Origin of the sequence: Pseudomonas sp. NDM (genome assembly GCF_003105095.1) — a bacterium.
Lineage (GTDB): Bacteria > Pseudomonadota > Gammaproteobacteria > Pseudomonadales > Pseudomonadaceae > Aquipseudomonas > Aquipseudomonas moraviensis_A.
On sequence record NZ_QETJ01000018.1, the window covers coordinates 1 to 55,875 of the forward strand.

At 60.5% G+C, this 55,875-nt stretch carries 55 protein-coding genes, 1 tRNA gene, 1 pseudogene and 1 riboswitch (1 of these 58 only partly in view); of the genes and pseudogenes, 32 read left to right on the top strand and 25 right to left on the bottom strand.

The genetic code is table 11. The annotated features are described in order from the left end of the window. Positions 1-110: 110 nt before the first annotated feature. Positions 111-845, bottom strand: a complete 735-nt coding sequence (locus tag DCO47_RS06805) for an OmpA family protein (protein ID WP_064364292.1) — start codon at positions 843-845, stop codon at positions 111-113. A gap of 122 nt (positions 846-967) precedes the next feature. Continuing rightward, complete coding sequence (locus DCO47_RS06810) at positions 968-1,612, bottom strand: MBL fold metallo-hydrolase (RefSeq protein ID WP_042609740.1); 645 nt, start codon at positions 1,610-1,612, stop codon at positions 968-970. Between the two features lie 199 nt (positions 1,613-1,811). On the opposite strand from DCO47_RS06810, the gene DCO47_RS06815 reads away from it, so the two are divergent. Next, complete coding sequence (locus DCO47_RS06815; protein ID WP_116657773.1) at positions 1,812-4,136, top strand: M10 family metallopeptidase C-terminal domain-containing protein; 2,325 nt, start codon at positions 1,812-1,814, stop codon at positions 4,134-4,136. 103 nt (positions 4,137-4,239) lie between these two features. On the opposite strand, the gene DCO47_RS06820 is transcribed toward DCO47_RS06815, so the two are convergent. The 5 genes from DCO47_RS06820 to DCO47_RS06840 all read right to left on the bottom strand — a co-directional run bounded on the left by DCO47_RS06820 (position 4,240) and on the right by DCO47_RS06840 (position 13,398). After that, the gene (locus tag DCO47_RS06820) at positions 4,240-6,975 is read right to left on the bottom strand and encodes a LuxR C-terminal-related transcriptional regulator (protein ID WP_116657774.1); all 2,736 of its coding nucleotides are present in this window, start codon (positions 6,973-6,975) and stop codon (positions 4,240-4,242) included. Between the two features lie 225 nt (positions 6,976-7,200). Next, entirely contained in the window at positions 7,201-8,565 is a 1,365-nt protein-coding gene (locus DCO47_RS06825) for a DUF1329 domain-containing protein (protein ID WP_116657775.1), read from the bottom strand. Positions 8,566-8,592: 27 nt separating this feature from the next. Further along, complete coding sequence (locus DCO47_RS06830) at positions 8,593-10,482, bottom strand: DUF1302 domain-containing protein (RefSeq protein WP_042609736.1); 1,890 nt, start codon at positions 10,480-10,482, stop codon at positions 8,593-8,595. A gap of 337 nt (positions 10,483-10,819) precedes the next feature. Beyond that, the gene (locus DCO47_RS06835) at positions 10,820-12,502 is read right to left on the bottom strand and encodes a fatty acid--CoA ligase (RefSeq protein ID WP_064362151.1); all 1,683 of its coding nucleotides are present in this window, start codon (positions 12,500-12,502) and stop codon (positions 10,820-10,822) included. Between the two features lie 266 nt (positions 12,503-12,768). Next, positions 12,769-13,398 carry a LysE family translocator gene (locus DCO47_RS06840; RefSeq protein WP_042609734.1) on the bottom strand — a complete coding sequence of 210 codons (630 nt, stop codon included), beginning with the start codon at positions 13,396-13,398 and terminating at the stop codon, positions 12,769-12,771. Positions 13,399-13,676: 278 nt separating this feature from the next. On the opposite strand from DCO47_RS06840, the gene DCO47_RS06845 reads away from it, so the two are divergent. The 3 genes from DCO47_RS06845 (at position 13,677) to DCO47_RS06855 (ending at position 16,510) form a co-directional block, all read left to right on the top strand. Next, complete coding sequence (locus DCO47_RS06845; RefSeq protein ID WP_116657776.1) at positions 13,677-14,642, top strand: 2-hydroxyacid dehydrogenase; 966 nt, start codon at positions 13,677-13,679, stop codon at positions 14,640-14,642. Positions 14,643-14,674: 32 nt separating this feature from the next. Beyond that, positions 14,675-15,673 (top strand): class I SAM-dependent methyltransferase, encoded by a 999-nt coding sequence (locus tag DCO47_RS06850; protein WP_116657777.1) that lies wholly within the window; start codon positions 14,675-14,677, stop codon positions 15,671-15,673. A gap of 40 nt (positions 15,674-15,713) precedes the next feature. Then, positions 15,714-15,836: riboswitch (yybP-ykoY riboswitch) on the top strand. An 89-nt stretch (positions 15,837-15,925) separates the two neighbouring features. Next, entirely contained in the window at positions 15,926-16,510 is a 585-nt protein-coding gene (locus tag DCO47_RS06855; RefSeq protein ID WP_042609731.1) for a TMEM165/GDT1 family protein, read from the top strand. 172 nt (positions 16,511-16,682) lie between these two features. Here DCO47_RS06855 and DCO47_RS06860 read toward each other — a convergent pair whose 3' ends face one another. Further along, complete coding sequence (locus DCO47_RS06860) at positions 16,683-17,501, bottom strand: M48 family metallopeptidase (protein ID WP_039761327.1); 819 nt, start codon at positions 17,499-17,501, stop codon at positions 16,683-16,685. A gap of 1,340 nt (positions 17,502-18,841) precedes the next feature. Between DCO47_RS06860 and DCO47_RS27515 the strand changes: the two are divergent. Both DCO47_RS27515 and DCO47_RS27520 read left to right on the top strand, forming a co-directional pair. Next, a pseudogene (locus tag DCO47_RS27515) lies at positions 18,842-19,039 on the top strand (HAMP domain-containing protein); the annotation flags it as partial. 111 nt (positions 19,040-19,150) lie between these two features. Next, positions 19,151-19,894, top strand: a complete 744-nt coding sequence (locus tag DCO47_RS27520; protein ID WP_371919861.1) for a methyl-accepting chemotaxis protein — start codon at positions 19,151-19,153, stop codon at positions 19,892-19,894. A gap of 205 nt (positions 19,895-20,099) precedes the next feature. Here the strand turns inward: DCO47_RS27520 and DCO47_RS06870 are convergent, their stop codons facing one another. From DCO47_RS06870 to DCO47_RS06880, 3 genes are read right to left on the bottom strand one after another with little or no spacing between them, the layout of a single operon-like run. After that, positions 20,100-20,723, bottom strand: a complete 624-nt coding sequence (locus DCO47_RS06870) for an SOS response-associated peptidase (protein ID WP_039761324.1) — start codon at positions 20,721-20,723, stop codon at positions 20,100-20,102. 35 nt (positions 20,724-20,758) lie between these two features. Further along, positions 20,759-21,019, bottom strand: a complete 261-nt coding sequence (locus DCO47_RS06875; protein WP_042609728.1) for a putative signal transducing protein — start codon at positions 21,017-21,019, stop codon at positions 20,759-20,761. Between the two features lie 9 nt (positions 21,020-21,028). Then, positions 21,029-21,211 carry a CPXCG motif-containing cysteine-rich protein gene (locus tag DCO47_RS06880; protein ID WP_042609727.1) on the bottom strand — a complete coding sequence of 61 codons (183 nt, stop codon included), beginning with the start codon at positions 21,209-21,211 and terminating at the stop codon, positions 21,029-21,031. Between the two features lie 141 nt (positions 21,212-21,352). Between DCO47_RS06880 and DCO47_RS06885 the strand changes: the two genes are divergently transcribed. Beyond that, a complete protein-coding gene (locus tag DCO47_RS06885) occupies positions 21,353-22,516 on the top strand; it encodes a 1-acyl-sn-glycerol-3-phosphate acyltransferase (RefSeq protein WP_172667923.1) in 1,164 nt (387 codons plus the stop codon). 89 nt (positions 22,517-22,605) lie between these two features. Here the strand turns inward: DCO47_RS06885 and DCO47_RS06890 are convergent, their stop codons facing one another. Continuing rightward, a complete protein-coding gene (locus DCO47_RS06890; protein WP_064362140.1) occupies positions 22,606-22,884 on the bottom strand; it encodes a hypothetical protein in 279 nt (92 codons plus the stop codon). A gap of 193 nt (positions 22,885-23,077) precedes the next feature. On the opposite strand from DCO47_RS06890, the gene DCO47_RS06895 reads away from it, so the two are divergent. After that, entirely contained in the window at positions 23,078-23,284 is a 207-nt protein-coding gene (locus DCO47_RS06895; RefSeq protein ID WP_016770662.1) for a hypothetical protein, read from the top strand. A gap of 253 nt (positions 23,285-23,537) precedes the next feature. Here DCO47_RS06895 and DCO47_RS06900 read toward each other — a convergent pair whose 3' ends face one another. Further along, complete coding sequence (locus tag DCO47_RS06900) at positions 23,538-24,122, bottom strand: YajG family lipoprotein (RefSeq protein WP_042609724.1); 585 nt, start codon at positions 24,120-24,122, stop codon at positions 23,538-23,540. A gap of 205 nt (positions 24,123-24,327) precedes the next feature. On the opposite strand from DCO47_RS06900, the gene DCO47_RS06905 reads away from it, so the two are divergent. Together DCO47_RS06905 and mqo are read left to right on the top strand one after the other, a co-directional pair. Further along, a complete protein-coding gene (locus DCO47_RS06905) occupies positions 24,328-24,561 on the top strand; it encodes a hypothetical protein (protein WP_064362138.1) in 234 nt (77 codons plus the stop codon). A 702-nt stretch (positions 24,562-25,263) separates the two neighbouring features. Beyond that, complete coding sequence (gene mqo / locus DCO47_RS06910; RefSeq protein WP_064362137.1) at positions 25,264-26,772, top strand: malate dehydrogenase (quinone); 1,509 nt, start codon at positions 25,264-25,266, stop codon at positions 26,770-26,772. Positions 26,773-26,922: 150 nt separating this feature from the next. On the opposite strand, the gene DCO47_RS06915 is transcribed toward mqo, so the two are convergent. The 3 genes from DCO47_RS06915 to DCO47_RS06925 all read right to left on the bottom strand — a co-directional run bounded on the left by DCO47_RS06915 (position 26,923) and on the right by DCO47_RS06925 (position 28,446). After that, positions 26,923-27,210 (bottom strand): PA4642 family protein, encoded by a 288-nt coding sequence (locus tag DCO47_RS06915; protein WP_042609721.1) that lies wholly within the window; start codon positions 27,208-27,210, stop codon positions 26,923-26,925. Positions 27,211-27,273: 63 nt separating this feature from the next. Further along, a complete protein-coding gene (locus tag DCO47_RS06920; RefSeq protein WP_116657779.1) occupies positions 27,274-27,753 on the bottom strand; it encodes a hypothetical protein in 480 nt (159 codons plus the stop codon). 135 nt (positions 27,754-27,888) lie between these two features. Further along, entirely contained in the window at positions 27,889-28,446 is a 558-nt protein-coding gene (locus DCO47_RS06925) for a hypoxanthine-guanine phosphoribosyltransferase (protein ID WP_016773231.1), read from the bottom strand. A 165-nt stretch (positions 28,447-28,611) separates the two neighbouring features. Between DCO47_RS06925 and upp the strand changes: the two genes are divergently transcribed. Continuing rightward, positions 28,612-29,250: a uracil phosphoribosyltransferase gene (gene upp / locus DCO47_RS06930; RefSeq protein WP_024014279.1), complete on the top strand. Its 639-nt coding sequence runs from the start codon at positions 28,612-28,614 to the stop codon at positions 29,248-29,250. Positions 29,251-29,252: 2 nt separating this feature from the next. After that, entirely contained in the window at positions 29,253-30,527 is a 1,275-nt protein-coding gene (locus tag DCO47_RS06935) for a uracil-xanthine permease family protein (RefSeq protein WP_027612217.1), read from the top strand. A 102-nt stretch (positions 30,528-30,629) separates the two neighbouring features. On the opposite strand, the gene hemH is transcribed toward DCO47_RS06935, so the two are convergent. After that, positions 30,630-31,655: a ferrochelatase gene (gene hemH / locus DCO47_RS06940; RefSeq protein ID WP_116657780.1), complete on the bottom strand. Its 1,026-nt coding sequence runs from the start codon at positions 31,653-31,655 to the stop codon at positions 30,630-30,632. Positions 31,656-31,668: 13 nt separating this feature from the next. Continuing rightward, entirely contained in the window at positions 31,669-32,571 is a 903-nt protein-coding gene (locus DCO47_RS06945) for a TIGR01777 family oxidoreductase (RefSeq protein ID WP_042609718.1), read from the bottom strand. A gap of 197 nt (positions 32,572-32,768) precedes the next feature. Between DCO47_RS06945 and DCO47_RS06950 the strand changes: the two genes are divergently transcribed. The 12 genes from DCO47_RS06950 (at position 32,769) to DCO47_RS07005 (ending at position 42,891) form a co-directional block, all read left to right on the top strand. Continuing rightward, positions 32,769-33,755 (top strand): NAD(P)/FAD-dependent oxidoreductase, encoded by a 987-nt coding sequence (locus tag DCO47_RS06950; protein WP_042609717.1) that lies wholly within the window; start codon positions 32,769-32,771, stop codon positions 33,753-33,755. Beyond that, positions 33,752-33,967: a TIGR02450 family Trp-rich protein gene (locus DCO47_RS06955; RefSeq protein WP_042609716.1), complete on the top strand. Its 216-nt coding sequence runs from the start codon at positions 33,752-33,754 to the stop codon at positions 33,965-33,967. The genes DCO47_RS06950 and DCO47_RS06955 overlap by 4 nt, the downstream gene beginning before the upstream one ends. Before the next feature lie 214 nt (positions 33,968-34,181). Next, positions 34,182-35,144, top strand: a complete 963-nt coding sequence (locus DCO47_RS06960; RefSeq protein ID WP_083353559.1) for a DUF523 and DUF1722 domain-containing protein — start codon at positions 34,182-34,184, stop codon at positions 35,142-35,144. Next, complete coding sequence (locus DCO47_RS06965; protein WP_116657781.1) at positions 35,144-36,085, top strand: MerR family transcriptional regulator; 942 nt, start codon at positions 35,144-35,146, stop codon at positions 36,083-36,085. Before DCO47_RS06960 ends, DCO47_RS06965 begins: the two co-directional genes overlap by 1 nt. 16 nt (positions 36,086-36,101) lie before the next feature. Then, a complete protein-coding gene (gene phrB, locus DCO47_RS06970) occupies positions 36,102-37,547 on the top strand; it encodes a deoxyribodipyrimidine photo-lyase (RefSeq protein ID WP_116657782.1) in 1,446 nt (481 codons plus the stop codon). Next, positions 37,540-37,962 (top strand): nuclear transport factor 2 family protein, encoded by a 423-nt coding sequence (locus DCO47_RS06975; RefSeq protein WP_042609712.1) that lies wholly within the window; start codon positions 37,540-37,542, stop codon positions 37,960-37,962. The genes phrB and DCO47_RS06975 overlap by 8 nt, the downstream gene beginning before the upstream one ends. Continuing rightward, positions 37,959-38,741, top strand: coding sequence for an SDR family oxidoreductase (locus DCO47_RS06980; protein WP_116657783.1), 783 nt, complete (start codon positions 37,959-37,961; stop codon positions 38,739-38,741). Before DCO47_RS06975 ends, DCO47_RS06980 begins: the two co-directional genes overlap by 4 nt. Further along, the gene (locus DCO47_RS06985; protein ID WP_065616596.1) at positions 38,738-39,985 is read left to right on the top strand and encodes an NAD(P)/FAD-dependent oxidoreductase; all 1,248 of its coding nucleotides are present in this window, start codon (positions 38,738-38,740) and stop codon (positions 39,983-39,985) included. Before DCO47_RS06980 ends, DCO47_RS06985 begins: the two co-directional genes overlap by 4 nt. Next, positions 39,982-40,797 carry a DUF1365 domain-containing protein gene (locus DCO47_RS06990; RefSeq protein ID WP_116657784.1) on the top strand — a complete coding sequence of 272 codons (816 nt, stop codon included), beginning with the start codon at positions 39,982-39,984 and terminating at the stop codon, positions 40,795-40,797. Before DCO47_RS06985 ends, DCO47_RS06990 begins: the two co-directional genes overlap by 4 nt. After that, entirely contained in the window at positions 40,784-42,049 is a 1,266-nt protein-coding gene (locus DCO47_RS06995) for a cyclopropane-fatty-acyl-phospholipid synthase family protein (protein WP_065616594.1), read from the top strand. Before DCO47_RS06990 ends, DCO47_RS06995 begins: the two co-directional genes overlap by 14 nt. Continuing rightward, on the top strand, positions 42,042-42,533 hold the full coding sequence (locus tag DCO47_RS07000; RefSeq protein WP_042609707.1) for a DUF2878 domain-containing protein: 492 nt from the start codon (positions 42,042-42,044) through the stop codon (positions 42,531-42,533). Before DCO47_RS06995 ends, DCO47_RS07000 begins: the two co-directional genes overlap by 8 nt. A gap of 52 nt (positions 42,534-42,585) precedes the next feature. Further along, positions 42,586-42,891: a YkgJ family cysteine cluster protein gene (locus DCO47_RS07005; RefSeq protein WP_042609706.1), complete on the top strand. Its 306-nt coding sequence runs from the start codon at positions 42,586-42,588 to the stop codon at positions 42,889-42,891. A gap of 135 nt (positions 42,892-43,026) precedes the next feature. Here DCO47_RS07005 and DCO47_RS07010 read toward each other — a convergent pair whose 3' ends face one another. From DCO47_RS07010 to hemA, 6 genes are all read right to left on the bottom strand, one after another. Then, complete coding sequence (locus tag DCO47_RS07010; protein WP_065616593.1) at positions 43,027-43,545, bottom strand: acyloxyacyl hydrolase; 519 nt, start codon at positions 43,543-43,545, stop codon at positions 43,027-43,029. 111 nt (positions 43,546-43,656) lie between these two features. Continuing rightward, positions 43,657-44,448 carry a glutamate racemase gene (gene murI / locus DCO47_RS07015; protein ID WP_065616592.1) on the bottom strand — a complete coding sequence of 264 codons (792 nt, stop codon included), beginning with the start codon at positions 44,446-44,448 and terminating at the stop codon, positions 43,657-43,659. Continuing rightward, positions 44,441-45,196 (bottom strand): molybdopterin-synthase adenylyltransferase MoeB, encoded by a 756-nt coding sequence (locus DCO47_RS07020; protein WP_116657785.1) that lies wholly within the window; start codon positions 45,194-45,196, stop codon positions 44,441-44,443. Before DCO47_RS07020 ends, murI begins: the two co-directional genes overlap by 8 nt. Further along, on the bottom strand, positions 45,190-46,020 hold the full coding sequence (gene prmC, locus DCO47_RS07025) for a peptide chain release factor N(5)-glutamine methyltransferase (protein ID WP_116657786.1): 831 nt from the start codon (positions 46,018-46,020) through the stop codon (positions 45,190-45,192). The genes DCO47_RS07020 and prmC overlap by 7 nt, the downstream gene beginning before the upstream one ends. Further along, the gene (prfA, locus tag DCO47_RS07030) at positions 46,021-47,103 is read right to left on the bottom strand and encodes a peptide chain release factor 1 (protein ID WP_042609702.1); all 1,083 of its coding nucleotides are present in this window, start codon (positions 47,101-47,103) and stop codon (positions 46,021-46,023) included. It lies immediately after the preceding gene. Continuing rightward, on the bottom strand, positions 47,100-48,386 hold the full coding sequence (gene hemA, locus DCO47_RS07035) for a glutamyl-tRNA reductase (RefSeq protein ID WP_016773209.1): 1,287 nt from the start codon (positions 48,384-48,386) through the stop codon (positions 47,100-47,102). Before hemA ends, prfA begins: the two co-directional genes overlap by 4 nt. A gap of 273 nt (positions 48,387-48,659) precedes the next feature. On the opposite strand from hemA, the gene DCO47_RS07040 reads away from it, so the two are divergent. From DCO47_RS07040 to ychF, 8 genes are all read left to right on the top strand, one after another. Continuing rightward, positions 48,660-50,384, top strand: coding sequence for a tetratricopeptide repeat protein (locus DCO47_RS07040; RefSeq protein WP_116657787.1), 1,725 nt, complete (start codon positions 48,660-48,662; stop codon positions 50,382-50,384). A 3-nt stretch (positions 50,385-50,387) separates the two neighbouring features. Then, complete coding sequence (gene lolB / locus DCO47_RS07045; RefSeq protein ID WP_065616589.1) at positions 50,388-51,005, top strand: lipoprotein insertase outer membrane protein LolB; 618 nt, start codon at positions 50,388-50,390, stop codon at positions 51,003-51,005. Between the two features lie 3 nt (positions 51,006-51,008). Beyond that, entirely contained in the window at positions 51,009-51,860 is an 852-nt protein-coding gene (gene ispE / locus DCO47_RS07050) for a 4-(cytidine 5'-diphospho)-2-C-methyl-D-erythritol kinase (RefSeq protein WP_116657788.1), read from the top strand. A gap of 37 nt (positions 51,861-51,897) precedes the next feature. Further along, positions 51,898-51,972: transfer RNA gene (locus tag DCO47_RS07055), tRNA-Gln, on the top strand. A 45-nt stretch (positions 51,973-52,017) separates the two neighbouring features. Beyond that, complete coding sequence (locus DCO47_RS07060; RefSeq protein ID WP_003171603.1) at positions 52,018-52,959, top strand: ribose-phosphate pyrophosphokinase; 942 nt, start codon at positions 52,018-52,020, stop codon at positions 52,957-52,959. A gap of 141 nt (positions 52,960-53,100) precedes the next feature. Further along, the gene (locus tag DCO47_RS07065; protein WP_064362118.1) at positions 53,101-53,703 is read left to right on the top strand and encodes a 50S ribosomal protein L25/general stress protein Ctc; all 603 of its coding nucleotides are present in this window, start codon (positions 53,101-53,103) and stop codon (positions 53,701-53,703) included. A gap of 171 nt (positions 53,704-53,874) precedes the next feature. Then, positions 53,875-54,459 (top strand): aminoacyl-tRNA hydrolase, encoded by a 585-nt coding sequence (pth, locus tag DCO47_RS07070; RefSeq protein ID WP_042609697.1) that lies wholly within the window; start codon positions 53,875-53,877, stop codon positions 54,457-54,459. 22 nt (positions 54,460-54,481) lie between these two features. Next, positions 54,482-55,582 (top strand): redox-regulated ATPase YchF, encoded by a 1,101-nt coding sequence (ychF, locus tag DCO47_RS07075; protein ID WP_016773202.1) that lies wholly within the window; start codon positions 54,482-54,484, stop codon positions 55,580-55,582. 187 nt (positions 55,583-55,769) lie between these two features. Here ychF and DCO47_RS07080 read toward each other — a convergent pair whose 3' ends face one another. Then, positions 55,770-55,875, bottom strand: the end of a protein-coding gene (locus DCO47_RS07080) for an MFS transporter (RefSeq protein ID WP_116657789.1). Its footprint extends 1,112 nt past the window's final position; 106 of the gene's 1,218 nt are visible here — the last part of the coding sequence; its start codon lies off the right edge, out of view; its stop codon occupies positions 55,770-55,772.

Here is a 55,875-nt window from a genome sequence, read left to right on the forward strand (position 1 = left end):
TGGAATGCGTCCCACTGTAGGAGTGAGCCTGCTCGCGATGACGCCGGCGGCAATGACACAAAAAAAATGCCCGATCACAGGACCGGGCATTAGTTCTTTCAGGCAGTCGCTTACGGGTACTGCTGAACCGTACCCGGTTGCTGTTGCTGATCACCATACTGCTGGCCCGGAATCGCCTTCAGGTTGACTTCAACCCGGCGGTTCTGCGCACGGCCATTGACGTCACCGTTGCTGGCGATCGGATTATCCGGGCCGGCGCCACGGGCCGACAGGTTGGCACCGCTGACGCCTTGCGAGGTCAGGTAGGTCGCCACGCTCTGCGCACGACGCTGGGACAGGTCCATGTTGTGCTGGCGGCTGCCGGTGCTGTCGGTGTAGCCGACGATTTCGATCTGGTTCTGGTTGAACTCTTTCAGCGAGTTGGCCAGGTTGTTCAGCGGCTGATAGAAGGTTGGGGCGATGTTCGCCGAGTCGGTGGCGAAGGTGATATTGCCCGGCATGATCAGCTTGATCTGATCACCCTGACGCTGCACCTCAACACCAGTGTTGGCCATGCTCGCGCGCAGTTTCTTTTCCTGCTGGTCGGCGTAGTAACCGTAGCCGGCAGCGGATGCACCGACAACAGCGGCGCCGATCAAGGCGCCCTTGCCACGGTTGTCGTGGCCGATGGCAGCGCCGGCGAGTGCACCGGCCAGCGCACCGAGGCCACCGTATTTGGCGGTTTTGCTCATGCCCTGCGAGCCACCGTCGGCCTGCCCCTGATTGTCATACGGATTGGGCGAGGCGCAGCCGGACAGCACGGCCACGGCAGTAGCGACAATAATCAAACGACGCGTGGTGAACATGGAGAGCTCCTGGTCTTTTTTGCATTCTTTGGTACAGCGGCCACCGATCAACTAATGGACCTGTGCGGGCGTTGGATCATGACAATGCCTAAAAATTCCGCCCGCCGCCCGTGACAAAAAATTCAGGCACGCACAAACGGGTTCTCTCGCATCTCGTCACCCAGACGCGTGTCCGGACCGTGCCCGGTAACAACGGTTGCATCCTCGTCCAGCGTATATAGCCGCTGCTTGATCGAACGCACGATGGTCGCCTGATCGCCGCCCCATAAGTCCGTGCGCCCTACTCCGCGACGAAACAGCGTGTCTCCGGCAATCAACAGCTTAGCCTCGGAAAACCAGAAGCTCATGGAACCTGGCGTATGCCCCGGCGTGTGCAGCGCGACGCCGCAACCACAGGCCAGTTCTTCGTCATCGCTCAACCAGCGATCCGGCGAGGGTACGGGGGTGTAAGGCACGCCGAACATCTGGCATTGCATTTCGAGGTTGTCCCAGAGGAATTGATCCTCCTTGTGCAAATGCAGGGTCGCACCAGTCTTTTCCTTCATCTGCCCGGAAGCCAGGAAATGGTCAAGATGCGCGTGGGTGTGGATGATGCTGACCACCTTCAGACCGAGGGTATCAAGGCGCGCCATGATCAGATCGGGATTGCCGCCCGGGTCGACGACGATGGCTTTTTTCGTGATCGGGTCGCCGATGATGGTGCAGTTGCACTGAAGCGGTCCGACGGGGAAGGTTTCGCGGATGAGTGCTGGATTCGGAACGGTCATAGGGATCCTGAGCTGAAGGCATGAAGCTGACATCAAGATTCTACGTCACACGCCGATACATATCGCCCGAACAGTTTTTTGACGCCATCAATCGGAAAATAGTGGCCATATAATGCCAAAGCTGTTTTTTTTCGTGCAAAATCAAACCTTGTAGCGGCCACATTTCGGGAAGGGCCGCAGCCTACCTCAGGAATTCTTCATGCCACGCCCTACTGGTTACACCGACACCTGGTCCGCTTCATTGACAGGGGTAGCTCCTGTCGACAGCCTTATTTCCGGCTATAAATGGGAAAGCACCAAGTGGTACTCCCCTGCGGCAGTGACCAGTCTTACCTACAGTTTCATCGTCCCTGGTGTTTCAGTCTTCGCACCGAACTACAGCGCCGACAATGAACCAAAGGCCGCCTACGCCCTGACAAACACACAGAAACTGGCGGTAATGGGCGCACTGGATAGTTGGGCCGCGGTGGCGAATATCACCTTTCAGTTGACCGGTGAATCCTCGACGAGCGTGGGCGATCTGCGCTTCGGCGGTTACTCGTTGCTGGACGACGACGCAGCAGCCTGGGCTTACACTCCTTCCGAAAAGCCTAATGGCGGTGATGTCTGGATCGGACCAAACACAAGTGAACTGTTTCCGGACAAGGGCACTTATGACTTCATGACATTCGTTCATGAAATCGGTCATGCCATTGGCCTGAAGCATTCGTTCGCACCATCAGCCAACAATGCCATCACGCTCGCTCCGGCGCTGGATGACGTCGCCTTCACCGTCATGAGCTATAACAACAATTACTCGTACCTGCCGACCACTCCGATGGTGCTCGACATCCTGGCGATCCAGAGCCTGTATGGCGCCAATACCCAGTGGATGACTGGCAACAACGTGTACTCCTGGGCACCGACACAATCTGTGTTTGAAACCATCTGGGATGCCGGCGGTGTCGATACGATCGATGCGAGCAACCAATTGGCAGCCGTCAGCCTTAACCTCAACGAAGGACAGTACAGCACGATCGGTCAGGCCTTTACTGACCAGGCCGGCAATGCCTTCAATCAAGGTCTGGCGATTGCATACGGCGCGAAGATAGAAAACGCTACCGGTTCGGTTTTCAATGACACGCTGATCGGCAACGCACTGGATAATCAACTCAATGGCATGGCGGGTGCCGACAGAATGGAGGGTGGTGCCGGCAACGATATTTATATCGTCGAGAACGTCGGCGACGTGGTCGTCGAAACCGGTACTTCGCTCTCGGAAATCGACATGGTGTACTCCTACGTCGACTACACCCTGGGCAATAACGTCGAGATATTGAATCTGGTTGGTAGCGCAAATCTCAGCGGTACCGGCAACGCGTTGAACAACACCCTCTACGGCAACGAAGGCAACAACGTAGTCGACGGCGGCCTGGGCGCCGACTTCATGGCTGGCGGCGCTGGCAACGATACTTACATCCTCGACAACGTCGGTGACGTGATCAGCGAGACCAGCACCCTGGCCAGCGAGATCGACACCGTTCGCGCCTCGATCAGCTACGCACTTGTCGCCAACGTGGAAAACCTCACGCTCACCGGCACTGCCAATAATTACGCCGTCGGCAACGCGCTGAACAACGTATTGATCGGCAATGATGGCAACAACCAACTGGTCGGGGGGGCTGGCCTCGACACCATGATCGGCGGCAAGGGCAATGACGGCTACGGCGTCGATCAGGCGGGAGAACTGGCGCTGATTCAGGAATATGCCAATGAGGGTAACGACACCATTGTCATTGAGTACAGCGCTACCGCCCAGACCAGCACCGTCAGTCTGAACCAGAGCAATCTGCTAAACGTCGAAAATCTCATCGTCAGCGGCGCAGGGGCGTTCAACCTGACGGGCAACGTGCTGAACAACACCCTGACGGGCAACAGCGACGCCAACTTCATCGACGGCGGCTGGGGCGCAGATACCATGATCGGCGGCGCCGGTAACGATACTTACATCGTTAACGACATCGCGGATGTGGTGGTCGAGACGGGTACCTCACTCTCGGAAATCGACATGGTCTATTCCTACGTCGACTACACCTTGGGCAACAACGTCGAAATTCTCGCTCTGGCAGGTGCCGCAGACCTCAAGGCTACCGGTAATGCCCTGAACAACACCCTGTACGGCAACGATGGCAACAACGTACTGGACGGTGGTGCGGGCAAAGACACGCTCATTGGAGGTAACGGAGCCGACACCTTCGTCTTCCGCGCAGTCAACGAAATAGGCCTCGGCGCCAATCGAGACGTCATCACTGACTTCAACAGCCTGCAAGGCGACAAGATTGATCTGACGAAGTTTGATGCCAACCTGATGACTGCTGGCTTTAACGGCTTCACTTTCATCGGCGCCAATGACTTCACCGGTGCCGGGCAACTGCGCTTCGTCGACCACGTACTGTCGGGCAATGTCAGCGGCAATGCCGGCGCGGACTTCGAAATCCAGCTGGTCGGTGTGAACAGCTTCAGCGCCAACGATCTGGTGGCCTGACGCACTGTTCACTTGCCAGGCCAGCAACCCCGGCCGGTGAACTGAAAACAAACGCCCCGACTGGTTCGGGGCGTTTGTTTTTCTGTCGAGTCATGGCGTGATCTCAATAGAGCAATCCCAGTTCCTTGGCGCGCGCCACTGCCTGGGTACGCCGCTCGACGCCCAGCTTGCTATTGATGTGGCTGGCGTGGGTTTTCACGGTGTGCAGGGAAATGAACAACTGCTCACTGATTTCCTGATTGGAACAGCCCTGTGCGATCAGGCGCAGTACCGCCAATTCACGGCTGCTGAGTTGTTCAGTGACAGAGCTTTCCACGGTGGGGCGCAACACTGCTGTTGGAAAATGCGTAAGCAATTGCTGGCTGACCGCGTTGCAAGTGAGCGCCTGCAGTTGTCCTCGCAACCAGTCGGGATGACTTTTCAGCAACGCCTCAAAAGGTTGAAAGGCACCGCCGGCAGCAGCTTCCAGCGCCAGAGTCAGGGTTTTGCGCGCTTCAGACTCTCGTCCACTCGCCAGCAATAACGCCACCTTCTGCGTCAGTGCCATCACGCTGAGCAACTGCCGCCCGGTTCGCTGACCGTTTTCATGCAACACATTCAAGCGCCCTTCGGCGAGCATCGGTTGCCCCTGAATCACATCGAGCAACGCCTGTTGCAGCTCCACATGCAGTGGCAGCTGTGGATGAAACTCCGGCGGTGCGGCAGCATGCTCGCCGGTGTAGGTCTGGCCCAGGCGCGCGAGCCACGCCTCGGCGAGATCGATACGCCCCTGCGCCAGCCACAGTTCGCATTTGACCAGCGTAATCATTGCCAGATAGTAGATCGGCGGCACGTCCCAGATGTGCATCAGGCGTTCGGCTTCGGCGAGTTCGGCAAAGGCCTTGGCGAACTCGCCGCTGGCCCCGTCCAGGCGAGCGATCACGCAGTGACCGATCAGCACGCTGATGTCGCGACAGGCCCGCGCTTCGCCAATCCCGGCGAGCAGGCGTACGCGCGCGGCCTGAGATTGCAAACGCATCGCCAGCAGGAAACCTTCGTACAACGTCAGCCGCGCGCGTACCGCGTACAGTCGTTGCGGCGACAGACCACGCAAGCGCTCCAGCCCCTGATGCACTTCATCCAGCGCGCGCAGGATCTCGCCCCGCGATTGCAGAACCCGGGCCCGATCGTAATGCGCCAAGGCTTCGAATAATGGATTGCCAACCCGTTGCGCCAGTTCGAGGGATTCACGGTTCAGCCCGCGTGCGCGCCACAGATCGCCGTCGGCGATCGCCAGATTGGACAGGGTCGACAGGCACATCAGCCGCTGGCCGTAGCGCTTGGCCGGCAGGCTTTCCAGCGCCTCGCCGCAATAGCGCAGGGTCAGCTCGCGATGGCCGCGTCCGCGAGCGATGATCCCGCTCAACGCCAGCCACTGCGCCAGCATCGACTTCTGCGCGGTGGCCGAGGGCGCTGGCAGAAAGCGGCTCAAATGGCTGGCCAGCTCTTCGGCGGCATCGAGTTGGCAGGCCAGCCCCAGTGCCCAGCTGTAGAGCACGATCAGCCGTGGCGTGCTGATCAGCAGGCTGTCGGGCAAGTCCATCTTCCAGCGCAGCAGCATGCCGACGTTCTGCTCGGCGAGCAGTTGTTCTTCGGACAGGTTCTGTACCAGGTTCGCCGCGACATCGAGATGCCCGGCACGCAACGCCTGCTCCACCGCTTCATCGAGCAAGCCCTGCGCATTGAACCAGCGACAGGCGCGCAAATGCAGGGTGGCAGTCGGCACCATCGCCTGGGCGATCGGCCGGCTGCGCAACAAGTCGGAAAACAAATGGTGATAGCGATACCAGTGACCGTGCTCGTCCAGCGGCACCAGAAATACCTGATGAGCGAGCAGAAAGCGCAGGATCTCGGCGCTGTCATGGGCTTCGCGGACGGCGTCGCACAGCTCGCTGCAAAAGCGTTCCTGCGGTGCGGTTTCGTAGAGAAAGGATTGCACGTCGGCGGGCAGGCAATCGATGACTTCTTCGAGCAGATAGTCGCGAATCAGCCCTTCCCCGCCGTTCAGCGCTTGCGGCAGCGCGGCATCGCTGCCCGCCTCGGCCACCGCCAGCAACCAGAAGCGCAGCCCGGCGACCCAGCCTTCGCTGCGCTGGATCAGGTTTTCCAGTGCCTCGCCGCGCAGTGAGCTGCTGTGCCGATCGAGCAGAGTCAGCGCTTCATCGTGGGTCAGGCGCAAATCCTGTTCGTGCAGCTCGAGCAACTGCCGCGACAGGCGCAGACGCGCCAGATGCCAGTCCGGGCGCTGCCGACTGGTGACCATCACCAGCAAGCCATCGGGCAGATGATTGAGGAAAAATTGCAGGCAACGATCCAGCACCGGCCCTTGGGCGAGGTGGTAATCGTCGAGCACCAGCAGCAGCGGTGCAGCGGGATCGAGATGCAGCGCGAGCTCGTCGAGCAGTCCGTCGAGCCATTCTTCGAAGGCGAACGGCTGATGACGCTGACGCATTTTCAGCAGGCCAAGAGCACCGGCGCCCAAGGCCGGAAAATAGTCTTGCAGACCTTCGAGCAAGCGCTCGAGAAAACGCCCGGGATCACTGTCACGCGGACTCAAGCCCAACCACAGACTTTGCCAGTGCGCGGGCAGACTCTGACAGAACTCCACCGCCAGCGAGCTCTTGCCGAACCCTGCCGGGGCGCTGACCAACAGCAACCGGCCACCCAGCCCGGCCTGCAGACGCTGGCAAAGGCGCGGCCGCAGAACATAACCGTCAGGCAGCGGCGGGCGGAAAAAACGCCCGTCCAGTGCTGCGACGGTGATGCTTGCGGGACCCGGAAGTGGGGACAGATCAGTCATGGCCGGCTCTTGTTCGAAGGCGATTGGCGGCGTTGCAGATGTCCGCAGCCTAGCCTTAATCGAACCGGTTATGAAGGTTGCTGCTACAAATGGCTACAAAAAGCCTACATCCACTGCGACCCTCCCCTCCGGCAGCTCCTACAAAAAGCGATTTCAAAAGCCGAAAAAACGCCCCGAACCAGTCGGGGCGTTTTCATGAGGATGCGGCCTCGGGTTCAAGCAGCTTTAGCGCACACCATCCTGACGCAGAGCGGCCGGGGTGAAGTCGCTGGTGGTGGCGGTGAAACCGAAGTCATACGCCTGCTTCTCTTCGTTCTTCATGCCCAGCGCCAGATAACGGCCGGACTGCAGGTCGTAAAGGGTTTCGAGGGCGTACCACGGCACTTGCTTGTCGTAGTAGTTCTCGGCATGCGCCTCGGCCACACGCCACAGTTGACCACGACCGTCGTAATGGTCGATCACCGCGGCTTGCCAGGTGTCCTCGTCGATGTAGAAGTCACGTTTGGCGTAGATGTGGCGCTGACCTTCCTTCAGGGTCGCTGTGACATGCCAGACGCGGCGCAGCTCGTAACGTGCCAGGTCCTGGTTGATGTGACCGGCCTTGATGATGTCCGAGTACTTCAGTTTTGGATCGTCGAGCTTGTAGCTGTCGGAGGCGATGTACATCTCCTTCTTGCCTTCGAGCTTCCAGTCGTAGCGATCCGGCGCGCCGTTGTACATATCGAGGTTGTCGGAAGTACGCAGGCCGTCGGCGGCGGTACCCGGGCCGTCATACGACACTTGCGGTGCACGACGCACCCGACGCTGACCGGCGTTGTAGACCCACGCCGAACGCGGCTCTTTGACCTGATCGAGAGTCTCGTGCACCAGCAGTACGCCACCGGCCAGACGCGCCGGCGCGGTCACTTTCTGCTTGAAGTAGAACAGGATGTTGCCCGGGTTCGCCGGATCGTAGTCCTTCATCTTGTCGCGGAACACGAACTGATCCTGGAAGTACACCAGGCTGTACGAGCCGTTCGGTTGCGGCGTGGCCTGGGTCACCAGGCGGGTCACGCTGCCGCCGCGATAGCGGGTGATGTGGTTCCAGATCACTTCCACACCGGTTTTAGGAATCGGGAACGGCACGGCGGTATCGAAGTTTTCCAGACCGTTGCCGCCGGACACCAGATTAGTGCTGGTCGCGTTCTTCTTGATGGCAGCGAATACGTCATCGGGCACGGTGGCGCCGCGATGGGACGGATAGACCGGCATCTTGAAGGTTTCCGGGTAGCGCTTGAACATCGCGTACTGGCCCGGGGCAAGCTTGTCCTTGTACTTGTCGACGTCCTTGGCAGTGATGGTGAACAGCGGCTGCTCACTGGCGTAAGGGTTGGACAGAAAGCCTTTGCTGTCGACGCTGCCGGCATTTTTCGGCAGCGGTTTCCAGGCCGGGATCGAACCGTCGGCGTTACCGGCCATCTCCGCGCCCATCGGCGTCAGGCTCTTGCCCAGTTTATCCGCTTCGGCAGCAGGCACCGCCGCCATGACGCCGCTCGCCAGCAGCGACAGGCCCAGAACACCGGCGTGGAACAGACTCTTTGTTATTTTCATAAATTCGTTCGTCCTGAAATGCAGTGCTTAGAAGTTCACGCCGAAGCTGAGCGCCACGAAGTCGCGGTCATCCACGGTGGTGTACTTGCCGTCGAAGAAATTGGTGTAGGCCAGGCTCGCGGTGTAGGTGTTCTGGTATTCGGCATCGACGCCCAGGCTGACCGCTTTGCGACCTTCTTCGAAGTTGCCGCCAGGGCCTGGCGAGTAACCGCTGACGTCGTGGGACCAGGCCACGTTCGGCTTGAGGTTTACCCCGGCGAACACGTCGTTGTATTCCCAGATGGCACGACCACGGTAGCCCCAGGACATCGAGGTGGTGAAACCGTCGTTGTCGCAATTGCGGCTGCGGTTGTTCTGCGGCGAACCCGGGCCGGCGCCGTTGATGGTGCTGGCGTTGAGGATGTTGGCGCAGGTATTGGTGGTGCCAGTGGCCGGCAATTCGCCCGGGCCGTAGACCGGATCGCGGCCATAACGCATGTCGGAGCGGCTTTCCAGCCCGCCGACGTAAGTCGCGCCCACTTCACCGACGAGGGTCAGACGGCTGGCGCCCATGACCTGATCGAAGAAGTGCGTGAAGGTCGTCTGGATCTGGGTGATTTCCTTGCGCTCATAGCCGTGCAGGTCCTGACCCGGTACGCCAGTGAGCAGCGAAGCGTTGGTCAGCGCGCCGCCCAGTGGACGCACGCCGGCAAACAGGATGTCGGTGGAGTTCAGTTGCACCGGCGCGTTCGGACGATAGCTGATCTCACCGCTCCACGCCGTACCGGTAGGCAGGGTGGTGGAGAAGCTCAGGCCGTAGAGACGAATGTCTTCCGGGTATTCGATGAAGTAATTGGAGTTGCCCGCAACCAGCAGCGGTGCGAGCGCGGCGAACGGCCCCGGCAGCGCAGCGGCGGTGTTGTACACCGACTGCGGCGCACCAGTGGCGCTGAAGATCGGCGCACGGCTGTGGTAGTTCATGAAGTAGGCGCCGAACTCGGTATCGAGTGGCTCGAACATGTATTTGAGGGACGCGCCCCACTGACCGCTGTCGCGGGCATCACGGTCCGGCCCACGGCGCACCAGTACGCCTTCTTCGTTGACATCCACGCCTGCGCCCGCCAACGGCCCGAGGGCGATGGCCGGAATCTGCGAACGCTTGTTCAGCACGCGCAGATTGCTGTCGCAACCGTCGGCAACGATGTCCGGCTGGGAGAAGAAGGTGCCGCAGTTGTCGACGACGGTCTGGTCCCATTCCAGTTGATAGAACGCTTCGGCCGAGAGGTTATCGGTGAGGCTCTGGGACACGTAGAACATGTTGACCGGGATCAGGCCTTCCTTGATCTCGGCGCCCGGACGACGGAACGCGGACACGTCGATCGGGTTGATCGAGTTGATGCCGCCGCCGATGAAGGTACTTTCACCCCAGCTCACCACTTGCTTGCCCAGCCGCACGGAACCCGGCTGATCGGCAATCGCGTAGTTGTGGTAGACGAAGGCGTCGAGGATCTGCCCGCCCGAGGACTTGGCGCCCTCTTTGCGGTTGCTGTCGCTGATGTCCTTGAACTGGCGGCTTTCGTCTTTGAGTTCAAAGTCGTACCAGTATTTGCCACGGACGAACACGCCGGTGTCGCCATATTTCAGTTCAAGGTCATGGATGCCCTTGAAGATCTTCGAGAAGGTTTCGCCGCTCTTGAAGTTGGCGTGACCGTCATCGGAAGTCTGCGACAGGCCATGGCCGCCATTGTTGACGCCGATGAGGTTCTTGTTCGGGCTCTGCGTGGACCAACTGGCACCGATCGACAGGGACGAGTCGAACTGCCCTTCGATTTCACCGACGTTGAAACTGACGCCGAATGCAGGCCCGGCGAGCGAGGAGGCAAGACTGACCGCCAGAGGCAGTTTCGCCCGGCGCCAGAACTGGTTTGCTGAGGTCATCGACGCTACTCCATGTGCATTATTGTTATGGCAGTGAGTACTTTTAAAAACGCTGTGGAGGACCGGGCGCCAGGGCTGCCCGAAATCGTTCCAGAGTTGCTCGCCCCGATCAGTGCGTGTGCTCCGTTTTCAAAAAGTCCTTGAGCGGACTATAGCCAGCGGGTGGTAGCGCTTGATCCCTCTAAAGTGTGATTTGCAGCCGCCAACCACTCTGGAACAGTCCTTTCGCCAGTCCGACACAAGTCGGCACGGCAAGGATGGCTGATTTTTTCGATTTCACAAGCCAAGCGCTTGCTTGGTGGGTCTGGCGCGCCGGTTTCGGCGCGCCAGCAGGCACTCAAAGTGTCGAAAGGAAGGTGCTGTTATTGGCCTGCCACTCGGTGATGTCGAGGCGGATACGCTTCTTGTCGAGCTTGCCGACACTGGTCTTGGGAATTTCGGTAACAAGGGCGATCTGGCTGGGGATCGCCCACTTGCTCAGATGCCCCAGCTCGACGAACGGCTTGAGGTGTTCCTTGAGCTCACGCGCGCCGATCACCTGCCCTTCGCGCACTACCAGCAAGGCAAACGGACGCTCGCCCCACTGCGGGTCGGCAATGCCCACCACTGCTACTTCGCGTACCGCCGCATGCCGACTGATCAGGTCTTCGAGGTCGAGGGAGGAGATCCACTCGCCGCCGGTCTTGATCACGTCCTTGATGCGGTCACGAATGTCGATCACGCCCATGCTGTCCAGCGTGGCGACGTCGCCGGTGTGCAGCCAGCCGCCGGCCCAGAGCTCGGCGCCCTTCTGCGGTTCATTGAAGTAGCCTTCGGTCAGCCATGGCGCGCGCAGCACCAGTTCGCCCTGGGTTTCGCCGTCGGCCGGAAGGAAGTTGCCCTCGCCGTCGACAATCGCCGCTTCGACCAATGGCCCCGGCACACCGGCCTTGATCCGGTAAGTGGTGCGCTCGTCTTCAGTCCCGGCCATCAATTCATCGTTGAGGTGCGCGCAGGACACCAGCGGCCCGGTTTCCGACATACCGTACGCGGCCGTCAGCTGAATGCCGCGCGCCTTGGCGTTTTCATACAGGCTGCGATTGAGCGCGCTGCCGCCGATGACGATCTTCCAGCCGCCGAAGTCGGCATCCTGCGCGGCTTTGGCGTTGAGCAGCATCTGCAGGATGGTCGGCACGCAGTGGGAAAAAGTCACCTTCTCCTTGCGCCACAACTCCACCAGATATTCCGGATCGTAACGCCCGGGGTAGACCTGCTTGAGCCCGAGCATGGTCGCCACGTAGGGCAATCCCCAGGCGTGGACATGGAACATTGGCGTGATCGGCATGTACACATCGTTGGTGCCGAGCAGGCGCACGCTGTCGATCGAACCCATGATCGTCGCCACGCCGATGGTGTGCAGCACCAGTTGCCGGTGGGTGAAGTACACGCCTTTCGGATTGCCCGTCGTGCCGGTGGTGTAGAACGTGGTGGCGACCGAGTTTTCGTCGAAGTCCTGGAAATCGTATTGCGCACTTGCAGCGGCCAGCAATTGCTCGTATTCACCGACGAGGTTGGGCAGCTCTGCGGTTTTCTCCGGAAGATCGGTCAGCAGCAGGGTTTTCTCGACCGTGGTCAGCTGCGGCGCGATGGCCTGGTAGAGCCCGACGAACTCGCTGTTGACCAGCACGAAGCGGTCCTCGGCGTGATTCATGGTGTAGAGGATCTGCTCCGGTGACAGTCGCACGTTGATGGTGTGGATCACCGCGCCGATCATCGGAATGGCGAACATGCATTCCAGGTAACGATGGCTGTCCCAGTCCATCACCGCCACCGTGTCACCGGCCTTCACGCCAGCAGCGGTGAGCACATTGGCCAGCCGCGCAACACGTTCGATCAGGGTCGGATAGCTGTAGCGCAACTGGTCACGGTAGATGATTTCGCGGGTTTTCTCGTAACGGGCGCCGGACATCAGCAGCCGTTTGATCAGCAATGGATACTGGTAGGCCCCATCGGCCGGCGGAATGACCCGAGTCTGCAACATAAGAATCCCTTTTCTGACTGCACGGTGTTGGCGGAGAGATTCGTACTCTAGTGCGCCTGCAAGACAGTCAAATCAGCCAAAGGAATGATTTGCAGAACCGCGCAAATGCTAGCTTTGCGCCAGCATTTCGGGCTGATCCGGAAGAAAACACTACTTGTGGGAGCGAGCCTGCTCGCGAAGGCGTCGGGTCAGTCGACATCTTTGGTGGCTGGACTAGCGCTTTCGCGAGCAGGCTCGCTCCCACAGGGATTAATGTGTTCCAGTTCTCAATGCATCTCGGTAAACGCGATTTTCACGCCGAGCGCGATCAGCACGGCGCCCATGGTGCGGTCGAACCAGTGGCCCATGCGGGCGAAGCCGGCGCGCACGCGGTGTTGGCTGAACAGCATCGCCACCAGGCAAAACCAGATCGCCGTCGCCACCGCCAAGTACACGCCGTAACCGGCCTGCACAGCCAGCGGCGTGTGCGGGTTGATCACCACGGTGAACAGCGAGAGGAAAAACAGCGTGGCTTTCGGATTCAGGCCGTTAGTGACGAAGCCCGAGGTGAACGCACCCCGCGCGGTACGCACGCCGGCTTCCTTGTGCAAGTCATCGGTGACGGTTTTCGCCGGTTGCGCGCGCAAGGCCTTGAAGCCGATGTACAGCAAGTAAGCCGCTGCCGCCCACTTCAGCGCGTTGAACAGCACGATCGATTGCGACACGATCAGACCGATGCCAAGCAACGAATAGCCGACATGCAGGAAAATCGCCGAGCCTACGCCCAGCGCGGTCCAGGTGCCGGCGCGACGCCCATGGGTGACGCTCTCGCGCACCACCACGGCAAAGTCCGGGCCGGGGCTGGCGACGGCGAGCAGATGGATCAGTGCAACGGTCAAGAACTCGGTCCAGTACATGGGGGCTCCTATTTTTCAGGGGTAAACATCCAATCGGCAGTCACCACCCATTTGTGGCGAGGGAGCTTGCTCCCGCTCGGCTGCGCAGCAGTCGTAAAACCGGTACACCGGATAGTGCTGAGACAACCTCATTAGGCTTGGGTCTGCTTCGCAGGCCAGCGGGAGCAAGCTCCCTCGCCACAGGTATTACAGCGGCTCATGCTGCCGAGTAACCAATTGTTTCATCTGGTAGGCTCGGCAGAGTACGCCCTCCGCTCACAGCACAAAAGGTACAGTTGATGACGAACACGCGCCGCGCGGTATTCCTGGATCACCCTTCGCTGGACCTCGGCGATCTGGACCTCAATCCGTTGCGTGAATGCTTCAGCGATCTGCAGCTGTTCGCCCAGACTTCGCCGGAACAGGTCAGCGAACGCCTGCAAGGCGCCAGCGTGGCGATCACCAATAAAGTCGTGATCGATGCGGCCGCGATGACTGCCAATCCGCAACTGAAACTGATCCTGATCAGCGCCACCGGCACCAACAACGTCGACCTCACCGCCGCTCGCGCTCACGGCATCACCGTGTGCAATTGCCAGGCATACGGTACCCCGTCGGTGGCGCAACACACGATCATGCTGTTGCTCAACCTCGCCACGCGCCTGGCCGACTATCAGAAAGCTGTGGGCGAAGGCCGCTGGCAACAGGCGAAACAGTTCTGCCTGCTCGACTACCCGATCGTCGAACTGCAAGGCAAGACCCTCGGCCTGCTCGGGCATGGCGAACTCGGTGGCGCCGTGGCGCGGGTGGCCGAAGCGTTCGGCATGCGCGTGTTGCTCGGGCAGATTCCCGGGCGCCCGGCGCGGCCGGATCGTTTGCCACTGGAGCAACTGCTGCCGCAGATCGACGCCCTGACCCTGCACTGCCCGCTCAACGAGCACACCCGGCATTTCATCGGCGCCCGTGAGCTGGCCTCGATGAAGCCCGGCGCATTTGTGGTCAATACCGCTCGTGGTGGCCTGATCGATGAGCAGGCGCTGGCCGATGCTTTGCGCAGCGGTCACCTCGGCGGTGCTGCCACCGATGTGTTGAGTGTCGAGCCCCCGACCCAGGGCAATCCGCTGCTCGCCAGCGATATTCCGCGCCTGATCGTCACCCCGCACAACGCCTGGGGCAGTCGCGAGGCACGCCAGCGTATCGTCAGCCAACTGAGCGAAAACGCCGAAGCGTTTTTCAGCGGTGAGGCGCTGCGGGTCGTCAGTTGATAAACTGCGGCACTTTTTTTCAAGGAGCAGTTATGGATCCGCGCAGTGAAGTACTGCTTCGTCAGGCCGAGTTATTCCAGGGTTCGCTGTTGTTGGCGGGCTTGCCTGCCGACGACTTGCTCGGGCGTCTGCCCAACGCGTTCGGCTGGTGCTGGCACGCTGGCGATCAAGCCGCGCTGGACGCACGTTTCGAAGGCCGTAGCCAGTTCGGTGTGAATGTCCCGGAGCGCGAATTCGACAGCGCCGTGGTGTTCCTGCCCAAGTCCAAGGACCTGACCGACTACATCCTCAACGCCGTGGCATCGCGTCTGGCCGGGCGCGAGGTGTTTCTGGTCGGGGAAAAACGCAGCGGCATCGAAGGCGCCTCCAAGCAGCTCAATCCGTTCGGCAAGCCGCGCAAACTCGACAGCGCCCGTCACTGCCAACTCTGGCAAGTCACCGTGGCCAACGCGCCGGAAGCGAAATCCCTGGAAAGCCTGGCGCAGACTTACGAACTGCCGCTGGCCGAAGGGCCGTTGAAAGTCATCAGCCTGCCGGGCGTGTTCAGCCACGGTCGACTGGACCGCGGCAGCGCCCTGCTGCTGGAACATCTGGACAAACTGCCGAGCGGCCATCTGCTCGATTTCGGTTGCGGCGCCGGCGTGCTCGGGGCTGCGGTGAAACGTCGCTATCCGCACAATCAGGTGACCTTGCTCGATGTCGACGCGTTCGCCGCCGCCAGCAGCCGTCTGACCCTGGCCGCCAACGGCCTTGAGGCGGACGTCCTGACCGGTGATGGCATCGACGCCGCACCGATGGGCTTGAGCGCAATTCTGAGCAACCCGCCGTTCCATGTCGGCGTGCACACCGATTATTTCGCCACAGAGAACCTGCTGCGAAAAGCGGCCAAACATCTGAAAAACGGTGGCGAACTGCGCCTCGTGGCCAACAGTTTCCTCAAGTATCAGCCGCTGATCGAGGAGCACTTGGGCGTGTGTGCGATCAAGGCTGAAGGCAATGGTTTCCGCATTTACCGGGCCAAGCGCGGTTGAAAATTTGTGCTTGCCCAATCGGATTTGCCTAGGCAGAATCCGCTCCGTCCTAGGGGAGTAGTCTCCCACGAGCGCCAAGCTCGTCCGGCATACGTCAACATACTTGATCCTCAGATCATGGCGTATGCGACCCAAGCGTCCGCAGCAGACGGATCGCAGGGTTTGACAAGACCTATGACACGCACACCTTACCCGGGGCGGGAAGGCTGTACGTGTCATAGCCGTGTCGACCCGCCCCTTAGGAAATTCCTGATGCTGGACTCGTTACTCGTTCCCACCGCTATCGTTGCCTTGGCCGAAATCGGCGACAAGACGCAACTGCTCGCGCTGATTCTCGCCGCTCGCTTCCGCAAACCCTGGCCGATCATTGCCGGGATTGTCGCCGCGACCCTGGCCAACCACGCAGCAGCCGGTGCGGTAGGTGCCTGGTTCGGCAGTTTCTTCTCCGACGCCGTCCTGCACTGGATCCTCGCCGCCAGCTTCGCGGCCACAGCACTGTGGACTCTGGTCCCGGACAAGATGGATGACGACGAAGCCAGCACGGCGCGCAAGTTCGGGCCGTTCCTGACGACCCTGATCGCGTTCTTCCTCGCCGAAATCGGCGACAAGACCCAGATCGCCACCGTGATGCTCGCCGCGCAATACCCGGAACTGTGGCTGGTGATCATCGGCACCACCGTGGGCATGCTGATTGCCAACGTGCCGGTGGTACTGGCGGGTAATTTCGCCGCGGACAAACTGCCACTGACCCTGATCCGCCGCCTCGCGGCTTCGGCGTTCATGATTCTGGCGATTGTTGCGGTTTATAAAGCGATGCAGAGCAGTGGATGGGTTTAACCCTACTCCTGATCTGGAATGAACTGTGGCGAGGGAGCTTGCTCCCGCTGGGCTGCGAAGCGGCCCCAAACGCTGCAATCGCGGTGTAACAATGTCACCGCATTGCCTGCATTTACGACTGCTGCGCAGCCGAGCGGGAGCAAGCTCCCTCGCCACAATGGCCCCGTCAATCTCAGGATTTCGGGGCTTTTTCGTACAGCGGCATCACTTTCGGAATGGCTGCCTGCAACGCCGCAATGCGACTGCTCGATGCCGGGTGAGTGCTCATGAATTCCGGTGGCGCGCCCTCGGAAGCCTTGCTCATCTTGTCCCACAGGGTGATCGCCGCGTTCGGGTTGTAACCGGCGCGGGCAGCCAGCTCCAGACCAATCAGGTCGGCTTCGTTTTCGTTGGCGCGGCTGTTGGGCAAGGTCATGCCGTAGTTGGCCACGGTGTCGGCCAGCGCCAGGCTGTCCTGACCCAGCCCGAACAACGCACCGGCGCCCTGCTTCGCCATCTCCATGCCATAAGCCTTGGACATCGCTTCACGACCGTGCTCGCGCAGGGCGTGGGCGATTTCATGGCCCATGACCGCGGCAATTTCGTCGTCGGTGAGTTTCAGGCTGTCGATCAGCCCGGTGTAGAAAATGATCTTGCCGCCGGGACCGCAGTTGGCGTTGAGCTCATCGCTCTTGATCAGATTGACTTCCCACTGCCACTGCGCCGCGTCCGGGCGGAAGGTCGGTGCCTGGGCGATCAGCCGGTTGGCGATGGTCTGCACGCGCTTGGCTTCCGGGCTGGTCTTGTCCAGCACACCTTTGCTTGACGCCTCGCCGACGGTCTTCTGATACGACTGCGCGTACATCTGGTCGACCTCTTGCGAGGACAGCATGCTGAACATGTACTGCTTGCGCTCCACGCCCACGGCACCGCCGCTGGTGGTGTTGACCGACTGACAACCGGCCAGCAACAGCGCTGCGCTCAGTGCACTTGTAACCAATGTCTTGTTCATTCAAAAACTCCCTGAAAACCTGAGGCGTATCCTAGGCGGCTAATGGTATCGGCGCCAGATACACCGGACGCATTGCGCGTACATTCACCTATGGCCGCAAGACGCGGTGGAAATTCCTCAACGCGCATTGAATCCGCCGTGCACCGATCCATCCACGACATCGCGCGGCGATTCCGACCAACGTCTCTCATGGCCCTGCACGCGCCGCCGATAAATCCCTCGCAGATTGTCCTCTTGCGTGCGGAGCTCCCATGAAGTTCAAGTCGATCCAGTTTTCCGTCGCCGCCCTGGCCGGCGCCATCGTTCTCAGCGTGGTCGCGGCGCTGGTGCTGTATGCACTGTTCTCCGGCGCTCGCACTCAAGAAATGGTGCAACAGCGCACCCAGGCGCAGTTCGAGCAAGTGATCGAGCAGCGCCTGACCTCGTTGGCCCAGACTCAGGTCAGCCAGATCCAGCGCGAACTAGAAGCGCCGCTGCTGATCGCCGGCGGCCTGGTTCGCGTCAACGCCCTGCTCGGCACAAACGGCGCCGATGGCCAGCCGCGCCTGAGCCTCAGCCGCGAACAATTGATCAGCCTGATCAAGGAAAACGTCGAAAAGAATCCGAAGATTCTCGGCACCTACATCGGCTGGGAAAAAAACGCACTGGACCACAATGACGCGGCCTACGTCGGCAGCGCCGTGGTCGGCATCGATCCGGCCAACGGGCGCTTCCTGCCGTGGTGGTTCCGCAATACCGATGGCAGCCTGGGCGTGGACAAACTGGCCGATGTCGACGATCAGAAAACCCTGTCCACGGGCGTGCGCGCCAGCGAGTACTACCTCTGCTCAAAAGAGACGAAGAAACCCTGCGTGATCGACCCGGCACCGTATAAGGTCGGCGACAAAATCGTCATGCTCGCCTCGTTCATCGAACCGATCATGGTCAACGGCGCGTTCCAGGGCATCGTCGGCGCCGACCTGTCAGTGAACTTCATTCAGGACATGCTCCTTGCCGCCAACCAGAAACTCTATAGCGGCGCCGGGGAAATGGCCCTGGTCGGCGGCAATGGTCGGATCGTTGCCTACACCAAGGATTCGAGCAAATTCGGCGAAAAGGTCAGCGACATCCTCGACGCCGAGCAGACCAGCAACCTCGCCAATCTGAAGCGCGACGAGGTGACCTATTCGGTCAATCAGGCCAAGGGCCGCATCGAGCTGTACCTGCCGTTCGGCATCGGCCAGACCGACGCGCGCTGGACGCTGATGCTGCAATTGCCGCTCAACGCGGTAATGGCCGATCTGCAGGCCCTGCAGGGCGACCTTGATGCCCAGCGCAAATCCGACACCTTCGGCATGGCCATGGTCGGCCTGATCATCGCCGGCATCGGCCTGCTGGTGATCTGGCTGGTGGGCCACGGCATTGCCCGGCCACTCAAGCAAATGGTCGCCATGCTCGATGACATCGCTCAGGGCGAAGGTGATCTGACCCGGCGTTTGAGCAGTGACCGCAGCGATGAACTGGGTTCGATTGCCAAAGGCTTCAACACCTTCCTCGCCAAGTTGCAGGCGATGATTACGCAAGTGGTGACCTCGGTGCAGAGCGTCAGCGATTCCTCGGAACACACCGCCGACATCGCCATCCGCACCAACATCGGCGTGCAGAAACAAATGGCCGAGATCGATCAGGTGGCGACCGCCGTGCAGGAAATGACCGCCACCGCCCAGGACGTCGCGCGCAACGCCACCCAGGCGGCACAAGCAGCGAGCCACGCCGATCAAGCCGCCAGCCAGGGCATGCAGATCGTCCGCGACACCTCCAATTCGATCGGCGTACTGGCGGTGGAAATCGGCAAGGCTGTCGACGTGGTGCAGACGCTGGCCAAGGACAGCGAAAACATCAACGCCATCCTCACCGCCATTCGCGGGATCGCTGAACAGACCAACCTGCTGGCTCTGAACGCGGCGATCGAGGCCGCGCGGGCCGGCGAGCAGGGCCGCGGTTTTGCCGTGGTCGCCGACGAAGTGCGCAATCTGGCGCAGAAAACCCAGAAAGCCACCGAAGAAATCCAGGCGATGATCCAGCAATTGCAGCAAGGCACTCGCGATGTGGTGCGCGTTATGGAAGACAGCCAGAGCCGCACCGACGAGAGCGTGCAGCACGCGGCGAAAGCGGCCGAGGCGCTGGAGACGATTACCCAGGCGGTGTCGGTGATCAACGACATGAACACGCAGATTGCCAGCGCCGCCGAGGAGCAGAGCGCGGTTGCCGATGACATCAACCGCAACGTGATCAATATCGGTCAGGTGGCGAATGAAGTGGCCGGCGGTGCGGATGAGTCGAGTTCGGCGAGCGCCGGGTTGACCAAACTGGCGGAACAGCAGCGGCGGTTGATCAATCAGTTCAAGGTTTGAAAGATCAAGAGCCCCTCACCCTAGCCCTCTCCCGGAGGGAGAGGGGACCGATTGGGGGATGCTTCAAAAGTCCGTCGACCCGCAGGTCCTCGCTGAATCCATAATCGACTGATTCTTTCAGGTCGATGTCTGACGCGAGACACCTCGGTCGGCCCCCTCTCCCTCCGGGAGAGGGCTGGGGTGAGGGGCTTTTGATCCACGCAAATCAAGCCGGGGTCAGGCACTCCGGCCCATTCAATTTCGGATCATTCACCAGATTCGCCAGCACCCGCTCGCGCAGCGCCGCCGGCTCGCTGGCGAGCAAACCCTGCAACACATGCAGCGGCGTTTCGGGATCCAGCCAGGCAGCCTGCCCCGCTTCATCGAGAATCAACGGTCGCCGCTGACTCGCCGCCGATTGAGTGATCACTGCCGTGCTCAGCCAGACCTGCTCCTGCACCGGATACGCCTCCCAGATCGCGGCGAAAAACAGCGACGAGCCCTCCCCCGGCGTCAGCCAATACGGGCGCTTGCGCTGGGTGCCGCGCCATTCGTAAAAGCCGTTGGCCGGCAGCAGGCAGCGCCGCAGACGCAATGCCTCGCGAAACATCGGCTGTTCTGCGACGGTTTCAGCGCGGGCATGGGCCGGGGTTTTCGACAGATCGGTCAGCCACGGCGGCGTCAGGCCCCAGCGCGCACGGGCCAATGTGCGCTGGCCGTCTTCGTCGGCACGCAGCATCAACACCGAATCATTGGGGGAAATGTTCCACTGCGCCTGCTGATCGGCGGGAAAACCTGGCAGGGCCGCGAAGTCGCGGTTCCAGCGAAACAGGGCATAACGTCCACACATGGGGCAACACGACTCTTGATCAAACGAACGTCAGCCTAACAGACCAGCGTCCCGGGGAAGCTCTCCGGTTCGTCGCCGGGCAGCGGCAGCGCGGCATTGTACGCGGTGATCAGTTCACGGGCGTATTCGGCCTGATCGTTGTCCACCGACAACCCGAGCAGGCCGAAGATCGGCAGCTCCCCCGTACCGCCCACCAGATCACGGCCGATCAGGTGCGCCTCGATTCCTTCATTGGCGAGCATGCCCTTGAGCATCTCGCCTTCCATCAGGTTTGCCGGTTCGTAGATGCGCTGCATACGCGGCCCTCACTCGTTTTCGCTGAAGACTTCGAGAAACCAGTCTTCACCGTGCACCTGCAGAACAAAGGTGATCGGCCGGCAGCACACCTGACAGTCCTCAATGTAAGTCTGATCGCCACCGGACAGGTCCACGGATGTTTCAACCACTTCCCCACAATACGGACATTCATACTCAGCGGCTTCCAGCATCGCGGTCTCCCAAGTGACTTGTGCGTATAATCGCCGGTCTATTTGCAGGGCTATTTTTGTCTGACTACTTTTCAGACCGTGCCCTGCGGGTTTTCGATCAAAACCTTTACTTACCCTAGCCGTTTCCAACAAGAGAGCATGATGGGCGAATTCGATGCCATCCGACCTTACGACGACAGCGAAGTACCTGCGGTACTGGCAAGGCTGCTCGGCGACAAGGCGTTTCTAGATATCCTCACCCACTTCCGCTTCCCGCGTTTTGCCGGTGCCTTCGGCTGGATGCTCAAACCTCTTATAGCCCATCGGCTGCGTCGTGAGTTTGCCGACGTGAATTCCGTGGCTACCTTACAGGACAAAGTCGAGTACTACGTCGACCACACCATCGAGCGCGCCACCGACGGCGTGACCTACACCGGTGTCGAGCAGTTCAAGTCCGGCAGCGCCTACCTGTTCATCGCCAACCACCGCGACATCGTCATGGACCCGGCCTTCGTCAACTACGCCGTGTATCACGCCGGCCTGCCGACACCGCGAATCGCGATTGGCGACAATCTGCTGCAGAAGCCGTTTGTCAGCGACCTGATGCGCCTGAACAAGAGCTTCATCGTCCACCGCTCGATCACCGGCCGTCGCGAGAAAATGGCGGCGTATCAACTGCTGTCGGCCTACATCAACCACTCGATCCGCAACGACTGCGCGTCGATCTGGATTGCGCAGGCTGAAGGTCGGGCCAAGGATGGCGATGACCGCACCGAGTCGGCGATCCTCAAGATGTTCCACATGAGCCGCAAGGACGAGCCGTTTGGCGAAGTGATCCGATCGCTGAACGTGACGCCAGTGTCGATCAGCTATGAGTACGATCCGTGCGACCAGGCCAAGGCCCGCGAGCTGTACATCCGCGCCACCACCGGCACCTACGCCAAGGCGCCGGGCGAGGATGACGTAAGCATTGCCAAGGGCATCACCGGCTACAAGGGCCGGGTGCACGTGAACTTTGCCGCGCCGATCACCGAGGTGTTCGAGGACACCAAGCAATTGGCGATCGAGATGGACAAGCAGATTCTCGGCGGTTACCGGCTATTCCCGGTGCATTACCTGGCGTACGCGCAGTGGGCGGATGCCGATCCGCAATTGAACGTGCCGAAGGCGGCAGAGGTGTTCCCGGCCGACGAACTGGCCAAGGCGCAGGATGAATGGCAGAGCCGACTGGACGCCTGCCCCGCTGAGCATCGCCCGTATCTGGTGCTGCAATACGCGACGCCGGTGCGCAATCAGTATCGGGTCAAGGCTGGGTTGCCGCTGTAATTTTTCAGAGCAAGATCAAAAGATCGCAGCCTGCGGCAGCTCCTACAGACATCTGTGTAGAAGCTGCCGCAGGCTGCGATCTTTTGCTTTTAAAAGCGGGTGCTGATCCAGGAGACCAGCAGCGCCAGGCCCAGGCAGGCAAAACCAAAACGATAGAAAAACCGGTTCATGCGCAACGTTGCCCAATCGAGCATCGGCTCGGCATTCGGCTGCGCCTGGCGCTGGGCGGCGAGACTGGCCTGGGCGCGTTGCTCACGGCGGCGGGTCGCGTGCAGCAGCCAACTGCCCGGAAAGGCCAGCAGCAAGGCCAGCAGATTGATCAACTTGGCGGGATGGGCGGTAAACAGCGTCATCAAGTGCAGCGACATCACAGACCTCGAACTTAACCGGTGTGGCAGACGCCAGACCGACGACCGCGGCGCGGATTCTACCCAAACCGGCCCACCCTGCCCCAGCCTTTGCGACAAATAACCAGACAATCGACCGATGGCTGTCCTGTGTCATGGCATCGTCACGTGGATGCTGCACCCTGCGCGCCTCGAAACCCGAATGGAATGCGACATGCTGCATGCGGAAAACCAGGATCGCCTGTACCTCATCACCCCATACGACGACCAGCAAAGCCTGGTCGGCAGCCTTGCCTTCAATGTCCAGGATCGCCATTGGCTGGTGTATTGCGCGCTGGGCGGGCATCAGCATGCGGATTTGCCCGAGACCGATTTGCTGACCGGAGTGAGCGTCCTCGATTTCTATTCCCAAGCTGCCTGAACGTCAAAAGCACCCTCACCCTAGCCCTCTCCCAGAGGGAGAGGGGACTGACCGAGGTGTTTGCGGTAGATACGCCGACTTGAGATACAGAGCCGAACTCAGGTTTTGAACCACACGCGATCGGCTCCCTCTCCCTCGGGAGAGGGCTGGGGTGAGGGGAATCGGTTTCCCATACGACACAAATCTCAGACCTGACAGCCAAAAAAAACCCGAAATCATCAATGATCCCGGGCTTTTTCACATCCGCCGAAAATTACTCAGCGAGCACCTGCCCCACCGTCGGGTCCTTGAACAGACGCGTCAACGCATCGCTCAATACATCGCTGACCAGTTTGGTATTGGTTTCCTGATTCGGCGCCATGCCGAAGCGCTGGTCCAGCGACGCACCGTAGCGACCGCTGTAACGGCGGTTGGCGTTCTGCACGTCGGAGCGGAAGGTCGCGCCGATGGTTGCTTCGGTCACGTACATGCCTTCTTTCGGCGACTGGTATTTCAGCTCGGCCAGGGTCACGGTCAACTGCGGCGCATTGGGTGCGCTGGTGGTCGGGGTGAAGCCGAGCAGGCGTACGGCGGCTTCGGCCTGGGCCTGCAACTTGGGCAGGATCTGCTCGCGCTGCACGGTGATGGCGCTGGTTTCCGGGTACAGACCGCCACGGGTGCCGAGGGTTGGCGACGGACGACCGTCGACCACACGCACCACGACCGGCTGACCGCGACCGACCGCTGGCAGTTGCGTGGTCAGCTTCGGCTCCGGATTCAGTTGTTGCGGGCTGTGGGCGCAGCCGGCCAGGGTCAAACCGGCGACAGTGATCAAACCGAACAACAGGCGTTGCAACATGCTCTTCTCTCCAGAATCAGGCACAAACAGGCCGGCAGTATAGCGGTGGGCCACTGCGCGTAACCAGCGCCGCACAGTGAATACTGAAATGTCTGACAAACCCCGCCGAAAGCGGTTCCTGTCACACATTCTTCACCGTCCATACACCGCGACGTCACGGCCCACCGGCAAGCTTCACAGCAGTCCTCCTTCAAGGAACTCTGCCATGCGTTATCTGATCTCGCTGTTCGCCCCGCGCCCGCTGCATCGCAGCTTTGCCCTGCTCGACCGCAACGGCCACTGCCAGGCCTTCAAGCAGTGCAGCCTGCAACCGATGGGAGACGGCTGGGTGGAAATCGAAGAAATCCGCCTGACCTGGCTGCACCAGCCATTGCCCGCCAGCGCGCGGGTCGTACCGCGACAAATGCGCGCACGGGGTCAGGTGCAGTTGAGCATCTGACCGGATGCCTAATAAAAGTCATTAAACACGAGCAACTGCGCGCATTTCTTCGCTACAATCTCCCCCCGATTATAAGGACGTCTCCTGATCGGGCCCCGCAACAGCGTCAATGCGCATGCATCGACATCAAAATCGCCCACAGAGAGCCGCCCACACAGATCGAGTGAAGTTGGCGCGCTTGCCTGTTCTTCCGGCAAAACCCCGCTTTTCGCGAATCTGCAGAGCTGTCATTCGCTCGGCCACCGCGTTGTTTTGCCCTTGCGGGCAGGTGCCAGGCCAAGGCAGCCCTTTTTGAGGTTCACGTCTTCAAAAGAGCGTGAAAAAAACGGGTTTTCACAACTTCACAAGAGTGTGGCGAGCAAATGAATAGTTTTGCGTCTGAACATGCACCATTAGCGTCTGAAACAGCCCAACGACACAGGACCGGGTATACCTCGAATACCGGAGCCTGAAGCCTGTCCGCTACGGATTTGGTTGCACGAAAACGGATGTCTCGACCATAAGTCGAATTGCCAGCCCCGGGCGAAAATGCGTTCATGGAACGCTTGAAACCAGGCCGCACGCATCCGTCGAAGTTGCGAAAAATTGCGAAGATTCGGACATGGCCAACCTGACCACGGATAGCCCGGGCCACTGACCTGCCCTGGAACGCCTGGCAGCCATGCCGACAATTTGGTGCTGCAGATTTGGGAGACGCGTTAAATGGCGCATAACGAAGCAGTCGACGTAGTTCTGGTAGGGGCCGGCATCATGAGTGCCACCCTGGCCGTACTGCTCAAAGAGCTCGACCCCGCGATCAAGCTGGAAGTCGTCGAGCTGATGGATTCCGGTGCTGCCGAGAGTTCCAATCCATGGAACAACGCCGGTACCGGCCACGCCGGCCTGTGCGAGCTGAACTACACGCCACAGGCCGCCGACGGCAGCGTCGACATCAAGAAAGCCGTGCACATCAACACCCAGTTCGAGGTGTCGAAGCAGTTCTGGTCGTACCTGACCAAAAAAGGCACGTTCGGCTCGTGCAAATCCTTCATCAGCCCGGTGCCGCACCTGAGTTTCGTTCAGGGCGAGAGCGGTGTGTCGTTCCTCAAGGAACGCTTCAATGTCCTGAGCAAGCACCACGCGTTTGCCGACATGGAGTACACCGAAGACAAAGGCAAGATGGCCGAGTGGATGCCGCTGATGATGCCGGGCCGCTCGCCGGACGAAGTCCTCGCCGCGACCCGCGTGATGAACGGCACCGACGTCAACTTCGGCGCCCTGACCAATCAGTTGCTCAAGCACCTGAGCAGCGCCCCGGACACTCAAGTCAAATACTGCAAGCGCGTAACTGGCCTCAAGCGTAACGGCGCCGGCTGGACCGTCAGCATAAAGGACGTCAACAACGGCAACACCCGCGAAGTCGACGCAAAGTTTGTTTTCCTCGGTGCCGGTGGCGCGGCCCTGCCGTTGCTGCAGGCTTCGGGTATCGAAGAAAGCAAAGGCTTCGGCGGCTTCCCGATCAGCGGCCAGTGGCTGCGTTGCGATAACCCGGAAGTGGTCAAGCACCACCAGGCCAAGGTCTACAGCCAGGCGGCCGTGGGTTCGCCACCGATGTCGGTGCCGCACCTCGACACCCGCGTCGTCGACGGCAAGAAATCCCTGCTGTTCGGGCCATACGCCGGCTTCACCACCAAGTTCCTCAAGCACGGCTCCTTCATGGACCTGCCGATGTCGGTGCGCGCCGGCAACATCGGGCCGATGCTGGCGGTGGCAAAAAACAACATGGACCTGACCAAGTACCTGGTCAGCGAAGTGATGCAGTCGATGGAGCAGCGTCTGGAATCCCTGCGCCGCTTCTACCCGCAGGCGAAAGCCGAAGACTGGCGCCTGGAAGTGGCCGGTCAACGGGTGCAGATCATCAAGAAGGACCCGAAAAAGGGTGGCATTCTGCAGTTCGGTACCGAACTGGTCGCGGCGAAAGACGGCTCCCTCGCCGCTCTGCTTGGCGCATCGCCAGGCGCGTCGGTGACCGTTTCGATCATGCTCGAGCTGATCGAGAAATGCTTCCCGGGCAAGGCGTCCGGCGAGTGGGCCGCTAAACTGGCAGAAATCTTCCCGGCCCGTGAAAAGGTTCTGGAAACCGATGCTGCGCTGTATCGCAAGATCAACACGCAGAACAACATCGCCCTGGAACTGGTTGAGGAAAGCAGCGAGACGCCAAGCTTTGCTTGATCTCCTTGCATAAAAAAACGCCCCATTCGGGGCGTTTTTTTTGCCTGCCAGAATCAAAAGATCGCAGCCTTCGGCAGCTCCTACAGGGTATACATCAATCCCGTGTAGGAGCTGCCGAAGGCTGCGATCTTTTGATCTTGTCTTTTGACCTTAACCGCGCGCCTTCTCGATCAACTCGATGTACTCGGCGGCATTACGCTGATCCTTGATGTGATCAACAAAAGTCTGGCCCTGCTCGTCCTTGCCATCAACGTCATAACCGGCCGCGACGAAGAAGCCCAGAAAACGCTCGAAATCATCGATACGCAGGCCACGATACGCCTTGATCAGTTTGTGCAGCGACGGCGAAGTGGCGTCGACCGGTTCAAAATCGAGGAACAGCTTGATCTGCTCATCGCCGATCTCGTCACCAATCACTTGTTTCTTATCTTTACGCATTGCCGACTCCAGCTCGCAGACATGACACGGGGCGGGCAGTTTACCCCTGCCGGACCGCCCGGCTCAACGCGGACGAATCGCACCGGTGTGCAAATCCGCCCAGATATGGCCGTTGGCATAACTGAGGAACTGCACATACACCGTGTCGTTGCGCAGCAGATCCATCACCACACGGTATTGCGCCAGTGGATAGAACAGCGTCAGGGTTTTGCTTTTTTCGTCGTAGGCCGGTTTTTTCAGGCTCTTGCTTTCGCCGTCGAAACTCACCAGCACCTGAGCAATGGTCGCGCCTTTGTTCAGCGATTTGCCCTTGAGGCGGATCAACAAGGACGAGGTGACCGGAATCGGCTGCTGACTGGACTGGCGCTGCGCACCGACCACCACTGAATACTCGCTGACCTGCAGCAGTTGCTGCTGCTCAGGCTCGGCGTCGCGCAGGGTCAGATCGTCCGGCGGCAGGAACTGGCTGTGCATCGGCGCGGCGGACAAGGGCAGGCTGAGAATCAGCAACGAGGCGGCGAGACTGCGGATCAAGAGGCGCATGACGGACTCCGGAGGGCGGGGCCGGGCACTCTAGCACGGGATTAAAAGCAAAAGATCGCAGCGTTCCGCAGCTCCTACAGGGTGTACATCAATCCCATGTAGGAGCTGCCGAAGGCTGCGATCTTTTGATCTTGCTTACATGCCTTTAACGGCGTAAATCCCGTTGGCATTGCGCCAGTAGCCTTTGTAGTCCATGCCATAACCGAAGATATAGCGGTCGATGCACGGCAGGCCGACGAAATCGGCTTTCAGGTCAGGACGCGCCTTGCGGTCGTGATCCTTGTCGATCAGCACGGCGGTGTGCACTTTGCGTGCGCCGGCGTGTTTGCAGAAGTCGATGATCGCGCCCAGGGTGTGACCTTCGTCGAGGATGTCGTCGATGATCAGCACGTCGCGGTCGATGAACGAGACTTCCGGCTTGGCTTTCCAGAACAGATCGCCGCCGCTGGTTTCGTTGCGATAACGGGTCGCGTGCAGGTAGGACGCTTCCAGCGGGAATTGCAGATGCGTCAGCAGTTTGCCGGAGAAGATCAGGCCGCCGTTCATCACGCAGAACACCACCGGATTGCTGTCAGCCAGTTGTTCGTTGATTTGTGCACCGACGCGAGCGATGGCCGCCTCGACTTCAGACTCGGTGTACAGGCAGTCAGCCTCTCGCATGATTTGACGGATATGCTCGAGATCAGCGGACATGGCGCTCTCCAGGGGGTAGGCGGAATTGGAAAAGCGGGCAAAGGTACGCATCCCGCGAGGTCGAATCAAGCTCTTATGGACTAACGTACAGAATGTCCTATAGGACATCACCCTCGGATAGATTAATCTAGGCCGGTTTTTTTGCCCGCCGCCGGAGCCTTTCCCATGCCCATCCTCGAGATCCGCCATCCGCTGATCCGTCATAAACTCGGCCTGATGCGCCGCGCTGACATCAGCACCAAGAATTTCCGCGAGCTCGCTCAGGAAGTCGGCGCCCTGTTGACCTATGAAGCTACAAAAGATTTGCCGCTCGAATCCTACGACATTGCCGGCTGGTGCGGCACTGTGTCGGTGGAGAAGATCGCCGGCAAGAAGATCACCGTCGTGCCGATCCTGCGTGCCGGCATCGGCATGCTCGAAGGCGTGCTCAGCCTGATTCCGGGAGCCAAGGTCTCCGCCGTGGGCGTGGCCCGCAACGAAGAAACCCTGCAAGCGCACACCTATCTGGAAAAACTGGTACCGGAAATCGACGAACGCCTGGCGATGATCATCGACCCGATGCTCGCCACCGGCAGTTCCATGGTTGCCACCATCGACCTGCTCAAAAAGGCCGGATGCCGCGACATCCGCGCCATGGTTCTGGTCGCCGCGCCGGAAGGCATTGCCGCCGTAGAACAGGCGCACCCGGACGTGACCATCTACACCGCATCCATCGATGAGCGCTTGAACGAGCACGGCTACATCATTCCTGGGCTTGGCGACGCCGGTGACAAGATCTTCGGCACCAAGCAGAAGGACGCGTAACCATGCAGCAAGAGTTCAACGATCCGCTCTGGCGCACGGTGCTGTCCGGCGCGCAGATGCTGTTCGTGGCTTTCGGCGCTTTGGTGCTGATGCCACTGATCACGGGCCTGGACCCGAACGTGGCACTGTTTACCGCAGGTCTGGGGACGATCCTGTTCCAGATCGTCACCGGGCGTCAGGTGCCGGTGTTCCTCGCGTCGAGCTTCGCTTTCATCACACCGATCATCCTCGCCAAGGGCCAGTTCGGCCTCGCCGCGACCATGGGCGGAGTGATGGCGGCCGGTTTCGTCTACACCTTCCTGGGCCTGGCCGTGAAGATCAAAGGCACCGGCTTCATTGACCGGTTGCTGCCACCGGTGGTGATCGGTCCGGTGATCATTTCCATCGGCCTGGCCATGGCGCCGATTGCCGCGAACATGGCGATGGGCAAGGCCGGTGACGGCACCGAGCTGATCCACTATCAGACGGCGATGATGATTTCCATGCCGGCGCTGCTGACCACGTTGATCGTGGCAGTGTTCGGCAAGGGCATCTTTCGTCTGGTGCCGATCATTTCCGGCGTGCTGGTGGGATTTGCCATGTCGTTCTATTTCGGCGTGGTCGACACGGCGAAAATTGCTGCCGCGCCCTGGTTCGCCTTGCCGCACTTCACCGCGCCGGAGTTCAACTGGCAGGCGATTCTGTTCATCGTTCCGGTGGCACTGGCTCCGGCGATCGAGCACATCGGCGGCGTGATTGCCGTGGGTAGCGTGACCGGTCGCGATTACCTGAAGAAGCCGGGCCTGCATCGCACCCTGCTTGGTGACGGTATCGCCACCACCGCCGCCGGCCTGTTCGGTGGCCCGCCCAACACCACTTACGCCGAAGTCACCGGCGCAGTGATGCTGACCAAGAACTACAACCCGAAAATCATGACTTGGGCGGCGATCTTCGCCATCACCCTGGCGTTCATCGGCAAGTTCGGCGCGCTGCTGCAAAGCATTCCGGTGCCGGTGATGGGCGGGATTCTGTGCTTGTTGTTCGGTTCGATTGCGGCGGTGGGCATGAACACCCTGATCCGCCACAAGATCGACCTGGGCGAAGCGCGCAACCTGGTGATCGTCTCGGTGACGCTGGTGTTTGGCATTGGCGGCGTGCTGGTCGGCACCGGCACCGGTCCGGACGACTTCGGCCTCAAAGGCATCGCGCTGTGCGCGGTGGTAGCGATTGCGCTGAACCTGATCCTGCCGGGTAATGACGGCTGGAAGAACAAGAAGGCGGATGAGCCGCTGATTTAACGCCTGAAGATTTTTACTGCCTGACAGATAGCTATCGCGAGCAGGCTCACTCCTACAAGGTCAACGCAATACCTGTAGGAGTGAGCCTGCTCGCGATTTGCTTTAAAGGGCCAGCGGCGCGCGTTCGCAGAGCGTCGCCAAAGCCTTGGCCCATTGCGAGTCGTCGTTCAGGCACGGCACCAGCACCAGTTCCTCGCCCCCCGCTTCGCGGAACTGTTCCTTGCCGCGATCGCCGATCTCTTCCAGCGTCTCGATGCAATCGGCGACGAACGCCGGGCACATCACCAGAATCTTTTTCACCCCGCTTTTCGCCAGTTCATCCAGCCGCGCTTCGGTGTACGGCTCGATCCATTTCGCCCGGCCCAGGCGGGACTGAAACGACACCGACCACTTGCCGTCCGCCAGGCCCATGGTTTTGGCGAAGGCGGCGGCGGTGCGGAAACACTGCGCGCGATAACAGGTCGCCAATACCGCCGCAGAGGCGGTCTGGCAGCAATCGGCGCCCTTGAGGCAGTGATTGCCTGTCGGGTCGAGTTTGCTCAGATGCCGCTCAGGCAAGCCGTGAAAGCTCAGCAGCAGATGGTCGTAATCCTGCTGCAGGTGTGGGCGCGCGCTGGCGGCCAGTGCTTCGATGTATTCCGGCTGATCGTAGAACGGTTGCAGGATCGACAGCTGCACGTCGAGTTTCTTCTCGCGCAGCACGCGTCGGGCTTCTTCGATCACCGTGGTCGTGGTGCTGTCGGCGAACTGCGGATACAGCGGCGCCAGCGTGATTTTCCGGTGTCCGGCCTTCACCAGACGCAGCAGACAGGTTTCGATCGAGGGCTCGCCATAACGCATCGCCAGATCCACCGGGCCGTGTTTCCACGTTCGGGTCATCTGCTCCTGCAAGCGGCGGCTGAGCACCACCAGCGGCGAGCCTTCCTCCCACCAGATCGACGCATAGGCATGGGCCGATTGCTCGGGACGCTTGATCAGGATCAGCGACACCAGCAGCCGCCGCAGCGGCCACGGCAGATCGATCACGTACGGGTCCATCAGAAATTGATTGAGGTAGCTGCGCACATCGGCCACCGAGGTGGAGGCCGGAGAGCCCAGGTTGACCAGAAGCAAAGCGTGATCGGTCATGCAACGTCCTATTTCAGAGGCGGCTGGAGAGATCATCCAGGGCCGCGCGTAAATCCGTGAAGCGGAAGCTGAATCCCGCTTCCAGCAAGCGTGCCGGCGTCGCGCGCTGGCCGCCGAGCAATAACAGTGACAGCTCGCCGAGCATGACTTTCAGCGCCAGGGTCGGCATCGGCATGAACACCGGGCGGTGCAATACGCTGCCCAGGGTCTTGGCAAATTCGCGGTTGCGCACAGGTTTCGGCGCGCAGGCATTATAAGGACCGCTGGCCTGATTGCGGTGCAGAAGAAAATCAATCAGGGCGATTTGATCGTCGATGTGAATCCATGGCATCCACTGCCGACCATTGCCCAACGGCCCGCCGAGCCCGAGCTTGAACGGCAGCAACAGCCGCGACAAAAAGCCGCCCTCGGCCGACAGCACCAGACCGGTTCGCACCAGCACCACGCGGATGCCGAGGTTCTCGGCGCGCAGGGCGGTTTCTTCCCAGGCGATGCACAACTGGCTGGCGAAGTCGTCGATGCCGGGCGGCGACTCTTCAGTCAATTCGCGCTCGCCACCGTCGCCGTACCAGCCGATCGCCGAGCCGGAAATCAGCAGCGACGGTTTCTGCGCACGAGTTTCCAGCCACGCGAGCAGCGTTTCTGTCAGTGTGATGCGACTGCTCCAGAGCAATGCCTTGCGTCGATGGGTCCAGGGGCGATCGGCAATCGGCGCCCCAGCGAGATTGACGATCGCGTCCAGCGGCTCTTCGCCGAGGTCCTCCAGCCGCGCAATCCCGCGCACTTGCGGGCCGCAGATCTGCGCGACCTTTTCCGCGCGGCGACTCCACACCGTCAGGCGATGGCCCTGCTCCAGCCAGTGTCGGCAGAGCTGACGTCCGATCAAACCAGTACCGCCGGTCAGCAATATGTGCATGACATCTTCCTCGCGTGGCGTTTAACCCGGATCACTAGTCTATTTTTATAGGCAGGGATCTTTTCTATCGGGCAGGCTCTATGGTTTAACAATAGGCCAAGCTGTCAGAACGAGAACGCTAGACGTTATACCAAAAAACAGAATTGTACAGGTTTCATCGACGGCGTAGTCTGTACAGAAAGGTAAACGAGGCCCCTATGACTGTACCTATCGCAATCATTGGCACCGGCATCGCCGGGCTCTCCGCCGCCCAGGCTCTGACAGAGACCGGGCATACCGTTCAACTGTTCGATAAAAGCCGTGGCAGCGGCGGGCGCATGTCGAGCAAGCGCAGCGACGCTGGCTCACTGGACATGGGCGCTCAATACTTCACCGCGCGTGACCGGCGCTTCGTTACCGAAGTGCAGCGCTGGCAGAGCCAGGGCTGGGCCGCCGAGTGGACGCCGCAGCTATACACCTTCCAGGGCGGGCAACTGAACATGTCGCCGGACGAGCAGACCCGCTGGGTCGGTACGCCGCGCATGAGCGCCATCACCCGCGGCCTGCTCGATGGTCTGGATGTGCAGTTTGCCTGCCGCATCACCGAGGTCTATCGCGGCGAAGAACACTGGCATCTGCAAGACGCCGACGGCTGTACCCACGGCCCCTTCAGCCATGTGGTGATCGCCACGCCGGCACCGCAAGCCACCGCGCTGCTGGCCGCCGCGCCGAAACTCGCCGGCGTTGCTGCCGGGGTGAAAATGGAGCCGACCTGGGCCGTCGCCCTCGCCTTCGAAACCCCGCTCGATACGCCGATCGAAGGCTGCTTCGTGCAGGACAGCCCGCTTGACTGGCTGGCACGCAACCGCAGCAAACCCGGGCGCGACACCACCCTCGACACCTGGGTGCTGCATGCAACCAGCGCCTGGAGCCGACAGCACATCGATCTGTCCAAGGAAGCGGTCATCGAGCATCTGCATGGCGCTTTCGCCGAACTGCTGCACAGCGCCATGCCTGCGCCAACCTTCAGCCTCGCCCACCGCTGGCTCTACGCGCGCCCCGCGACCGGCCACGAATGGACCACGCTGGCCGACGCCGATCTGGGTTTGTATGCCTGTGGCGACTGGTGTCTGTCGGGTCGCGTCGAAGGCGCCTGGCTCAGCGGTCAGGAGGCTGCACGTCGCTTGCACGAACACCTGCAATGAATCGGATCAATCCACGCAAACTGCTGCTGTCGAAATGGACAGCAGCCCACCCGCAGAATCGCGAAAAGCATTTTCTGGTCACCGAACTGATCCGCGATGAGGAAGGCACGGTACTCGAGGTCGAGTTGCAGGCGGTGCTGACCCAGCGTAGCGAGCGAATGGATTGGCGAACGCTTCAGGACAATGAAAACTGGGTACTGGGCTGGAAATAAATTCCCTTGTAGGAGTGAGCCTGCTCGCGAAAGAGCTGTATCAGATACGAAATCATTGACTGATCCACCGCTTTCGCGAGCAGGCTCACTCCCACAGATTCAGCGCTGCACGAAAAATCTTATACAAAACATTTGACTTGTACATCCATCGTTCTATGCTGAGGAAAAGTTGTACAGAGATAACTCTCTGTACAGGTATAGGTTCGAGGTGCTCATGTCTACAGCTTCCCTGTCCAAGCCGAAGATCGCCATCAGCGCCTGCCTGTTGGGCGAAGAAGTGCGCTACAACGGTGGGCACAAGGAATCGCGGCTGTGCAGCCGTACCCTCGCGGAATATTTCGATTTCGTCCCGTTGTGCCCGGAAGTCGCCATCGGCATGGGCATTCCCCGCGAGCCGATCCGGCTGGTGGGCGACCCTGAGCAACCCGAGGCCGTCGGCACCGTCGACCGGACCATCAACGTCACCAGGCCGCTGGCCGAGTACGGCGAGAAAATGGCCGGCGAGCTGCAGGACCTTTGCGGCTACATCTTCATGCAGCAGTCGCCGTCCTGCGGATTGGAACGGGTCAAGGTCTATCACGCCAACGGCGCCCCGGTGAACGGCGGCGGACGTGGCATCTACGCGCAGGCGTTCTGTGCCCGACACCCGGACTTGCCGGTAGAAGAAGCCGGGCGCCTCAACGATCCGGTGCTGCGGGAAAACTTCATCACCCGCGTGCTCGCCTACAGCGCCTGGCAACAAGTGCTCGCTCAGGGCCTCAGCCGCCGCGCGCTCACCGAATTCCACTCGCGCTACAAGTACCTGCTGATGGCGCACAACCCGCTGCAATACAAAACCCTGGGCAAACTGCTCGGCAACATGGCCGACAGCGATCCCGCCGAACTCGGCCCGCGCTACTTCAGCGAACTGATGGCCGCGCTGAAGAAATGCGCCACGCGCGGCACCCATTGCAATGTGCTGCTGCACCTCAGCGGATATTTGAAACAATCGCTGAGTGCCGAAGACAAACAGGAAATGCAACAGGTCATCGGCCAGTACCGCCAGGGCATCGTGCCGCTGGTGGTGCCTCTGACACTGCTTAAACACCACTTTCGACTCCATCCGGACCCGTACATCGCGCAACAGGTTTACCTGCAGCCGCATCCGGAAAACCTCAGTCTGCGAAACGCGATCTAATGAACGATAAAACCGACAGCAGCGCCCGGGAAGACCTCGGCGCCGACTTCAAGAAAGCCCTCGACGAGGGCTGGTTGCCGATTCGCGAAGTCGCGCGGCAAACCGGCGTCAACGCCATCACCCTGCGTGCGTGGGAACGTCGCTACGGGCTGGTGGTGCCACAGCGCACGCCCAAGGGCCATCGCCTGTATAGCGCTGAACATGTGCAGCGAATCATGGCCATTCTCACCTGGCTGAACCGTGGGGTGGCGGTCAGTCAGGTCAAGCCACTGCTCGACGCCCCGCAGGCCTTCACGGAAACCGTGGAGAACGACTGGCAGCGTCTGCGTCATACCTTGCTTTCGGCGGTCACCGCACTGAATGAGCGCACGCTGGATGACAGCGTCAATCAGGCCATCGCCCTGTACCCGCCCCGGACTTTGTGCGAGCAATTGCTGATGCCGCTGCTGGCCGAACTCGAACAGCGCTGGCAGGGCCAGTTCGGCGCTCAGATGGAGCGGACGTTTTTCTATTCCTGGCTGCGCAGCAAATTCGGTGCACGCATCTACCATAACAACCGCCAGTTGCATTCGGCGCCGCTGTTGTTGATCAATCATTCCGACCTGCCGCTGGAACCGCATCTGTGGCTGTGCGCATGGCTGATCAGCAGTGCCGATTGCCCGGTGCAGGTGTTCGACTGGCCGCTGCCGGCCGGTGAACTGGCACTCACCGTCGAGCATCTGCAAGCCCGTGGCGTGCTGTTGTATTCGAGCAAAGCCATGCAACTGGCGCAGTTGCCGAAACTGCTGGCGAACGTCAATTGCCCAACCCTGATTGCCGGCCCCGCGGTGCACATCCACCACAGCGAGCTGTCCACTCGCACCGCTCAGACTGCCGAGCTGTTCCTCGCCGAAGATCCGCTTGCGGCACACCAGGCGCTGCTCGAACGCGGATTGATTTGATGATGGGTCTAATCACATGCAACTGATCTGGCTGCGCAGCGACTTGCGCCAACATGACAACACTGCCCTCGCGGCCGCTGCAGCGCGCGGCCCGACGCTGGCGGTGTATCTGTTGAGCCCCCAGCAGTGGCTGGACCACGACGATGCGCCGTGCAAGGTGGATTTCTGGTTGCGCAACCTGCGCGAACTGAGCCAGAGCCTCGGCGCACTGAACATCCCGCTGTTGATTCGCAGCGCGCCGCACTGGGATCAGGCGCCGGCAGAACTGCTCAAGCTCTGCCGGCAATTGAAGATCGAAGCAGTGCACGCCAACGAAGAATACGGCGTCCACGAAAGCCGCCGCGATGAGGCCGTCGCCGAAACGTTGCAGGCCGAGGGCATTGAATTCCACAGCTATCTGGATCAATTGCTGTTCAAACCCGGCACAGTGCTGACCAAGACCGGTACCTACTTTCAGGTGTTCAGTCAGTTCCGCAAGGTCTGTTACGAACGCCTGCACCGCTCGATGCCGGCGCTGGTCAAGGCACCCGGCAAACAGGCCGCGCTGGATATCGCCAGCGATGCCATTCCCGAGGCAGTCAAAGGCTTCGCCACGCCGAGCCAATCCCTGCGCACGTTGTGGCCGGCCGGTGAGCAAGAGGCGCAGCGCCGACTCGACACTTTCACCGATGCGCAGATCGATTATTACCGCAGCGAACGCGACTTTCCGGCCAAACCCGGTACCAGCCAATTGTCGGCGTACCTCGCCGCCGGGGTGATTTCGCCACGTCAGTGCCTGCACGCCGCTCTGCAAAGCAATCAGGGCGAGTTCGAAAGCGGCAAGGTCGGCGCGGTGACTTGGATCAACGAGCTGCTCTGGCGCGAATTCTACAAACATATTCTGGTCGGCTACCCGCGCGTGTCGCGGCACCGCGCCTTTCGCCCGGAAACCGAGGCGCTGGCCTGGCGCGATGCGCCGGAGGAGCTCAAGGCCTGGCAAGAGGCACGCACCGGCCTGCCGATCATCGACGCGGCGATGCGTCAGTTGCTTGAAACCGGCTGGATGCACAATCGCCTGCGCATGGTCGTGGCGATGTTCCTGACCAAAAACCTGCTGATCGACTGGCGCGAGGGCGAACGCTTTTTCATGCGCCACCTGATCGATGGCGACTTGGCGGCGAACAACGGCGGTTGGCAGTGGAGCTCGTCGACCGGCACCGATTCGGCGCCGTACTTCCGTATTTTCAACCCGTTGAGCCAGTCGGAAAAATTCGACGCTGAGGGCGTGTTCATCAAGCACTGGTTGCCGGAACTGGCCGGGCTCAACAAAAAGGAAGTGCACAATCCGGCGGGCGCCGGAGGGCTGTTCGGCGTGGCGGATTATCCGGCGCCGATCGTCAACCTCAGCGCCTCACGCGAGCGCGCGCTGACGGCGTTCAAGAACCTGCCGTCGCGCCAGCATGCGAGTGGCGGCGATGAGTGAATTCCTGCGCAGCTTCGCCCGCGAGTTTTCCGGGTTGAACAAAGACAATCTGCATCGCTTGGGCGAGCTGTACAGCGACGACATTCATTTCACCGATCCGCTGCACGAAGTTCAGGGCCTGGCGCAACTGCAGGATTACTTCAAAGAGCTGTACGCCAACGTCAGCGATCTACGCTTCGACTTTCACGGTTTCGACCAGATCGGCGCAGGCGAAGGTTATCTGCGCTGGGTCATGAGCTATCGCCACCCGCGTCTGGCCAAAGGCCGGGAAATCCGGGTTGGCGGCTGTTCGCACCTGCTCTGGCGCGACAAGGTTTATCGCCATCGGGATTATTTCGATGCCGGGGCGCTGCTGTATGAACACTTGCCAATATTGGGCCGGGTGATTGCCTGGCTGAAAAGGAGAATGGGATGAGTCGTACACCTCCACGGCGGTATTGGTTGACCGGCGCCAGCAGTGGCATCGGTGCAGCATTGTGCGAGGACATTCTGAAAAGCGGCGCGCACCTGGCGGTCAGTTCGCGCTCGGTCGCGCCGCTGAAAGTCTTGTCGCAGCGTTATCCGGGCCAGGTACTGGTGGTGCCCGGCGATCTGACCAACAGTCAGACCGTGCGCGAAATCGGCGAGCAGATCGGCGACGCCTGGGGCTCGCTGGACAGCGTGATTCTCAACGCTGGCACCTGTGAATATGTCGACGCGCGCCAGTTCGATTCCTCGATCATCGAGCACGTGGTGCGCACCAATCTGCTCGCCAGCAGCTACTGCATCGAAGCCGCCCTGCCGCTGCTGCGCAGAGGCACCACGCCGCATCTGGTCGGCATGGCCAGCTCGGTGACCTACCTGCCCCTGCCACGGGCCGAAGCCTACGGCGCATCGAAGGCCGGGCTGCGTTACCTGTTCGAATCGCTGCGCATCGATCTGGCGGACGAAGGCATTGACGTCACTATCATCAGCCCGGGTTTTGTCGAGACGCCGCTGACCGAGAGGAACGATTTCCCGATGCCGCTGAGCTGGCCCGCGGATAAAGCGGCGCGGCACATCTTCGCCAAACTCAAGGACCGGCCGCTGGAAATTGCTTTCCCGGGGCTGTTCATGGCGGCGCTTTGGCCACTGTCGAAGCTGCCGGCCCGCGCGCAACTGGCGATCGGCAAACGCATGGTGCGCAAGAACCCACCGCAGCGGGACCCGATATGAAAATCGCCGTGATTGGCAGCGGTATCGCCGGGCTGACCTGCGCTTACCTGCTGAACCGCCGCCACGACATCACCGTCTTCGAAGCGAGTGACTGGGTTGGCGGGCATACCCATACCGTGCCGGTCAGCGTGGCCGGGCAGCCATTCGCCATCGACACCGGCTTCATTGTGTTCAACGACTGGACCTACCCGAACTTCATTCGCTTGCTCAACCAGCTCGGCGTGGCGTTCAAGCCGACCGAAATGAGCTTTTCGGTGACCGACCCGGACACCGGCGTCGAGTACAACGGCAACAACCTCAACAGCCTGTTCGCCCAGCGCAGCAATCTGTTGTCGCCGGGGTTCTGGGGCATGCTGCGCGACATTCTGCGCTTCAACAAGGAGGCCCAGCGTGACCTGATGGAACTGCGCATCGCCGCCGACACTACCCTCGACGATTACCTCAAGGCCGGCGGCTACGGTGAACGCTTCATCCTGCATTACATCGTGCCGATGGGCGCGGCGATCTGGTCGATGCCGATGGCGGAAATGCTCAATTTCCCGCTGCAATTTTTCCTGCGCTTCTTCAAGAATCATGGCCTGCTGTCGGTCAGTGATCGCCCGCAATGGCAAGTCATCGAAGGCGGTTCCAGTGCCTACATCGCGCCACTGACCGCCTCATTCCACGACAGGATTCGCCTGAACTGCCCGGTCAGCCGCGTCGAGCGCAATCAGCACGGCGTGGTTATCCACAGCCCGGCCGGCCTCGAACATTTCGACAAAGTGGTGTTTGCCTGCCACAGCGATCAGGCCCTGAAGTTGCTGGCCAATCCGAGCGAGGCCGAGCGCTCGATTCTCGGCGCCCTGCTCTACGCCGACAACGACGTGGTGCTGCACACCGACTCGCGCCTGTTGCCCGCGCGCAAACTGGCCTGGGCCAGCTGGAACTATCGCCTCGGCGGCGCCGGTCATACTCGCGCGGCGGTCACCTACAACATGAACATCCTGCAGGGCATCGAGAGCGACACTACATTCTGCGTCAGCCTCAACCAGACCGCCGGCATCACCCCGGACAAAGTGCTGGCCCGCTACACCTACGCCCACCCGCAATACACTTTGGCTGCCGCAGCGGCGCAAAACCGCTGGGGCGAACTCGATGGCGAGCAGCACACGCATTATTGCGGCGCCTACTGGGCCAATGGCTTCCATGAGGATGGCGTGGTCAGCGGCTTGCGCGTGGCCGCTGCGTTCGGTGAAACCCTGTGAACAGCGCCCTCTACAGCGGCGTCATCGGCCATCGACGTTTCTCGCCGCGCCGTCACGAATTCCGCTACCGCATCGGTTTGCTCTATCTCGACCTGAGCGAACAGGACGCCGTGCTGGCCTTGTCGCCGCTAGCGGGGCGCAGTCGCTTTGCGCCGTTCTCGTTTCGTGAGACCGATTACCTGAAAGCTTTCACCGGCAAGGGCGTACGCCTGATCGACGCGGTGCGCCAGCAGGTGGGCGCGGCCATCGGTCATGAGCCACAGGGCGCGGTGTGCCTTTTGACTCAGCCGCGCAGTTGGGGGCTGTCGTTCAATCCGGTGAGCTTCTTCTATTGCCACGAGGCGGATGGGCAACTGGCGGCGATTGTCTGCGAGGTGACCAACACGCCATGGCGCGAGCGTTATCACTACGTGCTGCCGGCGCAGGTGCCGACCAGCCTGGTGGATTTCCACCAACATTTTGCTGTAGCCAAGGCCTTTCACGTCTCGCCGTTCCTGCCCCGCGACCTCGAATACCGCATGAGTTTCAGTCCGGCCGCGCAAAGCCTCGGCGTGCACATGGCCGATTGGCAGGGCAGCGAAAAACTGTTCGACGCCACGTTGAATCTGCGCCGCGAACCGCTCGATCGACGCAGCCTGCACCGCTATCTGCGCCGCTTCCCGTGGATGACTGCAAAAACCGCCCTGGCGATCTACTGGCAAGCGCTGCGACTGCTGCTCAAGCGCGCGCCGATTTTCGCCCATCAGCCTGCCGACGGCAGCTTTCAAACCGCCACCGTGCCTCCGAAGGAGCCGCACCATGAAATCCTCTAGCCTGCCGCTCGGTCGCTTCAGCACCAACGGCCTGACCGGCTCGCTGCTGCGCCGTGGCGTGCTGCGACAGCTCGCGCAGCTCAAACACGGACAATTGATGGTCGTCGAGGATGGCGAACAGATGCTCTTTGGCACCCCGGGCAGCGCCTTGCTCGGCGAGGTCCATGTGCTCGATCCGGCGCTGTGGGGCTTGGTTGCCAGCAACGGCTCGATCGGCGCCGGCGAAGCATTCATCCACGGCTATTGGAGTTCGCCGGACCTGACCGCGGTGGTGCGCGTGTTCGTCAGCAACCTCGAGGTGCTCGACGCCATGGAGGGTGGCCTGGCGCGACTCGGCCGGCCCTTCGTGCAAGGCCTGCACTGGCTCAATCGCAACACGCGCAAGGGCTCACAAAAAAACATCGCCGCGCATTACGACCTCGGCAATGAACTGTTCGAACAGTTTCTCGACCCGACCATGATGTATTCCGCCGCCCAATTCCTCTCCCCAAGCGACACCCTGGAACAGGCGCAACTGAACAAACTCGAACGCATCTGCCAGAAACTCGCGCTCAAGCCCAGCGATCACCTGCTGGAAATCGGCACCGGCTGGGGCAGCATGGCGCTGTACGCGGCGCAGCATTATGGCTGCCGCGTGACCACCACGACCCTGTCCAAAGAGCAGTTCGCGTTCACTGCCAAACGCATCGAACAACTCGGCTTGCAGGATCGCGTCACGCTCCTGCTCAAGGACTACCGCGACCTCAGCGGCGAGTACGACAAACTAGTGTCGATCGAGATGATCGAAGCGGTCGGCCATCGGTTCCTGCCGACCTATTTCAAGCAATGCGCGCAGTTGCTCAAGAGCAATGGCCTGATGCTGCTCCAGGCGATCACCATCCGCGAGCAACGCTACGAACAGGCGAAACGCAGCGTCGACTTCATCCAGCGCTACATCTTCCCCGGCGGCGCCCTGCCCTCGGTGCACAGGATGCTCGATGTGGTCAGCCGCGAGACCGACATGAACCTGCTGCACATGGAAGATTTCGGCCTGCATTACGCCAAGACATTGCGCCTGTGGCACGAGAACTTTCGCCTCGCCCATGGTCGCTTGAACGAATTGGGTTACGACGATTATTTCCTGCGCTTGTGGGAGTTCTACCTTTGCTACTGCGAGGGCGGATTCCTCGAGCGGACCATCGGCACCGCGCAATTGCTGCTGGCGAAACCGGCGGCGATGACCGCGCCGCTACTCGGTCGCTTCGATGCTTGAGCGCCTCGCCAATGCCGTGCTGTTCCAGCTCGGCTGGCTGGCCTGCGTCATCGGCGGCAACAGTTTGTGGCTGTTGCTCGCACTGGCGGCGCTGGTGATTCATCTGCGCTGGATCAGCAGTTGGGCGGCGGAAGGTCGGCTGATGCTGTCCGTGGTGATTGTCGGCACGGCGGTAGACAGTGTTTTGCGTTACCTCGACGTGTTCCGCTTCGAAGATGCTGCACCGTTGATTCCGTTGTGGCTGATGCTGCTCTGGGCGCTGCTTGCCACCACATTGCGTCATTGTCTGGCCTGGAGCGCACGGCCATGGTGGCTGGCCAGCGCACTTGGCGCGGTGGGCGGTGCGTTGTCGTACTACGGCGGCGGACGACTGGCCGGCGTGCAATTTCCCTACGGCGAAGTGCCGACGCTGATGGTGATCGGCGTGCTCTGGGCCGGGCTGTTTCCGCTGCTGCACATGATGGCGCGACGGCTGGCGCCGTGAGCGTCCGTCAGCACTTTCACACCCACAGCGATCACTGCCTTACACTGCCGCGATGAAAACCATCCCCCACACACAAATCGACGAACCGGCAGTCACCTGCTCGACCTGCGCCGCGTGCTGCTGCCAGCTCGAAGTGATGCTGATCACCGACACCGGCGTGCCTGATCGCTTTATCGATACCGATGAATGGGGCGGTGAAGTGATGCTGCGTCTGGACGACGGCTGGTGTGCGGCGCTGGATCGCGACAGCATGATGTGCACGATCTACGAACGGCGACCGTTGATCTGCCGCGAGTTTGAAATGGGCGCGCCGGAGTGCATCGAAGAGCGCCGGGGTATTGCAACAGCCTACCGCTGATTTCTTTGACGGCGCAGAAACAACTGTGGGAGCGAGCCTGCTCGCGAAGGCGGTGTGTCAGCCACCATTTGAACTGACTGACACTCAGCTTTCGCGAGCAGGCTCGCTCCCACGTTGGTTCCGCGTAGAGACGGATTACAGCGGCATTGTGTAATGCAGCGCGTAGCTTTCTACACCATCGTTGTCGCTGGACAGGCCAGCGTTGGAGTAGTGAGTGGCGCGGATACCGACTTCGTGGCCGCCGTTGAAGCGCAGGCCGAAACCGATGCGGTCTTCGAACTGGAAGGAGCCGCCCAGCTTGTTGCTTTCGTATTCGGTGTTGGAGAAGAACGCCGCACCGATACCCGCTTCAACGTAGGGTTTCACCGACTGGCCGGCAAATTCGTAAACGAAGACAGGCGAGAACGACAGGCTGTTGTTGCTGGAAGTCTTGTCACCTTCCCAGTACGTGTAGGCACCGCTCCAGTAGCCGGTCAGGCGACCCACGTCGCTCTGCAGCCAGCTCTTGTCCCAGTCGAAATTCATGCCCAGGCGATACGTCATTGTCGAATCGCTGGTACCGCCGACGGCGAATTCAACGCCAGCGGCTTGTGCAGAAATGCTTTGCCCCATCAGTGCGGCCGCAACCGCGGCCAAGCAGAATAGTCGCTTCACTTTGAAACTTCCTTTTCCGGAACGATCGTTTGGTTTTTAGTTGCTGCTGTCGCTATAGAAATCTGCGCTTGGTCAGAAGTTCAGCGTACTTCGAGTTATTTCACATTTTTTTTACAAGTCGAAGTTTTGCACATTCGACGCAGTTTGGCCCAGCAGCGGTAGGATTTTTCTGAAGGATCGTGCATCGGCACTGGTCCAGAACCTTACAGGCAGGCTCGGACCTTGCGCCAGCAGATCACGCTCGGCGAGCAACCGTTGCAGCTGCCGGGCCACGGCAGCGCCGGTATCGATCAGGCTGACATCGTCGGCGATCATCGACCTTAGCAGCGGCTTGAGGAAAGGATAATGGGTGCATCCCAGGATGATCGTGTCGCAGCCCTGAGCCAGCAAAGGGGTGACGTAACCCTGCAGCAAAGTGCGCAATTGGGCGCTGTGCAGGTCGCCATTTTCAATCAGTTCGACCAACCCCGGACACGGCTGAGTGATGACTTTGACGTCAGCCGCAAAGCGATCGAGCAACGCGGCGAACTTGGCGCTCTGCAATGTACCTGTCGTTGCCAGCACGCCTACCACGCCACTGCGGGTCGCCGCTGCGGCCGGTTTGACCGCCGGTTCCATGCCGACAATCGGCCAGTCGGGGAAGTCGCGACGCAGATCGGCAACACCGGCCACAGTCGCGGTATTGCACGCCAGCACCAAAGCCTTGGCGCCCTGTTCGCGGAAAAAACCGGCCATCACACTGCAACGCTGACGGATCAATTCCGGGGTCTTTTCGCCGTAGGGAATATGCCCGCAATCGGCGACGTAGAGCAGCGATTCGTTAGGCAGCAAACGCTGGATTTCCGCGAGAACCGACAAGCCGCCGACCCCGGAATCGAACACGCCGATCGGCGCTTCACGCATGGCGCGCGCCACAGACGCTGCAGCCCGGATCGCGCTTGACCCGCAGTTCACGGAAGCGCGAACCCAAGGCGTCGATCAGCAGCAGGCGCCCCACAAGCGGTTCGCCAAAGCCGACCAGCACCTTCAACGCTTCCAGCGCCTGCAGGCTGCCAACCAGGCCAACCAGCGGCCCGACGACGCCGGCCTCGCTGCAGGTCAGTTCGGCTTCGCTGCCGTGACCGTACAGACAGTGGTAGCAAGGACTCTCGGCACGCCGTGGGTCGAACACCGACAACTGCCCTTCCAGACGAATCGCTGCGCCGCTGACCAGCGGTTTGCGCGCGACTACACACGCGGCGTTGACCGCCTCACGGGTGGCGAAGTTGTCCGAGCAATCGAGCACCAGATCCACCGCCGCCACCGCTGCGGCAAGAGAATCCTCGTCCAGCGCCCGCCGATGGGCGATGAGTTGGATTTCAGGATTGAGCGCGCCCAGGCGTTTGAGCGCCGAGTCGACCTTGGACATGCCAACGCTGTCTGTGTCGTGAATGATCTGCCGTTGCAGGTTGGTCAGATCGACCGTGTCGAAATCCGCCAGATGCAACTCGCCGACGCCCGCTGCCGCCAGGTACAAGGCCACCGGCGCCCCGAGGCCGCCGAGGCCGACGATCAGCACGCGGCTGGCCTTGAGCTTCAGTTGCCCGTCGATGTCGATGTGTTGCAGCAGAATCTGCCGGCTGTAGCGCAGCAATTCCTGATCATTCAGCACGGCAGGCGCCCCAGACTGATGCGTTGATGGCCGCCCAGATCGGTGCGGCTGTGGACTTCTTCAAAGCCACGGGTGAGCAGCAGATCACGCACGGCTTCGGCCTGATCATAGCCGTGTTCGAGCATCAGCCAACCAGCGCTTTCCAGATGATCGGGGGCTTGCGCAACAATCAGGCGCAGATCATCGAGGCCATCTTCACCAGCCACCAAAGCACTGGCCGGTTCGAAGCGCACATCGCCCTCGACCAGATGCGGATCGGCGGCAGCAATGTACGGCGGGTTGCTGATGATCAGATGGAAGCGCTGACCTTCCAACGCACTGAACCAATGGCTGCTCAGCACGATGGCGTTGTTCAAATGCAGACGCTGGCGATTGCGCTCGGCCAGGGCCACGGCTTCGAGCACGCGATCGACGGCGGTGACTTTCCACGCCGGGCGCTCGCTGGCCAGAGCCAAGGCAATCGCGCCACTGCCGGTACCGAGATCGAGGACCTTGGCCGGGGTTGCCGGCAGCAGCTCAAGGGCTGCCTCCACCAGCAGCTCGGTGTCCGGGCGCGGGATCAGCGTGTGCGGCGCGACTTCCAGATCGAGTTTCCAGAAGCCCTGTTGGCCGAGAATGTAGGCCACCGGCTCACCGCTACGCCGCCGTTGCAGGTACTCGGCGAACGTCAGCGCAGCCTCGCTCGGGACGATGCGCTCGGGCCAGGTATGCAGAAAGCTGCGCGACTTGCCCAGCGCGGCGGCGAGGAGCAGTTCAGCGTCCAGGCGTGCAGTGGGCGAGTCCGGCAGTTCGGCGGCGCGCAACAGGCTGGCGATGATGGTCATTTATTCACCTATCGCTGCGAGTTGGTCAGCCTGGTATTCGGCCAGCAACGGCTCGATCACGGCTTCGACGCCACCGGCAAGAATTTCATCCAGCGAATACAGGGTCAGGTTGACGCGATGGTCGGTGACCCGGCCTTGAGCATAGTTGTACGTGCGGATGCGCTCGGAGCGGTCGCCGGAACCGACCAGCAATTTACGCTCACTGGCAATCGCGTTGGCCGCCGCAGCGTTTTGCTGATCGTTGAGCTTGGCCGACAACCAGGCCATCGCCCGGGCACGGTTCTTGTGCTGGGAGCGTTCTTCCTGACACTCGACGACAGTGCCGGTGGGTATGTGGGTGATGCGGATCGCCGAGTCCGTGGTGTTGACGTGCTGACCACCGGCCCCGGAGGAGCGGAACGTGTCGACGCGCAAATCCGCCGGATTGATCTCGATGGCTTCGCGCTCGTCCGGCTCGGGCAATACCGCCACGGTGCAGGCGGAGGTGTGAATCCGGCCCTGGGATTCGGTGGCAGGAACACGCTGGACACGGTGCGCGCCGGACTCGAATTTCAGCTTGCCGTAGACGTTGTCGCCTTCGATACGGGCGATGACTTCTTTATAGCCACCGTGTTCGCCTTCGTTTTCCGAGAGGATCTCGACACGCCAGCCACGCCGCTCGGCATAACGCGAATACATTCGAAACAGGTCGCCGGAGAAGATCGCCGCCTCGTCGCCACCGGTGCCGGCGCGGATTTCGAGGAAGACGTTGCGCCCGTCGTTCGGATCCTTGGGCAGCAACATGCGCTGCAGATCGGATTCCAGCGTGATCAGCAATTCCTTGGCTTCGCGGACTTCTTCCACGGCCATTTCGCGCATGTCCGGGTCGCTGTCCTTGAGCAGGGCCTGTGCGCCTTCAAGATCGCCTTGTACGCTGAGCAGCTTTTTATACGCAGCCACGACAGGCTCGAGTTCGGCGTATTCCTTGGAATAGGCGCGGAATTTGGCCTGATCGGCAATGACTTCGCCGTCGCCGAGCAGCGCGGTCAGTTCCTCGAAACGGTCCTGGAGAATGTCCAGCTTGTTGAGCAGTGACGCTTTCATTGCGGTTTTTTATCCGAAAAACTATCCGGTGAGCCCTCGAGGGCGAAGAGTTCCTGGGCCATGGCCAGCGCATCGAGGCGGCCTTCGGCAGACAGCTTTTTCAACTGCACGCTGGGCGCATGCAAGAGTTTGTTGGTCAGGCCACGGGCCAGTTGGCCGAGCACGTCCTCGGCGTTTCCGCCGTTGGCCAGCAGACGCAGGGCCTTTTGCAATTCTTCGTCACGCAGGCGTTCGCTCTGTTGACGATAGGCCTTGAGCACATCGACCGCCGCCAGTTCGCGCAGGCGCACCATGAAATCGTCGGCGCCGACCGAGACCATTTCCTCCGCCGCTTGCGCTGCGCCCTGCCGGCTCTTGAGGTTTTCGGCGACCACTTCGTGGAGATCGTCGACGCTGTACAGGTAAACATCGTCGAGTTCGCCGACTTCCGGTTCGATATCTCGCGGTACAGCAATGTCGACCATGAAGATCGGCTTGTGCTTGCGCAGCTTCAGTGCACTTTCCACCGCGCCCTTGCCGAGAATCGGCAACTGGCTGGCGGTCGAACTGATGACGATGTCGCTGCGCACCAGTTCCGCCGGAATGTCCGAGAGCAGCACCGCGTGAGCGCCGAACTGCTCTGCCAACTGACTGGCGCGCTCCAGCGTACGGTTGGCAACGACGATGCGCTTGACCCCCAGCTCATGCAAATGGCGCGCGACCAGAGTGATCGTCTCGCCAGCGCCGATCAGCAGCGCCTGACTGCGTTGCAGATCACTGAAAATCTGTTTGGCCAGGCTGACGGCGGCAAATGCCACCGACACCGGGTTCTCGCCGATCGCAGTATCGGTGCGCACCTGCTTGGCGGCATTGAAGGTCGCCTGAAACAGCCGCCCCAGCAGCGGGCCGATGGTGCCGGCCTCGCGGGCCACGGCGTAGGCCGATTTCATCTGACCTAGAATCTGTGGTTCGCCCAGCACCAGCGAATCGAGCCCGGAGGCGACGCGCATCATGTGACGAACGGCCGCATCGTCTTCATGCACATAGGCACTGGCGCGCAGCTCGTCCAGGCTCAGATGGTGATAGTCGGCGAGCCAGCGCAGCACGACATCGGCCGAGAGCTGATCCTGTTCTATATAAAGCTCACTGCGATTGCAGGTGGAGAGGATCGCGGCTTCGCGGCTGTCGGTCAGTCGGCAGAGCTGCTGCAAGGCCTCAACCAGCTGCTCAGGGGTAAAGGCCACGCGCTCGCGGACGTCTACTGAAGCAGTCTTGTGGTTAATACCGAGTGCAAGGAAGGCCATTCAAGGTCGCTGGTGGTGACGTGAAGCCGGCAATTGTCCTACTTCGAAAGATCCAGAACAACTACCGCTGACTATTGTCCCAATTGTCAGACCCTATAATGAGCACAATTTGGCTCCTTGTAGGAGCTGCCGCAGGCTGCGATCTTTTGATTGTGGTTTTTCGAATCACCAGCAAGATCAAAAGATCGCAGCCTTCGGCAGCTCCTACGGTTATGTTTGGCCGAAGGCTTGTGTCATGATGATCCGACCGCAGGTTAGTCGTCCTCTTCCTATATGAATAGATCTTCCGCGTTGCTCCTCGCTTTTGTCTTCCTCAGCGGCTGCCAGGCCATGGCGCCCGTTGCGCCGGACGGCACCCCGCCGGTCGAAGACACCACGCCCGCGCCTGAAAAGCCCAAGGTTTACAGCTCGTTCAGCGAGGAAACCGTATTCAGCCTGCTGAGTGCCGAACTCGCCGGCCAGCGCAATCGTTTCGACATTGCTTTGGACAACTACGTGACCCAGGCCATCAACACCCAGGATCCGGGCGTGTCCGAGCGTGCTTTTCGCATCGCCGAATATCTGGGCGCCGATCAACCGGCCCTCGACACCGCGCTGATCTGGGCGCGCAACGCTCCGGACGATCTCGAAGCGCAACGCGCCGCCGCCGTGCAACTGGCCCGCGCCGGGCGTTACGACGACTCCATGGTTTATATGGAGAAAGTCCTGCAGGGCAAGGGCGACACCCATTTCGATTTCCTCGCACTGTCGGCCGCCGACACCGATCAGGAAACCCGCAACGGTCTGATGAAAAGTTTCGACCGCTTGCTGCAGCGTCACCCGAACAACAATCAGCTGATTTTCGGCAAGGCGCTGCTGTTGCAGCAGGACGGCGACAATCAGGGCGCACTGACCCTGCTTGAAGACCATCCGCCGGAAGATGGCGAGATCGCACCGATTCTGCTGCGCGCGCGCCTGCTTCAGCTGCTCAATCGTGGCGACGAAGCGCTGCCGCTGCTGCAGAAAAACATCAGGAAGTACCCGGAAGACAAACGCCTGCGCCTGACTTACGCGCGCATGCTGGTCGAGCAGGACCGCATGGACGACGCCAAGGCCGAGTTCTCCACGCTTGTTCAGCAATACCCGGAAGACGACGAACTGCGCTATTCGCTGGCGCTGGTGTGCCTGGAAGCCAAGGCGTGGGACGAGGCCAAGGGTTATCTGGAAGACCTCATCGCTCGCGAAAGCCATGTCGATTCGGCGCACCTTAACCTCGGCCGGATTGCCGAAGAACGCAACGATCCGCAAGGCGCACTCATCGAGTACGCCCAGGTCGGCCCGGGCAACGACTATCTGCCGGCACAACTGCGTCAGGCCGATATTCTGATGAGCAACGGCAAAGCCGCCGAAGCGCAAAGCAAACTGGCGGCCGAGCGTGACGAACAGCCCGACTACGCCATCCAGCTGTACCTGATCGAATCGGAAACGCTGTCGGCCAACAAACAGGACGACAAGGCCTGGAAAGTCCTGCAGCATGCCCTGCAGAAATACCCGGACGATCTCAACCTGCTTTACACCCGCGCCATGCTCGCGGAGAAGCGCAATGACCTGGCGCAAATGGAAAAAGACCTGCGCCTGATCATCAAGCGCGATCCGGACAATGCCATGGCGCTGAATGCGCTGGGCTACACCTTGTCCGACCGCACTACCCGTTACGCCGAAGCGAAAACGCTGATCGAGCAGGCGCATCAGATCAATCCGGAAGACCCGGCGGTTCTTGACAGCCTCGGCTGGGTGAACTACCGCCTGGGCAATCTGGACGACGCAGAGAAATACCTGCGCCAGGCGCTCGAGCGTTTCCCTGACCACGAAGTCGCCGCGCACCTGGGCGAAGTCCTCTGGGCCAAGGGCAATCAACGCGAAGCCAAACAAGTGTGGGGCAAGTTCCTCAAGGACCAGCCCGACAGCACCATTCTGCGCAGCACCATCAAGCGCCTGACCGGATCCGAGACTCTTTAACCCATGTTTTTGCGCCACCTTATTGTTTTCAGTTTCATCGCCCTGCTCGCCGGTTGCTCTGGTTTCGGCACTCGCGAATCCGTCGAGGGCCACGGCAGCCCGGCCCAGTGGGCGGCGAACAAACAGCAGCTCACCGGCCTCGACGGCTGGCAGATAGACGGCAAGATCGGCATTCGCGCACCGAAGGATTCCGGCAGCGGCACATTGTTCTGGCTGCAGCGTCAGGACTACTACGACATTCGCCTGTCCGGCCCGCTGGGTCGTGGCGCGGCACGCCTGACCGGGCGGCCGGGCAAAGTGTCACTGGAAGTCGCCAACCAGGGCCGCTACGAATCGCAATCGCCCGAAGCCTTGCTCGAAGAACAGCTTGGCTGGAAATTGCCGGTGTCGAATCTGGCCTGGTGGGTTCGTGGCCTGCCGGCTCCGGAGAGCAAAAGTCGCCTGAACCTGGACGCCGACAGCCGTTTGGCCAGTCTTGAGCAGGACGGCTGGAAAGTCGAATACACCGCCTACACCGAACAGAATGGTTATTGGCTGCCCGAACGCATCAAGCTGCACGGCACCGACCTCGACGTGACGCTGGTGATCAAGACCTGGCAACCGCGCAAGTTGGGGCAATAACGCATGACCGCTGCACGCCTGACCCTGCCCTCACCGGCCAAACTCAATTTGATGCTGCATATTCTCGGTCGCCGTGAAGACGGTTATCACGAACTGCAGACGCTGTTTCAGTTTCTTGATTACGGCGATGAAATCACTTTCGCCGTGCGCGATGACGGCGCGATCCAGTTGCACACCGAGTTCGCCGGCGTGCCCCACGACAGCAACCTGATCGTGCGCGCGGCGAAAATGCTGCAGCAACAATCCGCCTGCTCGCTTGGCATCGACATCTGGATCGACAAAGTCCTGCCCATGGGCGGCGGCATCGGCGGCGGCAGTTCGAACGCGGCGACGACTTTGCTTGGCCTCAACCATCTCTGGCAGTTGGGCTGGGATGAAGATCGCCTGGCGACGCTGGGCTTGTCACTGGGTGCCGACGTGCCGGTTTTCGTCCGTGGCCATGCGGCGTTTGCCGAGGGTGTCGGCGAGAAACTGACCCCGGTCGACCCCGAAGAACCGTGGTATCTGGTACTCGTGCCGCAAGTCTCTGTTAGTACGGCAGAAATTTTTTCCGATCCTTTGTTGACACGTAACACACCGCCCATTAAAGTGCGCCCCGTTCCCGAGGGAAACAGTCGAAATGACTGCTTGCCGGTGGTTGCAAGGCGTTATCCAGAGGTACGTAACGCATTGGATTTGTTAGGTAAATTTACCGAAGCAAAGCTCACCGGAACTGGAAGTTGTGTGTTTGGGGGCTTCCCAAGCAAAGCTGAAGCTGATAAAGTCTCGGCCCTTCTGACAGAGACCCTTACAGGGTTTGTAGCGAAAGGAAGCAACGTTTCGATGTTGCATCGCAAGCTACAAAGTCTGCTCTAAAGGAATCAAGTGCCCGGCACTTGAAAGCAACAGATACAGGGGCGTCGCCAAGCGGTAAGGCAGCAGGTTTTGATCCTGCCATGCGTTGGTTCGAATCCAGCCGCCCCTGCCATTTTCTCTACTCATCCAGGTTACCCTCAGCCTCTAGGTACTGCGCGTGTCCAAGATGATGGTCTTTACGGGGAATGCCAACCCCGATCTGGCTCGGCGTGTCGTACGTCAGCTGCATATCCCTCTCGGTGACATCTCTGTCGGCAAGTTTTCCGACGGCGAAATCACAGCCGAGATCAATGAAAACGTTCGCGGTAAAGACGTCTTCATTATTCAGCCGACCTGCGCTCCGACCAACGATAACCTGATGGAACTGGTAGTGATGGCTGACGCCTTCCGCCGCTCCTCGGCTACTCGTATCACTGCTGTTATTCCTTATTTTGGTTATGCCCGTCAGGATCGCCGTCCGCGTTCCGCACGTGTGGCCATCAGCGCGAAAGTCGTCGCTGACATGCTTACCGTAGTCGGCATCGACCGTGTTCTCACGGTTGATCTGCATGCTGACCAGATTCAGGGCTTCTTCGATATTCCGGTAGATAACATCTACGGCTCCCCGGTTCTGGTGGATGACATTGAAGATCAGCGCTTCGAAAACCTGATGATCGTGTCCCCGGACATTGGTGGCGTCGTGCGTGCACGGGCCGTTGCCAAATCCCTGGGCGTCGATCTCGGGATCATCGACAAACGCCGTGAGAAAGCCAATCACTCTGAAGTGATGCATATCATCGGTGATGTCGAAGGGCGTACCTGTATTCTCGTCGATGACATGGTCGATACCGCCGGCACCCTGTGCCACGCGGCCAAGGCCCTGAAAGAGCATGGCGCAGCCAAGGTCTTTGCCTACTGCACACACCCTGTGCTGTCGGGTCGGGCCATCGAGAATATCGAAAATTCCGTGCTGGACGAGCTGGTGGTCACTAACACCATCCCGCTGTCCGCTGCAGCACAAGCCTGTGCACGTATCCGTCAACTGGATATCGCACCGGTTGTTGCCGAAGCGGTTCGCCGCATCAGCAATGAAGAATCGATCAGCGCGATGTTCCGTTAAGGGCCCTGCCCTTCACGAAATGTCTCGTTGACGAAAAGCGCCCCGCCCCGGCATTCCTGTCGGGGCGGGGCTTTTTTGCCCATACCGTGTTCGGCGCTGGTCGCAAACGCCACTCGGTCATGGCTATTTTGGAGATACAAAATGAACGATTTTACTCTGAATGCTGAAGTGCGTTCCGACCTGGGGAAAGGTGCGAGCCGCCGCCTGCGTCGTCTCGCAAGCCTGGTTCCAGCTGTAGTTTACGGTGGCGACAAAGCCCCTGAATCCATCAGCATGCTGGCCAAGGAAGTTGCCAAACTGCTCGAAAACGAAGCGGCTTACAGCCACATCATCGAGCTGAACGTTGGTGGCACCAAGCAGAACGTCATCATCAAGGCTCTGCAGCGTCACCCGGCCAAAGGCCACGTGATGCACGCTGACTTCGTACGCGTTGTTGCCGGCCAGAAACTGACCGCCATCGTGCCTGTGCACTTTGTTGGCGAAGAAGCTCCGGTCAAGAAAGGCGGCGAAGTTTCGCACGTTATTGCCGAGATCGAAGTTTCCTGCCTGCCAAAAGATCTGCCTGAGTTCATCGAAGTCGACCTGTCGAAAGCAGAAATCGGCACCATCATTCACCTGTCGGACCTCAAAGCTCCTAAAGGTGTTGAGTTCGTTGCTCTGGCACACGGCGATGACAAGGCTGTTGCCAACGTCCACGCTCCACGTGTTGCTCCAGAAGCTACCGAAGAAGGCGCAGCAGAGTAATTCACTCTGTCATGCCTGAGTGAGCAAGTAACATCGCGGACTGGAACGTAGCGAGAAAGCGGGCGAGAACGCGGAGTTTACATCCATGGTAAATGAGCATTTTTCGTCCACTTTCGCCGTTTTCCCTGATCGCGGCGATGTTACTCACCACTCAAAGGAAGGGCCCCTATCGTGACTGCCATCAAACTGATCGTTGGCCTGGGAAATCCAGGCGCCGAATACGACCAGACCCGGCATAACGCAGGGGCCCTTTTTGTTGAGCGCATCGCCCACGCACAGAATGTGAATCTCGTGGCCGATCGCAAATATTTCGGCCTGACCGGGCGCTATTCGCATCAGGGTCAGGATGTTCGTCTGCTGATTCCCACCACTTACATGAACCGCAGCGGCCAGGCCGTGGCGGCACTCGCCGGTTTCTTCCGCATCCAGCCTGAAGAAATCCTCGTGGCGCATGACGAACTCGACCTGCCTCCGGGCGTTGCCAAGCTCAAGCAGGGCGGCGGCCATGGCGGTCACAACGGGTTGCGCGACATCATTGCGCAACTGGGCAATCAGAATACGTTCTACCGCCTGCGGCTTGGCATTGGCCACCCGGGCGTCGCCAGTATGGTTTCAAATTTCGTCCTGGGTCGTGCGCCACGCGCCGAACAGGAAAAACTCGATGCCAGCATCGACTTTGCCCTCGGCGTGCTGCCGGATATCCTCGCCGGGGAATGGAACCGCGCGATGAAAAACCTGCACAGCCAGAAGGCCTGACTTTTACCCGAGGGGAAACACCATGGGATTCAATTGCGGCATCGTCGGCCTGCCTAACGTCGGCAAGTCCACCCTGTTCAACGCCCTGACCAAATCCGGTATCGCGGCGGAGAACTTCCCCTTCTGCACCATCGAGCCGAACAGCGGCATCGTGCCGATGCCGGATCCGCGTCTGGAAGCTTTGGCGGCCATCGTCAATCCAAAACGCATCCTGCCGACCACCATGGAATTCGTCGACATCGCCGGCCTCGTTGCCGGTGCCTCGAAAGGTGAAGGCCTGGGCAACAAGTTCCTCGCCAACATCCGCGAGACTGACGCGATCGCTCACGTCGTGCGCTGCTTCGAAGACGACAACGTGATCCACGTGTCCAACAGCGTCGACCCGAAACGCGACATCGAAATCATCGACCTGGAACTGATCTTCGCCGACCTCGACAGCTGCGAGAAGCAACTGCAGAAAGTCGCGCGCAACGCCAAGGGTGGTGACAAGGACGCCGTGGTTCAGAAGGCTCTGCTCGAGCAACTGATCGCGCACTTCACCGAAGCCAAGCCGGCGCGCAGCCTGATGAAGAACATGAGCGCGGATGAAAAAGCCGTGATCAAGGGCTTCCACCTGCTGACCACCAAACCGGTCATGTACATCGCCAACGTCGCTGAAGACGGTTTCGAGAACAACCCGCACCTGGACGTGGTAAAGGCCATCGCCGAAGAAGAAGGCGCCATGGTCGTTCCGGTGTGCAACAAGATCGAAGCGGAAATCGCCGAGCTCGATGACGGCGAAGAGAAGGACATGTTCCTCGAGGCCCTGGGCCTGGAAGAGCCTGGCCTGAACCGCGTGATCCGCGCCGGCTACGAAATGCTCCACCTGCAGACCTACTTCACCGCCGGTGTCGAAGAAGTCCGCGCGTGGACCGTCAAGGTCGGCGCCACCGCACCACAGGCCGCTGGCGTGATTCACACCGACTTCGAAAAAGGCTTCATCCGCGCCGAAGTGATCGCCTACAACGACTTCATTCAGTACAAAGGCGAAGCCGGCGCCAAAGAAGCCGGCAAATGGCGCCTGGAAGGCAAGGATTACATCGTCAAGGACGGCGACGTGATGCACTTCCGCTTCAACGTCTAAGCAACAGCCGCACACGAAAAAGCCGCGTTTGATACGCGGCTTTTTTGTGCCTGAAATATTTTCCGCCACACCACTAATCCCCTGTAGGAGTGAGCCTGCTCGCGATAGCGGAGTGTCAGTCAATTCAACCGTAACTGACACACCACCATCGCGAGCAGGCTCACTCCTACAATGGGAAATGTGTGAATCAGTGCTTTTTGGTACGCGGCAAGAAGATCGCCAACACACCAAACAACGGCAGGAACGAGCACAGGAAATACACATACTCAATCCCGTGCACATCCGCCAGATGC

Excerpts from the sequence above, each read along its gene's own strand:
- DCO47_RS06915 (WP_042609721.1), bottom strand. The coding sequence starts at position 27,210 with ATGCGTAAAGATAAGAAACAAGTGATTGGTGACGAGATCGGCGATGAG.
- murI (WP_065616592.1), bottom strand. The coding sequence starts at position 44,448 with ATGCGTGAAGCGCCGATCGGCGTGTTCGATTCCGGGGTCGGCGGCTTG.
- DCO47_RS06995 (WP_065616594.1), top strand. The coding sequence starts at position 40,784 with ATGAAATCCTCTAGCCTGCCGCTCGGTCGCTTCAGCACCAACGGCCTG.
- DCO47_RS06875 (WP_042609728.1), bottom strand. The coding sequence starts at position 21,019 with ATGCAGCGCATCTACGAACCGGCAAACCTGATGGAAGGCGAGATGCTC.
- DCO47_RS06905 (WP_064362138.1), top strand. The coding sequence starts at position 24,328 with ATGCGTTATCTGATCTCGCTGTTCGCCCCGCGCCCGCTGCATCGCAGC.
- ispE (WP_116657788.1), top strand. The coding sequence starts at position 51,009 with ATGACCGCTGCACGCCTGACCCTGCCCTCACCGGCCAAACTCAATTTG.
- DCO47_RS06850 (WP_116657777.1), top strand. The coding sequence starts at position 14,675 with ATGGATCCGCGCAGTGAAGTACTGCTTCGTCAGGCCGAGTTATTCCAG.
- DCO47_RS27520 (WP_371919861.1), top strand. The coding sequence starts at position 19,151 with ATGGCCGAGATCGATCAGGTGGCGACCGCCGTGCAGGAAATGACCGCC.
- hemA (WP_016773209.1), bottom strand. The coding sequence starts at position 48,386 with ATGGCCTTCCTTGCACTCGGTATTAACCACAAGACTGCTTCAGTAGAC.
- DCO47_RS06980 (WP_116657783.1), top strand. The coding sequence starts at position 37,959 with ATGAGTCGTACACCTCCACGGCGGTATTGGTTGACCGGCGCCAGCAGT.
- phrB (WP_116657782.1), top strand. The coding sequence starts at position 36,102 with ATGCAACTGATCTGGCTGCGCAGCGACTTGCGCCAACATGACAACACT.
- DCO47_RS06965 (WP_116657781.1), top strand. The coding sequence starts at position 35,144 with ATGAACGATAAAACCGACAGCAGCGCCCGGGAAGACCTCGGCGCCGAC.
- prmC (WP_116657786.1), bottom strand. The coding sequence starts at position 46,020 with ATGACCATCATCGCCAGCCTGTTGCGCGCCGCCGAACTGCCGGACTCG.
- DCO47_RS06835 (WP_064362151.1), bottom strand. The coding sequence starts at position 12,502 with ATGTTGCAGACTCGGGTCATTCCGCCGGCCGATGGGGCCTACCAGTAT.
- DCO47_RS06870 (WP_039761324.1), bottom strand. The coding sequence starts at position 20,723 with ATGTGTGGACGTTATGCCCTGTTTCGCTGGAACCGCGACTTCGCGGCC.
- DCO47_RS06825 (WP_116657775.1), bottom strand. The coding sequence starts at position 8,565 with ATGAAAATAACAAAGAGTCTGTTCCACGCCGGTGTTCTGGGCCTGTCG.
- DCO47_RS06880 (WP_042609727.1), bottom strand. The coding sequence starts at position 21,211 with ATGCTGGAAGCCGCTGAGTATGAATGTCCGTATTGTGGGGAAGTGGTT.
- mqo (WP_064362137.1), top strand. The coding sequence starts at position 25,264 with ATGGCGCATAACGAAGCAGTCGACGTAGTTCTGGTAGGGGCCGGCATC.
- DCO47_RS06805 (WP_064364292.1), bottom strand. The coding sequence starts at position 845 with ATGTTCACCACGCGTCGTTTGATTATTGTCGCTACTGCCGTGGCCGTG.
- lolB (WP_065616589.1), top strand. The coding sequence starts at position 50,388 with ATGTTTTTGCGCCACCTTATTGTTTTCAGTTTCATCGCCCTGCTCGCC.
- DCO47_RS06895 (WP_016770662.1), top strand. The coding sequence starts at position 23,078 with ATGCTGCATGCGGAAAACCAGGATCGCCTGTACCTCATCACCCCATAC.
- DCO47_RS06840 (WP_042609734.1), bottom strand. The coding sequence starts at position 13,398 with ATGTACTGGACCGAGTTCTTGACCGTTGCACTGATCCATCTGCTCGCC.
- upp (WP_024014279.1), top strand. The coding sequence starts at position 28,612 with ATGCCCATCCTCGAGATCCGCCATCCGCTGATCCGTCATAAACTCGGC.
- ychF (WP_016773202.1), top strand. The coding sequence starts at position 54,482 with ATGGGATTCAATTGCGGCATCGTCGGCCTGCCTAACGTCGGCAAGTCC.
- DCO47_RS06845 (WP_116657776.1), top strand. The coding sequence starts at position 13,677 with ATGACGAACACGCGCCGCGCGGTATTCCTGGATCACCCTTCGCTGGAC.
- DCO47_RS06860 (WP_039761327.1), bottom strand. The coding sequence starts at position 17,501 with ATGAACAAGACATTGGTTACAAGTGCACTGAGCGCAGCGCTGTTGCTG.
- DCO47_RS06900 (WP_042609724.1), bottom strand. The coding sequence starts at position 24,122 with ATGTTGCAACGCCTGTTGTTCGGTTTGATCACTGTCGCCGGTTTGACC.
- DCO47_RS07040 (WP_116657787.1), top strand. The coding sequence starts at position 48,660 with ATGAATAGATCTTCCGCGTTGCTCCTCGCTTTTGTCTTCCTCAGCGGC.
- DCO47_RS06855 (WP_042609731.1), top strand. The coding sequence starts at position 15,926 with ATGCTGGACTCGTTACTCGTTCCCACCGCTATCGTTGCCTTGGCCGAA.
- DCO47_RS06985 (WP_065616596.1), top strand. The coding sequence starts at position 38,738 with ATGAAAATCGCCGTGATTGGCAGCGGTATCGCCGGGCTGACCTGCGCT.
- DCO47_RS06955 (WP_042609716.1), top strand. The coding sequence starts at position 33,752 with ATGAATCGGATCAATCCACGCAAACTGCTGCTGTCGAAATGGACAGCA.
- prfA (WP_042609702.1), bottom strand. The coding sequence starts at position 47,103 with ATGAAAGCGTCACTGCTCAACAAGCTGGACATTCTCCAGGACCGTTTC.
- DCO47_RS06960 (WP_083353559.1), top strand. The coding sequence starts at position 34,182 with ATGTCTACAGCTTCCCTGTCCAAGCCGAAGATCGCCATCAGCGCCTGC.
- DCO47_RS06885 (WP_172667923.1), top strand. The coding sequence starts at position 21,353 with ATGGGCGAATTCGATGCCATCCGACCTTACGACGACAGCGAAGTACCT.
- DCO47_RS06945 (WP_042609718.1), bottom strand. The coding sequence starts at position 32,571 with ATGCACATATTGCTGACCGGCGGTACTGGTTTGATCGGACGTCAGCTC.
- DCO47_RS06935 (WP_027612217.1), top strand. The coding sequence starts at position 29,253 with ATGCAGCAAGAGTTCAACGATCCGCTCTGGCGCACGGTGCTGTCCGGC.
- DCO47_RS06975 (WP_042609712.1), top strand. The coding sequence starts at position 37,540 with ATGAGTGAATTCCTGCGCAGCTTCGCCCGCGAGTTTTCCGGGTTGAAC.
- DCO47_RS07005 (WP_042609706.1), top strand. The coding sequence starts at position 42,586 with ATGAAAACCATCCCCCACACACAAATCGACGAACCGGCAGTCACCTGC.
- DCO47_RS06925 (WP_016773231.1), bottom strand. The coding sequence starts at position 28,446 with ATGTCCGCTGATCTCGAGCATATCCGTCAAATCATGCGAGAGGCTGAC.
- DCO47_RS07000 (WP_042609707.1), top strand. The coding sequence starts at position 42,042 with ATGCTTGAGCGCCTCGCCAATGCCGTGCTGTTCCAGCTCGGCTGGCTG.
- DCO47_RS06950 (WP_042609717.1), top strand. The coding sequence starts at position 32,769 with ATGACTGTACCTATCGCAATCATTGGCACCGGCATCGCCGGGCTCTCC.
- DCO47_RS07065 (WP_064362118.1), top strand. The coding sequence starts at position 53,101 with ATGAACGATTTTACTCTGAATGCTGAAGTGCGTTCCGACCTGGGGAAA.
- DCO47_RS06890 (WP_064362140.1), bottom strand. The coding sequence starts at position 22,884 with ATGTCGCTGCACTTGATGACGCTGTTTACCGCCCATCCCGCCAAGTTG.
- DCO47_RS06820 (WP_116657774.1), bottom strand. The coding sequence starts at position 6,975 with ATGACTGATCTGTCCCCACTTCCGGGTCCCGCAAGCATCACCGTCGCA.
- DCO47_RS06815 (WP_116657773.1), top strand. The coding sequence starts at position 1,812 with ATGCCACGCCCTACTGGTTACACCGACACCTGGTCCGCTTCATTGACA.
- DCO47_RS06830 (WP_042609736.1), bottom strand. The coding sequence starts at position 10,482 with ATGACCTCAGCAAACCAGTTCTGGCGCCGGGCGAAACTGCCTCTGGCG.
- hemH (WP_116657780.1), bottom strand. The coding sequence starts at position 31,655 with ATGACCGATCACGCTTTGCTTCTGGTCAACCTGGGCTCTCCGGCCTCC.
- DCO47_RS06920 (WP_116657779.1), bottom strand. The coding sequence starts at position 27,753 with ATGCGCCTCTTGATCCGCAGTCTCGCCGCCTCGTTGCTGATTCTCAGC.
- DCO47_RS06810 (WP_042609740.1), bottom strand. The coding sequence starts at position 1,612 with ATGACCGTTCCGAATCCAGCACTCATCCGCGAAACCTTCCCCGTCGGA.